General features: G+C 73.1%; 55 protein-coding genes and 1 pseudogene (1 of these 56 cut by a window edge). 31 read left to right on the forward strand and 25 right to left on the reverse strand.

All coding sequences use genetic code 11. The features are described 5' to 3' along the window. Window positions 1-115: 115 nt before the first annotated feature. From ACZ4VT_RS09410 to ACZ4VT_RS09430, 5 genes are all read right to left on the reverse strand, one after another. Window positions 116-1,438 (reverse strand): dicarboxylate/amino acid:cation symporter, encoded by a 1,323-nt coding sequence (locus tag ACZ4VT_RS09410; RefSeq protein WP_467948016.1) that lies wholly within the window; start codon window positions 1,436-1,438, stop codon window positions 116-118. A 372-nt stretch (window positions 1,439-1,810) separates the two neighbouring features. Then, window positions 1,811-2,083, reverse strand: a complete 273-nt coding sequence (locus ACZ4VT_RS09415; protein WP_467948157.1) for a DUF4229 domain-containing protein — start codon at window positions 2,081-2,083, stop codon at window positions 1,811-1,813. Window positions 2,084-2,208: 125 nt separating this feature from the next. After that, a complete protein-coding gene (locus tag ACZ4VT_RS09420; protein ID WP_362807349.1) occupies window positions 2,209-2,733 on the reverse strand; it encodes a GNAT family N-acetyltransferase in 525 nt (174 codons plus the stop codon). Between the two features lie 109 nt (window positions 2,734-2,842). After that, window positions 2,843-4,006 (reverse strand): aminofutalosine synthase MqnE, encoded by a 1,164-nt coding sequence (mqnE, locus tag ACZ4VT_RS09425; RefSeq protein WP_467948017.1) that lies wholly within the window; start codon window positions 4,004-4,006, stop codon window positions 2,843-2,845. Window positions 4,007-4,066: 60 nt separating this feature from the next. Further along, the gene (locus tag ACZ4VT_RS09430; RefSeq protein ID WP_030710106.1) at window positions 4,067-4,522 is read right to left on the reverse strand and encodes an Lrp/AsnC family transcriptional regulator; all 456 of its coding nucleotides are present in this window, start codon (window positions 4,520-4,522) and stop codon (window positions 4,067-4,069) included. 122 nt (window positions 4,523-4,644) lie between these two features. Here ACZ4VT_RS09430 and ACZ4VT_RS09435 point away from each other — a divergent pair, with 122 nt between their 5' ends. Beyond that, window positions 4,645-4,779, forward strand: coding sequence for a hypothetical protein (locus tag ACZ4VT_RS09435; RefSeq protein WP_267884487.1), 135 nt, complete (start codon window positions 4,645-4,647; stop codon window positions 4,777-4,779). Here the strand turns inward: ACZ4VT_RS09435 and ACZ4VT_RS09440 are convergent. Then, a complete protein-coding gene (locus tag ACZ4VT_RS09440; protein ID WP_351292245.1) occupies window positions 4,776-5,465 on the reverse strand; it encodes a UbiX family flavin prenyltransferase in 690 nt (229 codons plus the stop codon). The two genes, ACZ4VT_RS09435 and ACZ4VT_RS09440, sit on opposite strands and share 4 nt — an antisense overlap. A gap of 89 nt (window positions 5,466-5,554) precedes the next feature. Between ACZ4VT_RS09440 and ACZ4VT_RS09445 the strand changes: the two genes are divergently transcribed. Further along, window positions 5,555-6,175, forward strand: coding sequence for a rhomboid family intramembrane serine protease (locus ACZ4VT_RS09445; protein WP_467948020.1), 621 nt, complete (start codon window positions 5,555-5,557; stop codon window positions 6,173-6,175). Window positions 6,176-6,259: 84 nt separating this feature from the next. Here the strand turns inward: ACZ4VT_RS09445 and mqnP are convergent, their stop codons facing one another. From mqnP to ACZ4VT_RS09465, 4 genes are read right to left on the reverse strand one after another with little or no spacing between them, the layout of a single operon-like run. Next, a complete protein-coding gene (gene mqnP / locus ACZ4VT_RS09450; RefSeq protein ID WP_467948022.1) occupies window positions 6,260-7,183 on the reverse strand; it encodes a menaquinone biosynthesis prenyltransferase MqnP in 924 nt (307 codons plus the stop codon). Then, on the reverse strand, window positions 7,180-7,512 hold the full coding sequence (locus ACZ4VT_RS09455; RefSeq protein WP_467948024.1) for a hypothetical protein: 333 nt from the start codon (window positions 7,510-7,512) through the stop codon (window positions 7,180-7,182). Before ACZ4VT_RS09455 ends, mqnP begins: the two co-directional genes overlap by 4 nt. Further along, window positions 7,509-7,991, reverse strand: a complete 483-nt coding sequence (locus ACZ4VT_RS09460) for a hypothetical protein (RefSeq protein ID WP_467948026.1) — start codon at window positions 7,989-7,991, stop codon at window positions 7,509-7,511. The genes ACZ4VT_RS09455 and ACZ4VT_RS09460 overlap by 4 nt, the downstream gene beginning before the upstream one ends. After that, complete coding sequence (locus ACZ4VT_RS09465; RefSeq protein ID WP_053789440.1) at window positions 7,988-9,445, reverse strand: menaquinone biosynthesis decarboxylase; 1,458 nt, start codon at window positions 9,443-9,445, stop codon at window positions 7,988-7,990. Before ACZ4VT_RS09465 ends, ACZ4VT_RS09460 begins: the two co-directional genes overlap by 4 nt. A gap of 89 nt (window positions 9,446-9,534) precedes the next feature. Here ACZ4VT_RS09465 and ACZ4VT_RS09470 point away from each other — a divergent pair, with 89 nt between their 5' ends. Beyond that, on the forward strand, window positions 9,535-9,846 hold the full coding sequence (locus tag ACZ4VT_RS09470) for a PLD nuclease N-terminal domain-containing protein (protein WP_467948028.1): 312 nt from the start codon (window positions 9,535-9,537) through the stop codon (window positions 9,844-9,846). Between the two features lie 9 nt (window positions 9,847-9,855). Here ACZ4VT_RS09470 and ACZ4VT_RS09475 read toward each other — a convergent pair whose 3' ends face one another. Further along, entirely contained in the window at window positions 9,856-10,803 is a 948-nt protein-coding gene (locus ACZ4VT_RS09475) for a LysR family transcriptional regulator (RefSeq protein WP_467948030.1), read from the reverse strand. A gap of 64 nt (window positions 10,804-10,867) precedes the next feature. Between ACZ4VT_RS09475 and ACZ4VT_RS09480 the strand changes: the two genes are divergently transcribed. Next, the gene (locus ACZ4VT_RS09480) at window positions 10,868-12,328 is read left to right on the forward strand and encodes an MFS transporter (RefSeq protein ID WP_467948031.1); all 1,461 of its coding nucleotides are present in this window, start codon (window positions 10,868-10,870) and stop codon (window positions 12,326-12,328) included. 10 nt (window positions 12,329-12,338) lie between these two features. Here the strand turns inward: ACZ4VT_RS09480 and ACZ4VT_RS09485 are convergent, their stop codons facing one another. Further along, a complete protein-coding gene (locus tag ACZ4VT_RS09485) occupies window positions 12,339-12,710 on the reverse strand; it encodes a cupin domain-containing protein (RefSeq protein ID WP_467948033.1) in 372 nt (123 codons plus the stop codon). Window positions 12,711-12,868: 158 nt separating this feature from the next. Between ACZ4VT_RS09485 and ACZ4VT_RS09490 the strand changes: the two genes are divergently transcribed. Next, window positions 12,869-13,270, forward strand: coding sequence for a MarR family transcriptional regulator (locus tag ACZ4VT_RS09490; RefSeq protein WP_467948159.1), 402 nt, complete (start codon window positions 12,869-12,871; stop codon window positions 13,268-13,270). Window positions 13,271-13,348: 78 nt separating this feature from the next. On the opposite strand, the gene ACZ4VT_RS09495 is transcribed toward ACZ4VT_RS09490, so the two are convergent. The 8 genes from ACZ4VT_RS09495 to hemL form a co-directional block, all read right to left on the reverse strand. Beyond that, entirely contained in the window at window positions 13,349-13,852 is a 504-nt protein-coding gene (locus ACZ4VT_RS09495) for an SRPBCC domain-containing protein (protein ID WP_030710095.1), read from the reverse strand. Between the two features lie 25 nt (window positions 13,853-13,877). Further along, on the reverse strand, window positions 13,878-14,969 hold the full coding sequence (gene ccsB / locus ACZ4VT_RS09500; protein ID WP_467948035.1) for a c-type cytochrome biogenesis protein CcsB: 1,092 nt from the start codon (window positions 14,967-14,969) through the stop codon (window positions 13,878-13,880). Continuing rightward, the gene (gene resB, locus ACZ4VT_RS09505; protein WP_467948037.1) at window positions 14,966-16,678 is read right to left on the reverse strand and encodes a cytochrome c biogenesis protein ResB; all 1,713 of its coding nucleotides are present in this window, start codon (window positions 16,676-16,678) and stop codon (window positions 14,966-14,968) included. The genes ccsB and resB overlap by 4 nt, the downstream gene beginning before the upstream one ends. Window positions 16,679-16,691: 13 nt before the next feature. Continuing rightward, window positions 16,692-17,465, reverse strand: coding sequence for a cytochrome c biogenesis CcdA family protein (locus ACZ4VT_RS09510; RefSeq protein WP_467948038.1), 774 nt, complete (start codon window positions 17,463-17,465; stop codon window positions 16,692-16,694). A 4-nt stretch (window positions 17,466-17,469) separates the two neighbouring features. Continuing rightward, window positions 17,470-18,108: a TlpA family protein disulfide reductase gene (locus tag ACZ4VT_RS09515; RefSeq protein WP_467948040.1), complete on the reverse strand. Its 639-nt coding sequence runs from the start codon at window positions 18,106-18,108 to the stop codon at window positions 17,470-17,472. A 165-nt stretch (window positions 18,109-18,273) separates the two neighbouring features. Next, the gene (locus tag ACZ4VT_RS09520) at window positions 18,274-19,500 is read right to left on the reverse strand and encodes a polysaccharide deacetylase family protein (RefSeq protein ID WP_467948042.1); all 1,227 of its coding nucleotides are present in this window, start codon (window positions 19,498-19,500) and stop codon (window positions 18,274-18,276) included. 185 nt (window positions 19,501-19,685) lie between these two features. Continuing rightward, window positions 19,686-20,366: a histidine phosphatase family protein gene (locus ACZ4VT_RS09525; protein ID WP_467948043.1), complete on the reverse strand. Its 681-nt coding sequence runs from the start codon at window positions 20,364-20,366 to the stop codon at window positions 19,686-19,688. Beyond that, complete coding sequence (gene hemL / locus ACZ4VT_RS09530) at window positions 20,363-21,685, reverse strand: glutamate-1-semialdehyde 2,1-aminomutase (RefSeq protein WP_078892852.1); 1,323 nt, start codon at window positions 21,683-21,685, stop codon at window positions 20,363-20,365. Before hemL ends, ACZ4VT_RS09525 begins: the two co-directional genes overlap by 4 nt. 134 nt (window positions 21,686-21,819) lie before the next feature. Between hemL and ACZ4VT_RS09535 the strand changes: the two genes are divergently transcribed. Together ACZ4VT_RS09535 and ACZ4VT_RS09540 are read left to right on the forward strand one after the other, a co-directional pair. Further along, window positions 21,820-22,428, forward strand: coding sequence for a hypothetical protein (locus tag ACZ4VT_RS09535; protein ID WP_362807402.1), 609 nt, complete (start codon window positions 21,820-21,822; stop codon window positions 22,426-22,428). A gap of 533 nt (window positions 22,429-22,961) precedes the next feature. After that, a complete protein-coding gene (locus ACZ4VT_RS09540; RefSeq protein ID WP_467948046.1) occupies window positions 22,962-24,566 on the forward strand; it encodes an ice-binding family protein in 1,605 nt (534 codons plus the stop codon). 75 nt (window positions 24,567-24,641) lie between these two features. Here ACZ4VT_RS09540 and ACZ4VT_RS09545 read toward each other — a convergent pair whose 3' ends face one another. After that, a complete protein-coding gene (locus tag ACZ4VT_RS09545) occupies window positions 24,642-25,523 on the reverse strand; it encodes a helix-turn-helix domain-containing protein (protein ID WP_467948048.1) in 882 nt (293 codons plus the stop codon). 517 nt (window positions 25,524-26,040) lie between these two features. Here ACZ4VT_RS09545 and ACZ4VT_RS09550 point away from each other — a divergent pair. The 3 genes and pseudogenes from ACZ4VT_RS09550 to ACZ4VT_RS09560 all read left to right on the forward strand — a co-directional run. After that, window positions 26,041-26,331 (forward strand): annotated as a pseudogene (locus ACZ4VT_RS09550) (eCIS core domain-containing protein); the annotation flags it as partial. 295 nt (window positions 26,332-26,626) lie between these two features. Then, complete coding sequence (locus ACZ4VT_RS09555; RefSeq protein WP_467948166.1) at window positions 26,627-27,085, forward strand: hypothetical protein; 459 nt, start codon at window positions 26,627-26,629, stop codon at window positions 27,083-27,085. 130 nt (window positions 27,086-27,215) lie between these two features. Beyond that, window positions 27,216-27,788 (forward strand): hypothetical protein, encoded by a 573-nt coding sequence (locus tag ACZ4VT_RS09560; protein ID WP_467948050.1) that lies wholly within the window; start codon window positions 27,216-27,218, stop codon window positions 27,786-27,788. Between the two features lie 222 nt (window positions 27,789-28,010). Here ACZ4VT_RS09560 and ACZ4VT_RS09565 read toward each other — a convergent pair whose 3' ends face one another. Continuing rightward, a complete protein-coding gene (locus ACZ4VT_RS09565) occupies window positions 28,011-29,360 on the reverse strand; it encodes a COG1470 family protein (RefSeq protein WP_467948161.1) in 1,350 nt (449 codons plus the stop codon). Window positions 29,361-29,578: 218 nt separating this feature from the next. On the opposite strand from ACZ4VT_RS09565, the gene ACZ4VT_RS09570 reads away from it, so the two are divergent. From ACZ4VT_RS09570 to ACZ4VT_RS09655, 18 genes are all read left to right on the forward strand, one after another. Continuing rightward, window positions 29,579-30,250, forward strand: coding sequence for a helix-turn-helix transcriptional regulator (locus tag ACZ4VT_RS09570; protein WP_467948052.1), 672 nt, complete (start codon window positions 29,579-29,581; stop codon window positions 30,248-30,250). Window positions 30,251-30,426: 176 nt separating this feature from the next. After that, window positions 30,427-33,609, forward strand: coding sequence for a hypothetical protein (locus ACZ4VT_RS09575; protein ID WP_467948053.1), 3,183 nt, complete (start codon window positions 30,427-30,429; stop codon window positions 33,607-33,609). Further along, window positions 33,606-34,370 carry a Pvc16 family protein gene (locus tag ACZ4VT_RS09580; protein WP_467948055.1) on the forward strand — a complete coding sequence of 255 codons (765 nt, stop codon included), beginning with the start codon at window positions 33,606-33,608 and terminating at the stop codon, window positions 34,368-34,370. Before ACZ4VT_RS09575 ends, ACZ4VT_RS09580 begins: the two co-directional genes overlap by 4 nt. Further along, complete coding sequence (locus ACZ4VT_RS09585) at window positions 34,367-36,460, forward strand: ATP-binding protein (protein ID WP_467948056.1); 2,094 nt, start codon at window positions 34,367-34,369, stop codon at window positions 36,458-36,460. Before ACZ4VT_RS09580 ends, ACZ4VT_RS09585 begins: the two co-directional genes overlap by 4 nt. 157 nt (window positions 36,461-36,617) lie before the next feature. Beyond that, the gene (locus tag ACZ4VT_RS09590; RefSeq protein WP_467948058.1) at window positions 36,618-38,177 is read left to right on the forward strand and encodes a phage tail sheath family protein; all 1,560 of its coding nucleotides are present in this window, start codon (window positions 36,618-36,620) and stop codon (window positions 38,175-38,177) included. A gap of 56 nt (window positions 38,178-38,233) precedes the next feature. Further along, a complete protein-coding gene (locus tag ACZ4VT_RS09595; RefSeq protein ID WP_030031999.1) occupies window positions 38,234-38,674 on the forward strand; it encodes a phage tail protein in 441 nt (146 codons plus the stop codon). Beyond that, on the forward strand, window positions 38,671-39,168 hold the full coding sequence (locus ACZ4VT_RS09600; RefSeq protein ID WP_467948060.1) for a hypothetical protein: 498 nt from the start codon (window positions 38,671-38,673) through the stop codon (window positions 39,166-39,168). The genes ACZ4VT_RS09595 and ACZ4VT_RS09600 overlap by 4 nt, the downstream gene beginning before the upstream one ends. Next, on the forward strand, window positions 39,165-39,323 hold the full coding sequence (locus tag ACZ4VT_RS09605; protein ID WP_467948062.1) for a DUF6760 family protein: 159 nt from the start codon (window positions 39,165-39,167) through the stop codon (window positions 39,321-39,323). Before ACZ4VT_RS09600 ends, ACZ4VT_RS09605 begins: the two co-directional genes overlap by 4 nt. A gap of 4 nt (window positions 39,324-39,327) precedes the next feature. Continuing rightward, entirely contained in the window at window positions 39,328-42,630 is a 3,303-nt protein-coding gene (locus ACZ4VT_RS09610) for a DNA polymerase III subunit gamma/tau domain-containing protein (RefSeq protein WP_467948063.1), read from the forward strand. Window positions 42,631-42,664: 34 nt separating this feature from the next. Beyond that, the gene (locus ACZ4VT_RS09615; RefSeq protein ID WP_030710062.1) at window positions 42,665-43,090 is read left to right on the forward strand and encodes a phage tail protein; all 426 of its coding nucleotides are present in this window, start codon (window positions 42,665-42,667) and stop codon (window positions 43,088-43,090) included. An 82-nt stretch (window positions 43,091-43,172) separates the two neighbouring features. Beyond that, complete coding sequence (locus tag ACZ4VT_RS09620) at window positions 43,173-43,898, forward strand: CIS tube protein (RefSeq protein WP_351301473.1); 726 nt, start codon at window positions 43,173-43,175, stop codon at window positions 43,896-43,898. Continuing rightward, a complete protein-coding gene (locus ACZ4VT_RS09625) occupies window positions 43,895-45,712 on the forward strand; it encodes a VgrG-related protein (RefSeq protein WP_467948066.1) in 1,818 nt (605 codons plus the stop codon). Before ACZ4VT_RS09620 ends, ACZ4VT_RS09625 begins: the two co-directional genes overlap by 4 nt. Window positions 45,713-45,778: 66 nt before the next feature. Next, window positions 45,779-46,096 (forward strand): PAAR domain-containing protein, encoded by a 318-nt coding sequence (locus ACZ4VT_RS09630; RefSeq protein ID WP_467948068.1) that lies wholly within the window; start codon window positions 45,779-45,781, stop codon window positions 46,094-46,096. Beyond that, entirely contained in the window at window positions 46,096-46,518 is a 423-nt protein-coding gene (locus ACZ4VT_RS09635; RefSeq protein ID WP_190184825.1) for a GPW/gp25 family protein, read from the forward strand. The genes ACZ4VT_RS09630 and ACZ4VT_RS09635 overlap by 1 nt, the downstream gene beginning before the upstream one ends. After that, the gene (locus ACZ4VT_RS09640; protein ID WP_467948070.1) at window positions 46,518-48,488 is read left to right on the forward strand and encodes a putative baseplate assembly protein; all 1,971 of its coding nucleotides are present in this window, start codon (window positions 46,518-46,520) and stop codon (window positions 48,486-48,488) included. The genes ACZ4VT_RS09635 and ACZ4VT_RS09640 overlap by 1 nt, the downstream gene beginning before the upstream one ends. Next, the gene (locus ACZ4VT_RS09645; protein WP_467948072.1) at window positions 48,485-49,057 is read left to right on the forward strand and encodes a phage tail protein; all 573 of its coding nucleotides are present in this window, start codon (window positions 48,485-48,487) and stop codon (window positions 49,055-49,057) included. Before ACZ4VT_RS09640 ends, ACZ4VT_RS09645 begins: the two co-directional genes overlap by 4 nt. Before the next feature lie 1,652 nt (window positions 49,058-50,709). Further along, on the forward strand, window positions 50,710-51,291 hold the full coding sequence (locus ACZ4VT_RS09650) for an NADase-type glycan-binding domain-containing protein (RefSeq protein WP_467948074.1): 582 nt from the start codon (window positions 50,710-50,712) through the stop codon (window positions 51,289-51,291). 60 nt (window positions 51,292-51,351) lie between these two features. Next, the gene (locus ACZ4VT_RS09655; RefSeq protein ID WP_467948075.1) at window positions 51,352-51,882 is read left to right on the forward strand and encodes a GNAT family N-acetyltransferase; all 531 of its coding nucleotides are present in this window, start codon (window positions 51,352-51,354) and stop codon (window positions 51,880-51,882) included. 43 nt (window positions 51,883-51,925) lie between these two features. Here ACZ4VT_RS09655 and ACZ4VT_RS09660 read toward each other — a convergent pair whose 3' ends face one another. Further along, window positions 51,926-52,045 (reverse strand): zinc-binding dehydrogenase, encoded by a 120-nt coding sequence (locus tag ACZ4VT_RS09660; protein ID WP_467948077.1) that lies wholly within the window; start codon window positions 52,043-52,045, stop codon window positions 51,926-51,928. After that, window positions 52,032-52,430 (reverse strand): hypothetical protein, encoded by a 399-nt coding sequence (locus ACZ4VT_RS09665; protein ID WP_467948078.1) that lies wholly within the window; start codon window positions 52,428-52,430, stop codon window positions 52,032-52,034. Before ACZ4VT_RS09665 ends, ACZ4VT_RS09660 begins: the two co-directional genes overlap by 14 nt. Before the next feature lie 55 nt (window positions 52,431-52,485). Here ACZ4VT_RS09665 and ACZ4VT_RS09670 point away from each other — a divergent pair, with 55 nt between their 5' ends. Continuing rightward, window positions 52,486-53,214, forward strand: coding sequence for a Mut7-C RNAse domain-containing protein (locus ACZ4VT_RS09670; protein WP_467948079.1), 729 nt, complete (start codon window positions 52,486-52,488; stop codon window positions 53,212-53,214). Between the two features lie 30 nt (window positions 53,215-53,244). Here the strand turns inward: ACZ4VT_RS09670 and ACZ4VT_RS09675 are convergent, their stop codons facing one another. Then, window positions 53,245-53,703, reverse strand: a complete 459-nt coding sequence (locus ACZ4VT_RS09675) for a hypothetical protein (protein ID WP_467948081.1) — start codon at window positions 53,701-53,703, stop codon at window positions 53,245-53,247. 148 nt (window positions 53,704-53,851) lie between these two features. Here ACZ4VT_RS09675 and ACZ4VT_RS09680 point away from each other — a divergent pair, with 148 nt between their 5' ends. Together ACZ4VT_RS09680 and ACZ4VT_RS09685 are read left to right on the forward strand one after the other, a co-directional pair. Then, window positions 53,852-54,187 carry a YnfA family protein gene (locus ACZ4VT_RS09680; RefSeq protein WP_467948083.1) on the forward strand — a complete coding sequence of 112 codons (336 nt, stop codon included), beginning with the start codon at window positions 53,852-53,854 and terminating at the stop codon, window positions 54,185-54,187. 104 nt (window positions 54,188-54,291) lie between these two features. Continuing rightward, a protein-coding gene (locus ACZ4VT_RS09685; RefSeq protein WP_467948085.1) for an SDR family NAD(P)-dependent oxidoreductase crosses the window boundary here: on the forward strand, window positions 54,292-54,509 show its 5' end (the start). Its footprint extends 550 nt past the window's final position; the window shows 218 of its 768 coding nt (coding positions 1-218); it begins with the start codon at window positions 54,292-54,294; its stop codon lies off the right edge, out of view.

The raw sequence follows: 54,509 nt of genomic DNA on the forward strand, positions 1-54,509 counted from the left end.
GTCCCCCCCGCCCTCCCCCCCCCCCTCCCCTCCCCCCCCCTCCCCTCCCCCCCTCCCCCCCCCCCCCCCCCCCCCCCCCCCCCCCCCCCCCCCCCCCCCCCCCCGAGAGCGGGAATCAGGCCGCGACGGCGACCGGGGCCGGGGCGGAGGAGGGCTCCTCGTCCAGCGGGGAGGCCGAGGCGGAGGCGTAGGCCTCCTTGTCCAGGATCCCCTCGCGGGCCGAGACGATGACCGGGACCAGGGCCTGGCCGGCCACGTTCGTGGCGGTGCGGATCATGTCCAGGATCGGGTCGATCGCCATCAGCAGGCCGACGCCCGCGAGCGGCAGGCCCAGCGTGGAGAGGGTCAGCGTCAGCATGACCGTCGCGCCCGTCAGACCGGCCGTGGCGGCCGAGCCGATGACCGAGACGAAGACGATGAGCAGGTACTCCTTGATGCCCAGCTGCACGTCGAAGATCTGCGCGATGAAGATCGCGGCGAGCGCCGGGTAGATCGCGGCGCAGCCGTCCATCTTGGTGGTGGCGCCGAACGGGACGGCGAAGGAGGCGTACTCCTTCGGGACGCCGAGGCGTTCGGTGACCTTCTGGGTGACCGGCATGGTGCCGACCGAGGAGCGGGAGACGAAGGCCAGCTGGATGGCGGGCCAGGCGCCCTTGAAGAACTGGATCGGGTTGACCTTGGCGACCGTGGCGAGCAGCAGCGGGTAGACGCCGAACATCACGAGGGCGCAGCCGATGTAGATGTCGGCGGTGAAGGTCGCGTACTTGCCGATCAGGTCCCAGCCGTACGTGGCGATCGCGGTGCCGATGAGGCCGATGGTGCCGATCGGGGCGAGGCGGATGACCCACCACAGGGCCTTCTGGAGCAGCTCCAGGGCGGACTCGGCGAGGTCCAGGACGGGCTTCGCCTTGCTGCCCAGCTGGAGGGCGGCGATACCGGCGACGACGGCCAGGAAGACGATCTGAAGGACCTTCAGCTCGGTGAACGGCGTGACGATGTCCGTCGGCACGATCCCGGTCAGGAAGTCGATCCAGGAGCCCGTCTTCTTGGGCTCCTTGCCGTCGGCCGCGGTGAGGCCGGTGCCCGAACCCGGGTCGGTCAGCAGGCCGATCGCGAGGCCGATGCCGACCGCGATCAGCGAGGTGATCATGAACCAGAGCAGCGTGCGGGTGGCGAGCCGCGCGGCGTTGTTCACCTTCCGCAGGTTGGTGATCGACACCAGGATCGCGAAGAAGACGAGCGGGGCGATGGCCAGCTTCAGCAGCTGGACGAAGATGTCGCCGGTCTTCTCCAGGGTGGTGGCGAGCCAGCTGATGTCCTGACTGCGGGCTATCCAGCCGAAGAGGACACCGAGGGCGAGACCGGCGACGATCTGGGCCCAGAAGGGGAACTTGAACGAGGCCTTGGCAGGGGCCTGGGGGGTCGCGGACACGGACACTCTCCGGAGGGGGCGCACAAAGACTGGGGGGAAGTGCTGCGGTGGTGATGCGGTGCGGCAGCAGCCGGAAGGAGCCGGCCGGGACCGCTGCTGTATCGATTCAGCTCAACAGCAACAGGCCGCGGACGCGCGGCGGCAGAGGTCGACGTGCAGGCGCATCACGAGCGGGACGCTCGTGGTCATCGGGTGCGCAGCTGTGGTCGACATGTTCAACACGCTAACACTTCTCCTTTGGGAATCTCAAAGGGGCCCTTTGAGACAACGGCGCACGAGGCCCTCTTGCGCCGACCCGGAAAACACCACCGCCCCAGCGTTACGGGCGGTATACCCGGTGCTGGGGCGGTTCGGTGTGTGATGAAGCCAACTGTGCCGTTACGAGCGCACGCGCGCCGCGTCGTCGACCTCGTCCTCCTGGCTGCGGTTCGCGGCGAGCTTCTCCTTCGCACCCGCTACGCGCCCGGAGATCTGCTGGGACATCGTGTCGCGCTGCTTGCGCAGGAGGACGAAGGAGAGCGGCGCGGAGAGGACGAGGGCGAGCAGCACGATCCAGGCGGCGTTGGCGTCGCCGAGGCCGGCGGGCACCCAGCGGAGCCGGACGAGGCCGGCGACGACGACGAGGCATCCGACGAAGATGCCCAGGCGCATCGCGGTGTAGCGGATCGTTGCGCTCGGCTTGAGGGACACGGTGACCCCTTCTCTCTCGTCGTGGTCGTACGTCGGCTGGTGCCCGTCCAGTGAAGCACGCCGGGCCCGCGCCGCGGCCCTCCGGGTCAGTACAGCGGCAGCAGCATCGTGATGTCGTCGCGGTCGTCGCCGGGGGCCACCCGGACGGCGCCGGGGACGCGGCCGACCTCCTTGTAGCCGCAGGAGGCGTAGAAGTGCTCCAGGCCGTGGCCGCCGCGGCAGGTGAGGCGGATGGCGTCGATGTTCCCGACGGAGCGGGCCGCGGCCTCCGTGGCGGCCATCAGCTCGCGCCCGTAGCCCTTGCCCTGGTGGCGGGGATGGACCATGACCGTGTACGCCCACAGCCAGTGGAGCTGCAGCCGGTGGGTGTTGTGGGTGAGGAAGGCGGTCGCGGCGACCGAGCCGTCCTCGTCGCGCCCGACGAGCAGGCGGCAGCTCCCGTCGGCGACGCCGACGAGGTGCTTGTCGAGTGCGGGGCGGATGTCGTCGAAGGTGACCGGCGGTACGAAGCCCACGGCGCCGCCCGCGTTCGAGACGTCGGCCCACAGCCCGAGGATTCCATCACGCAGGGAAGGGTCGACGACCGGGTCCAGGGTGAAAGTAAGGGTCATTTTGCAAGTTTACCCATTACCTCATCGGCCCGTCCAGAAAAAGTTAAACCCCGGCCCATGGGCCGGGGTTAACTCGCCGGGAGAGGGGTCGGCCAGGGCCGACGAGACGTCAGACGCGCATGGCCTGCGGGGTCTCGCGCAGCCCCGCGTCCGGACCGGGGTACTCGCGGATGATCTCGTAGCGCGTGTTGCGCTCGACCGGACGGAAGCCCGCTTCCCGGATCAGCTCCAACAGGTCGTCACGGCCCAGCTTGTTCGGGGTGCCGTAGTTGTCCGCGTCGTGCGTGATCTTGTACTCGACGACCGAGCCGTCCATGTCGTCCGCGCCGTGCTGGAGCGCGAGCTGGGCGGTCTGCACGCCGTGCATCACCCAGAAGACCTTGACGTGCGGCACGTTGTCGAAGAGCAGGCGCGAGACGGCGAAGGTCTTCAGCGCCTCGGCGCCGGTCGCCATCGTGGTGCGCGCCTGGAGCTTGTTGCGCACCTTGCCGTCCTGCATGTCCACGAAGTCGTGCTGGTAGCGCAGCGGGATGAAGACCTGGAAACCGCCGGTCTCGTCCTGGAGCTCGCGCAGCCGCAGCACGTGGTCCACGCGGTGGCGCGGCTCCTCGATGTGCCCGTACAGCATCGTCGAGGGGGTCTTGAGGCCCTTCGAGTGCGCCAGCCGGTGGATGCGCGACCAGTCCTCCCAGTGGGTGCGGTGGTCGACGATGTGCTGGCGCACCTCCCAGTCGAAGATCTCCGCGCCGCCGCCGGTGAGCGACTCCAGGCCGGCCTCGATCAGCTCGTCCAGGATGTCGGAGGCCGACATGCCGGAGATCGTCTCGAAGTGGTGGATCTCGGTCGCCGTGAACGCCTTCAGCGAGACGTTCGGCAGTGCCTTCTTCAGCTCCGAGAGCGAGCGCGGGTAGTAGCGCCACGGCAGGTTCGGGTGCAGGCCGTTGACGATGTGCAGCTCGGTGAGGTGGTCGTTCTCCATGGCCTTGGCCAGGCGCACGGCCTCCTCGATGCGCATCGTGTACGCGTCCTTCTCGCCCGGCTTGCGCTGGAACGAGCAGTACGCGCACGAGGCGGTGCACACGTTCGTCATGTTGAGGTGCCGGTTGACGTTGAAGTGGACGACGTCACCGTTCTTGCGCGTGCGCACCTCGTGGGCGAGGCCACCGAGCCAGGCCAGGTCGTCCGACTCGTAGAGGGCGATACCGTCCTCACGGGTCAGCCGCTCGCCGGAGCGGACCTTCTCCTCCAGCTCACGCTTGAGCCCAGCGTCCATGTACCGGTCGCCTCCTCTAGATGCCTCTGCCTGTCCTGCGAACCCTGCCCCACCGTACTCTCAGGCTTCCTCGGGCAGCTCCCCGACCCGGTTCTCCCACTTCGTGGAGAGCACGATGGTGGTGCGGGTGCGCGAGACGCCCTTGGTGCCGGAGAGCCTGCGGATGATCTTCTCCAGGCCGTCCACGTCGTTGGCGCGCACCTTGAGCATGAACGAGTCGTCGCCGGCGATGAACCAGCAGTCCTCGATCTCGTTGAGGTCGCGCAGCCGCCGGGCCACGTCCTCGTGGTCGGCGGCGTCGGACATGGAGAGTCCGATCAGCGCCGTGACGCCGAGGCCGAGCGAACGCGAGTCCACGGTCGCGCGGTAGCCGGTGATGACGCCGGCCGTCTCCAGACGATTGATGCGGTCGGTGACGCTGGGGCCGGAGAGGCCCACGAGACGGCCCAGCTCCGCATACGAGGCACGACCGTTCTCCCGGAGTGCCTGGATGAGCTGCCTGTCCACCGTGTCCATTACGTGGAGCCTTCCATTATTCGGCGATCCTGCAAGTCTAGGTATAGAATCTAAGGCACACAGGGTCAACACCCTGCGAAATCTTTCAGCAGATCAATAACGATCTTCAGGAGTGGTTCACCGTGTTCACGATCGAGATGGCCCACGCACACATGCGACAGCTCCAGGAGCTGGCCAACCGATCCCGTGCCCACCAGCCCGCCGCCGCCTACCGCGTCGACAAGGCCCGCAAGCCGCTGTCCGGCAAGAAGGCCTAGTCACCACCGTTCGCTCCCCGGGGAGTTCGGGACCCTCCCAGCTCCCCCTCCCAACGGCGGTACAGCCGGTGCGGCACCCCTGCCGCGTCCAGCACCCGCCCCGCGACGAAGTCCACCAGATCCTGGATGTGCGTCGCACCCGCGTAGAACGCCGGAGAGGCGGGCAGCACGACCGCGCCCGCCTCGTCCAGCGCCACCAGGGCCTTGAGCGTCTGTCCGTTCAGCGGGGTCTCCCGCACCGCGACCACCAGCCGGCGCCGTTCCTTGAGCGTCACGCTCGCCACGCGCTGGAGCAGGTCCTTCGACAGTCCGAGCGCCACCCCCGCCACGCAGGCCGTGGACGCGGGGACGATCAGCATCCCCTTGGCCGGGTACGAGCCCGAACTCGGGCCTGCGGCCAGGTCCCCGGCGCCCCAGTACCGGACGTCGTCCAGTTCGGGCCGCGCGAAGGTCCCGGGCTTCCCGTCGGCTCCCCGCTGCAGCCACTCCCCCAGATCGTCCCGCCAGTGCGCGTCGCGGAAGGCGATCCCGGTCTCGTCCAACAGGGTGAGCCGCGAGGCCCGGCTGACCACCAGGTCGACGCTCTCCCCCGCCGCCAGCAGTCCGCGGAGCACCGCCGCCGCGTACGGCGTCCCGGACGCCCCGGAAACCCCGACCACCCACGGGGTGCGCTTGCGCTCAGTCATACCTCCGAGACTATCCGGCCACCCCCGGCGGGCACTCGGTAAGGTGCCCGGACGTTCCGTACTGGGGCGCTACGAGGGGGACGGACACGATGAGCACGACGAGCACGACGGTGCATCAGGGCGAGTGGCGGCAGAGCGACCGCGTGAAGACGGCCGCGAAGCTCATGCTGGGCTGGGTGGCCCTCCTGTGGGTCCTGGAGGCCGTCGACTACGCCACCGGGCACGCGCTGGACGCGTACGGGATCGTGGCCCGCGACCCGGACCGCCTGACGGGCGTCGTCACCGGTTCCTTCCTCCACCTCGGCTTCGACCACGTCGCCTCCAACAGCGTTCCGCTGCTGGTCCTCGGTTTCATAGCGGCCCTGTCCGGGATCCGGCACTTCCTCGCGGTGTGCGGGCTGATCATGCTGGCGGACGGCATCGGCACCTGGCTGATCTCCCCGCCGAACACCATGACCCTGGGCGCCTCGGGCGTCGTCTTCGGGCTCTTCGGCTACCTGGCGGTCCGCGGCTTCGTGGAGCGCAAGGTGCTGGGCGTCGCCGTCGCCGTGGGCATCGCGGCCGTCTGGGGCGGCACGATCGTGACGGGCATCCTCCCGACGGACGCGGGCGTCAGCTGGCAAGGCCACCTCTGCGGCCTGGTCGGCGGAGTGCTGACGGCGCTGTTCTACCGCCGCCCGGCCCGCCGGCGCCCCGCCCTCACGGGCTGACGACAGAGGGCGGAGGGCTCAGGGCCGAGGGCTCAGGGCCGAGGGCTCAGGGCGAAGGGCCGAGGGCCGAGGGCCGACGGCTGCTCAGAAGGTCAGGCCCCGGACCACGAGGTCCAGCGAGGCGCACACGAACAGGGCGACGCCGATGAAGCCGTTGACAGTGAAGAAGGCCCGGTTCAGGCGGGACAGGTCGTGCGGCGTCACGATGGTGTGCTCGTAGAAGAAGGCCACGACGACGATCGCCAGGCCCACCCAGAACAGCGCGCCCGCGTCGGTCGCGAGGGCGTACCAGACCAGCAGGGCCGTGGTCACGACGTGCGCGCCGCGGGCGCCCCACAGGGCGGCCGGGACGCCGAAGCGGGCCGGGACGGACTTGACCCCGTCCGCGCGGTCCGAGGCCACGTCCTGGGAGCCGAAGATCAGGTCGAAGCCGCCGATCCACACGCCCACGGCCAGGCCCAGGATCACCGCGTCCCAGGACCACTCGCCGGTGACGGCCAGCCAGGCCCCGATCGGCCCTATGGCCTGGGCCAGGCCCAGGATGGCGTGCGGGAAGTTCGTGAACCGCTTGCCGTACGGGTACACCACCATCGGGATCACCGCGACGGGCGCCAGCATCAGGCAGAGCGGGTTCAGCAGCGCCGCCGAGCCGAGGAAGACGACGAGCGCGATCCCGGCGCCGGTCCAGGCCGAGCGGACCGACACCGCGCCGGTGACCAGCTCGCGGCCGGCCGTGCGCGGGTTGCGGGCGTCGATCTCGCGGTCGATGATCCGGTTGGCGGCCATCGCGAAGGTCCGCAGCCCCACCATGCAGACCGTGACGAGCAGCAGCGTGCCCCAGTGCACGTGCCGGTCGAGCTGGAACATGGCGGTGAGGGCGGCGATGTAGGCGAAGGGCAGCGCGAAGACCGAGTGCTCGATCATCACGAGCCGCAGGAACGCCTTGACCTTGTTGCCCGCCTCCGGCGCGGGTCCCGGTCCGAGGACACCCTCGGCGGTCGTCATCATGCGAGATCCCTCCGGAACTGTTCGAGTTCGGCCCTCAGCCCGTCGAGCGGTACCGGCCCTGTCTCCATGTCGAGGTGATGGGTCTGCTCGTGCCCCGACGGGGTCAGCCGGACCCTGAACGCGATGGCGTCGTCGTCGACCAGGACGGCGGGCAGCCGCAGGGGCTTGCCCCGGCCCTCGCTCACCTCGGCCCGGAAGGCCTCGGATCCGGCCGCACGGGTGCGGGCCGGCAGGCCCTCCGCGAAGGCGGTGACCTCCTCGGCTTCCACGTGGGGGGCGGTGAGCGCGACCCGGACCTCGTCGCAGCCGATCCGCGGTCTCGGGGTCACGCGAGGCTCCTGCGGAAGTCATCGAGGTCGGCCAGCAGGCTCGCGCGGGAGATCGTGCCCGTCTCCAGGGAGACCGTGGGCGCCCCCTCGGGCTCGGGCGGGGTGGCGTGGACCGTGAACACGTAGCCCTCGCCCGTGCGGGCGTCGGTGTTCGGGCGGCCGTCGAGCCGCAGCACCGCGCCGGCCTCGACGGTGAACGGCTCGCCGGTGCCCAGCGCGGCCTGCAGCCGCTCCGCGAAGTCGTCGACCTCGGAGTCGCGCACGCCGGGCAGCTCGAAGCCGCCGTCGGATTCGAAGTCGTCGTCCAGCACCAGGGTCCACATGTTGCCCGGGCCGGCGAATTCCTCGGGCGAGATGCCCGCCTGCTCGGCGGCCACGCGGACACCCGGGTCCGCCGGGTCGAGCGCGGGGCGCACGAGGAGCATGAACGTCGTGTCCTCGCCGATGAACAGCGCCGGTCCGCCGAATTCGGAACTCACAGGCCGTACTCCTTCCAGCGGCGGTCCACCAGGGCCGCCGTCGCGGGGTCGGACTCGACCATGTCGGGCCAGCCGCCGTCGCGGGTGTAGCCCTCCTCGGGCAGCTTCTTCGTCGCGTCGATGCCCGCCTTGCCGCCCCAGAACTGCTGGTACGAGGCGTGGTCCAGGTGGTCCACCGGGCCTTCCACGACGGTGAGGTCGCGGGAGTAGTCCGTGTTGCCGAGCGCCCGCCAGGACACCTCGTGCAGGTCGTGGACGTCGCAGTCGGCGTCCACCACGATGATCAGCTTGGTCAGCGACATCATGTGCGCGCCCCAGATGGCGTGCATGACCTTCTGCGCGTGCTTGGGGTACTTCTTGTCGATCGAGACGATCGCGCAGTTGTGGAAGCCGCCCGACTCGGGCAGGTGATAGTCCACGATGTCCGGCACGATGATCTTGAGGAGCGGCAGGAAGAAGCGCTCGGTCGCGCGGCCCAGCGGGCCGTCCTCCGTCGGCGGCCGGCCGACGACGATCGACTGGAGCAGCGGGCGCTTGCGCATCGTCACGCAGTCGATCTTCAGTGCCGGGAAGGGCTCCTGCGGGGTGTAAAAGCCGGTGTGGTCGCCGAAGGGACCCTCCGGCAGCATCTCGCCGGGCTCCAGCCAGCCCTCGATCACGACCTCCGCGTTGGCCGGGACCTGGAGCGGGACCGTCTTGCAGTCGACCATCTCGATCCGCTTGCCGGCGACGAAGCCGGCGAAGAGGTACTCGTCGATGTCGCCCGGCAGCGGCGCGGTGGACGCGTACGTCACCGCGGGCGGGCAGCCGAACGCGATCGCGACGGGCAGCCGCTCGCCGCGCTTGGCGGCCACCGCGTAGTGGTTGCGGCTGTCCTTGTGGATCTGCCAGTGCATGCCGATGGTGCGCTTGTCGTGGCGCTGGAGGCGGTAGAGGCCGAGGTTGCGCACGCCCGTCTCGGGGTGCTTGGTGTGGGTCAGGCCCAGGTTGAAGAAGGACCCGCCGTCCTTGGGCCAGGTGAAGAGCGCGGGCAGCTGGTCCAGGTCCACGTCGTCGCCGGTGAGGACGACCTCCTGGACGGGCGCGGAGTCGCCCTTCACCTTCTTCGGCGGCACGTGCACCATCGAGCCGAGCTTGCCGAAGGCCTCGCGGACGCCGATGAAGCCCTGCGGCAGCTCCGGCTTGAGCAGGCCGCCGATCTTCTCGCTGATCTCGCCGTAGGACTTGAGGCCGAGGGCCTTCAGGAGGCGGCGGTCGGTCCCGAAGACGTTCATGGCCAGCGGCATGGCCGAGCCCTTGACGTTCTCGAAGAGGAGCGCCGGGCCGCCCGCCTTGTTCACTCTGTCGACGATCTCCCCGACCTCCAGGTACGGGTCGACTTCGGCCTTGATGCGCTTGAGGTCGCCCTCCCGCTCCAGAGCCCGGAGCAGCGAGCGGAGATCGTCGTAAGCCATAGGGGCAAGTATCCGTCACCAACTACTCTGGAGGTGTCACCGGGGCCCGAGCGGGCCTGCCGTCACTGCCGGGGAGTCGGTTCCACACCGTGCTGCGCTATCTGCCGTTCCTGCTGATCCTCGCGCTGACCATCTATGCCTTCATCGACTGCCTGAACACGCCGGAGGAAGAGGTCAAGCACCTTCCCAAGGTGGTCTGGGTGATCATCATCCTGCTCTTCTCGATCGTCGGACCGGTGGTGTGGCTGTTCGCGGGCAAGAAGCGGGTCGCCTCCGGCGGGGGACGCGGGCCCCGGGGTCGGACCCAGTGGGTCGCGCCCGACGACAATCCGGAGTTCCTCAAGCGCCTGCGCGACGAGCAGGAGAAGGACAAGGGCACCGACAAGGGCGACCAGCCCTAGGGCCTGTCGTCACACTCCCGTCGTCGCCCGGCGGGGCAGACGGGAGGTTGACGACAGGCCCTGGCCGCGGCCCGCGGCCTCCAGGGCCGCGCGGGCGAAGGCGCGGACCGCGCCCGAGTTGTCGGCCGCCCGCCAGACCAGGCCGTAGCCGACCGGCTCGGCGTCCGTGAAGGGGACGTAGGAGACGCCCGGGCGGGCGTGGTACGTGGCCGTGTGGGCCGCCGTCAGCAGGGCGCCCCGGCCGGCCGCGACCAGCATCAGCGCCTCCTGCATGTTCGTCACCTCCGGTCCGCGCCGGATGGGCCGCCCGGCCGGGGTGCGCGCCGGGCTCTGGGCCTCCCGGCGGTACGGCGGCAGGTCCCCGGCGATGGTCAGCAGCGGGACCCCGGCCAGCTCCTCCAGCGATACGGAGTCCCGGCCGGCCAGCGGGTGCCCGGCGGCCACGGCCAGCACCCGGGCCTCGGTGAGCAGCGCGGGCCCCTCCCCCAAATCGGCCTCGCGGACCGGGAATTCGGTGACCTGCACGTCGAAGTCGCCGCTGCGCAGCCGGCCGTACGGGTCGGAGAGCGGCACCTCGCACACCTCGACCGCCAGCCCGGGGTGGGTGGCGCGCAGGGCCTCGGCCGCCTTGAGGACGAGCTCCCCGGTGGGCGGGGTGGTGAAGCCGACGTGCAGGACGCCGTCGGCGGCGCGGGCGGTGGCCGCGGCCCGTTCCAGGGCGGCGGAGATGCCCCGGTGGTGGGGTTCGAGGTCGTCCCGCAGCTGCCGGCCGAGGGCGGTGAGGGCGACCCTGCGGCTGGTGCGCAGGAAGAGCGGGGCGCCGACGCGGCGCTCCAGGCGCTGGACGAGCTGGCTGACGCGGGCGCGGGAGAGCAGCATGCGCTCGGCGGTGCGGCCGAAGTGCAGTTCCTCGGCGAGGATCAGGAAGCAGTCCAGCTCGTCGCGATCGGTCAGCATGACTGAACGAACGTTGCTCTCTTCGGCGTTGTTCCCCCTCGGGCCGCGGACGAGGGTGGTGGTCATGACCGAAGAGAGAATCCGCGGCCGCCGTCTCGGCGTGCTGCTTGTCCTGTGCGGCGCGATCTTCCTGGAAGGCATCGACGTCGCGATGCTGAACGTCGCCCTGCCGTCCATCCGCGCCGATCTCGGGCTCGGCACCGGCGAACTGCAGTGGGTGATGAGCGCCTACGTCCTCGGCTACGGCGGCTTCATGCTGCTGGGCGGCCGGGCGGCCGACCTGTTCGGGCGGCGGCAGATGTTCGTCGGCTGGCTCGCCGTCTTCCTCCTCTTCTCCGGCCTCGGCGGGCTCGCCACCGAGGGGTGGCAGCTGATCGCCGCCCGGTTCGTGACGGGGGTCGCGGCGGCCTTCATGACCCCGGCGGGCCTGTCGGTCATCACCACCGGCTTCGACGAGGGGCCGCAGCGGGACAAGGCGCTGCTGGTCTACTCGGGCACGGCGGCCGGCGGGTTCTCCATCGGCCTGGTCGCGGGCGGGCTGCTGGCCTCGGCCGACTGGCGCTGGGTGTTCTTCGCGCCGGTGGCGCTGGCCGCGCTGATCCTGCCGGCGGCGCTGGTCCTCGTACCGAGGTCGCCCCGGCCCCAGCGGGTACCGGGGCAGCGCCTGGACCTGGCGGGCGGGCTGCTGGTCACCGCCGCCGTGGTGGTCCTGGTGCTCGGTGTCGAGCGGGCGGCGCACGCCGGGGCCTGGGCGACGGCCGCCACGGTAGCGGCGGGGCTGGCGCTGCTGGGGGTGTTCGCCGCCGTGGAGCGGCGGGCCGCCGAGCCGCTGGTGCGGCTCGGGATCCTGCGCTCCGGGCCGCTGCGGCGGGCCAATGCCGCCGGTCTGCTGTTCTCGGGCGCGTTCTTCGGTTTCCAGTTCCTGGTGGTGCTCTACCTGCAGGAGCTGCGGGGCTGGTCGACGCTCCAGACGAGCTTCGCGATGATCGTGATCGGGATCGACGCGGTGCTCTCGCCGACGGTGGTGCCGAAGCTGGTGGCCCGGTTCGGCAACGGCCGGCTGATCTTCGGCGGGCTGCTGCTGGCGGCGCTGTCGTACGGGCTGTTCCTGCCGCTGGGCGCCGACTGGTCGTACCTGGCGATGCTGCCGAGCCTGGCCCTGCTGGGGCTCGCCTTCGCGCTCGTCTACGGGCCGCTGACCATCGTGGCCACCGAGGGCGTGGAGGAGGCGGAGCAGGGGCTCGCGGGCGGGCTGCTCTACACGGCCTTCCAGTTCGGGGCGGCGCTCGGGCTGTCGGCGGTGACGGCGGTGTCGGCCTCCTTCGCCGTCCCGCTGGAGGGGTACCGGGCCGCGCTGCTGATCCCCTTCGCGGCGGTGCTCGTGGCGGCGGCGGTCAGCGTGCCGGGGCTGCGGCGGCCGGGCGCCGGGCGGGTGGTGTCCCGGGCGGGCGCCGGGGCCGGGGCACCGGCCCCGGACCCGGACCCGGCCGCCCGGCCCCCCGGCGCGGCGGCGGCGCGCTCCTGAGCCGTCCGGGTCACTGCGCCCAGGGCAGGACGCGGGTGCCCTCGGTCCCCGGGACGGTGACCACGCCGTCGGCGCGCATGGCCACGTACGCCTCGAAGTGCTCGGGGGCGTGGATCCGGCGCAGTACGCCGGGCGGAAGGACCAGGCTCTGGCCGGCGGCGACCTTCTCGGTGCGGCCGTCGCAGGTGACCTCCAGGGAGCCGGCGGTGAGCAGCCAGACCTGCTCGCGGTTGACGGAGTGCTCGGGGCCGGTGATGCCGGCGGCCATGTCGACGTGCCAGGTGCTGAGCTCGGAGCTGCCGCGGCTGGGGGCGGCGTGGCCGGTCATGGTGGCGTTCGGGGTGACGGTGACGTGCTCGGGCGAAACGGTGATGACGTGCAAGGCGGTCCTCGTCTTCTCGGGCGCGACTGAGTCAAGCTGCTTTACTCGACAGGGGTGAGTAAAGCAGCTTGACTCAGTCGTGTCACCATATTTGCGTGACGAGAGAAGAGAACGAGGGCGTCGAGCTGACCTTCCTGCTCGGCCTGGGCTTCCAGCTGATGCTGGGAGAGTTCACCCGGCGCGTCGCCGAGGCCGGATATCCGGACCTGCGCCCGCTGCACGGCATGGCCTTCCAGGCCCTGAAGGGCCCCGGCGCCACCGCCACCGAGCTCGCCGAACGGCTCGGGGTGACCAAACAGGCCGCCGGGCAGATCGTCGACGAGCTGGAGAAGCGCGGCTACGTCCGGCGCGAGCCGCATCCCGGGGGCGGCCGCCGCAAGCTGGTCGTGCTGACGGCGGCGGCCGACGCCCACCTCGCGGTCGCGGGCCGGATCCTGCACGGGCTGGAGGCCGAGCTGGAGGGCAGCGCCGACCTCACGGTCCTGCGCCGGGAGCTCGGGCACCTCGTGCGCGCACTCCACGGCGACGGCGGGCTGCCGCCCCTGCGCCCGGTGTGGTGAGGGCGGCCGGCCCGGCGGCTCGGGCTCTGGCGGCTCGGACCCGGCGGCTCAGGCCCGGTCTGCTCAGGCCCGGTCTGCTCAGGCCCTGGTGAAGGAGGCGTAGGCCTCGCGCAGCTGCGACCAGCGGGCGTCCGTCCAGGCCGCCCAGTTCGCCGGCCGCCCCGACAGGGCGGATTCCAGCAGCTCGAAGTGCTCGTGCCAGCCGGCCAGGCAGTCGAGGCGCTCGTCCTCCGGCCCGCCCCGCTCGTTCACGAACCGGATCACCGTCGAATCGGTGCCGACCGCCTCCAGGTGGAAGCGGATCCGCCCGTGCTCGGTGACCGTGTACTCCACGACCCGCTCCACGTCCCAGGCGGTGACCCGCCCGGTCGCCACGGTCCCGGTGTTCAGCCAGCGCAGCGTGACCGCCCCGCCGAGCCTGCGCTCCAGGACGTCCGCCGCGGCCAGCCAGCCGCGCAGCCCCTCCGGCGTGGTCAGGGCGGGCCAGAGCGCCGCGTAGGAGTACGGCAGGTGCAGCTCGAAGCGGAGCAGCCAGCGGTCCTCGCCGCGGCGCTCGCTGGTGGCGTGGCTCACGAGAGACATGCCACCAGCGTCCCACTCCCGCGGGTCAGACGCCCGAGTAGGAGTGCAGGCCGTTGAGGAACATGTTCACGCCGTAGTAGTTCCAGATCCAGCAGGCGAAGGCGAAGAGCGCGAGGTACGCGGCCTTGCGGCCCTTCCAGCCGGCGGTGGCGCGGGCGTGCAGGTAGGCGGCGTACGCCACCCAGGTCACGAAGGACCAGACCTCCTTGGGGTCCCAGTTCCAGTAGCGGCCCCAGGCGTCGCCGGCCCAGATCGCGCCCGCGATGATCGTGAAGGTCCACAGCGGGAAGACGGCCGCGTTGATCCGGTACGAGAACTTGTCGAGCGAGGCCGCGGAGGGCAGCCGCTCCATGACGGAGGCGTAGAACTTCCCCGCGGTCCCGCCGTTCGCGATCCGGCCCTCGTAGGCGTCGCGGAAGAGGTAGAGGACCGCGCCGGCCGCGCCGATGTAGAAGACGGCGCCGCAGAAGATCGCGGTGGAGACGTGGATCCACAGCCAGTACGAGTGCAGGGCCGGGACCAGCTGGTCGCTGTCGGTGTAGAGGATCTTGACGGCGATGCCGAGGTCCAGCAGCACGCTGGTGACCAGGATCAGACCGAGCCAGCGGACGTTCTTCTTCAGCGCGAGCAGCGCCAGGTACGTGCCGACGGCCACCGTGGAGAAGGTGATCGAGAACTCGTACATGTTGCCCCACGGGGCCCGCTGCACCGACATCGCGCGGGCGAGGACGCCGCCCGCCTCGATGAGGAAGGCGAGCGCGGTCAGCGAGATCGCGATCCGCCCGTACAGGTCGCCCTGCACGGTGCCGCCACCCGCGCCGGGGCCGTCCGGCACGTCGCGGGTGCCGGCGGCCGAGCGGGTGACGACCTTCGGCTGGTCGAGGACGGCCGTGCTGCCGCCCTTGCCGCGGACCTGCACGGCGGGCGCGGCGCCGGCCCGGTCCTGCTCGGACCCGGTCAGCGCGGCGGCCGTACGGGCCACTTTGCTGCGGCTGCCGAAGGTCCACTCGGCGATGTGCGCGAAGAAGGCGAGCGTGTAGACCGCCATCGACGAATAGATCAGGTAGTTGCTGATCTGAGCCAGGTTCTCATTGGCTGCGGCTGCGAGCGGCGTCATCCGCGCTCTCCTTCAGGGGTTTCTTCGACACGTGGTTCGGCAAGTGCGGCGGGCGCGGTCGGCGCCTGCTGGTGCAGCACGGCGGCGAGGGCCGCCAGCTCCTGCGGGAGCCTGGTGGACTCGCTGCGGCCCAGGCCCGCCATCTCGACGACGGTCACGCCGTCCGGGCCGGCCACCGCGCGGACCCAGATCCGGCGGCGCTGGATGAACAGGGACCCGGCCAGGCCCGCGATGGCGGCGATCGCGCCGGCGAGGGCGAGGCCGCTGCCGGGCTGGTGGGTGACGGAGAAGGTGGCCCACCGCTCGATGCCCTCGAACTTCACGGTGCCCGCGCCGTTCGGCAGGGTCATCGTGTCGCCGACCTTGAGCTTCTGCTTGAACGGCTCGCCGGACTCGTCCTTGAAGGACTGCATCTTGTCCGTCTTGAGCACGTACACGTTCTGCGGCAGGCCCGAGTCCACGCCGAGGCTGCCGTGCCAGGCGTTGAGCATGAGCCGCGGCTGGAGCAGGGCCGGGAACTGCGAGAACATCGTGCCCATGCCCTCGCCGGCGTAGCTCGGCACGAAGACGGCGTTGAAGCCGAGCTGCTCCGCCTTGCCGTCCTTGTCCTTGTAGCCGTCGGTGACCTTGACGGCTCCCGTGGAGGTGAGGTTGGAGTCCTGCGGGAGCATCGGCACGGCGTCCTTGTAGATCACCTTGCCGGTGGGGTCGGTCACCGAGAGGATCGGCGCGTAACCGTGGCCCAGCAGGTAGACCTTGGAGCCGTCGACCTGGAGCGGCTTGTTGACCTGGATCTCGCGCTTCTGCGGCTTGCCGTCGGCGCCCTCGCTGAAGGTGACGTACGCCTTGAAGTCGCGCGGGGTGCCCTTCTGCGGGCCGCTCAGCTCGTACGTCGCGTCGAACCGGTCCAGCGTGAAGCTGAACGGCGGCAGGTCGTCGGGGTGGAAGAGGGTGCCGGCCTTGAAGTCGTCGTACTGGGTGAGGGTGTTCGAGAAGCCGGTGCCGCGCAGGACCAGCTTGCCGCCCTCGGACTTGAAGTACTGGCCCCAGGCGAAGGCCACCAGCATCACGATCAGCGCGACGTGGAAGATCAGGTTGCCGGCCTCGCGGAGGTAGCCCTTCTCCGCCGCGACGTGCCCCTTGCCGGCCTCGGTGCGGAAGCGGCGCCCGCGGAGCACCGCCGTGGCGGACGAGAGGACCTCGTCGGGAGACTTGCCGGTGCGCCAGGTGGTGTGGGCGGGGAGCCTGTCGAGCCGCTTGGGGGCGCCCGGCGGACGGCCGCGGAGCTGGCCGACGAACTGCCAGGAGCGCGGCAGGATGCAGCCGACCAGCGAGATGAACAGCAGCAGGTAGATCGCGGAGAACCACACCGAGCTGTAGACGTCGAAGAGCTGGAGCTTCTCGGCGACGGTCACCCAGGAGGCGTGGGTCCGCTTCCAGTCGGCGACCTTCATCTCGTCGACGTTGCTCTGCGGGATGAGGGAGCCGGGGATGGCGCCCAGCGAGAGCAGGAAGAGCAGGATCAGCGCCACCCGCATGGAGGTGAGCTGCCGCCAGAACCAGCGGGCCCAGCCGATCACCCCGATGCCGGCGGCCGGGCCGCTCGGGCTGTCCTCCAGCGGGGCGGTGGAGAGCTGGGCTCCGGCCACGGCCTCCGCGGCGGCGGACTCGGGCGACGCCCCGGTGGGTGCCTTGTCAGTCGTACTCATGTCCGTGTAGTCCTCAGATCCCCACCGTGAAGCTTTGGGTCCAGCTCTGCATGTCGCTGACGATGCCGGCCCACATTCCCGTGACGAGCAGCAGACCGGTCAGGATCAGCATGCCTCCGCCGATGCGCATCACCCACGCATAGTGCTTCTTCACCCAGCCGAACGCACCGAGCGCCTTGCGGAACGCGATCGCGGTGAGGATGAACGGCAGGCCGAGCCCGAGGCAGTAGGCGACGGTCAGCAGCGCGCCCCGGCCGGCGCTCGCCTGGTCGAGGGAGAGCGTGGTGACGGCCGCGAGGGTCGGGCCCATGCAGGGGGTCCAGCCGACGCCGAAGAGCACGCCGAGGAGCGGGGCGCCGATCAGGCCCGCCGTCGGCTTCTTGTGGAAGCGGAACTCCCGCATCGTCAGGCCCGGGATCGCGCCCATGAAGAACAGACCGAGAACGATCACCAGGCCGCCCAGGACCCGGGAGATGATCTCGTTGTTCTCCCGGAGGGTCTCCCCGAAGTAGCCGAAGAGCGCGCCCGTGGAGACGAAGACGACGGTGAAGCCCGCGATGAACAGGGCCGCGCCCGCCAGCATCCGCCCGCGCCGCGCCTCGGCGAGGTCGGCGCCGCTGACGCCGGTCACGTAGGAGAGGTAGCCGGGGACCAGCGGGAGGACGCAGGGCGAGAAGAAGGAGACCAGCCCGGCGAGGACCGAGATGGGCAGCGCCAGCAGCAGTGCCCCGTTCAGCACGGTGGTGTTCACGCCGGCCGCCTCGGCGGCGAGCACGTAGTCGACCACGAGGTCACTGCTCCGCGAGGATCGGGTCGATCATCGAGCGCAGTTGCTCCTCGCCCAGCGGGGCCAGGGTGCGGGCGGCGATCTTTCCCTCCCGGTCGAGGATGATCGTGGAGGGGATCGCGTTCGGGTTGAGCGTGCCCTTGGGGAAGCGCAGTATCAGCTTCCCGGCGGGGTCGTAGAGGCTCGGGTAGGTGATCCCGAAGGTCTCCTCGAAGGAGGCCGCGTTCTGCGTGCTGAGGTCGCGGGTGTTGATGCCGACGAAGGCGACGTCCTTGCCGGCGTCGGCCAGCTCGTTGGAGACCTTCGCGAAGGCGGGAGCCTCGGCGCGGCACGGCGGGCACCAGGAGCCCCAGATGTTGAGGACGACGACCTTGCCCTTGAGGGTGGTGGTGTCGAGGGTCTTCCCGTCGACGGTCTCGCCGTCGAGCTTGGGGGCCTCGTCGCGCTCCCCCTTGGCCGCGGTGGTGATTCCGGTCGCGCCCGTGACGTAGTTGCCACCCGTGGAGGTCGTCTTGCCGCTGTCCGAGCCGGTGCAGGACGTCAGGGTCATGACGCCCGCGACGGCCACCGCGGTCAGCAGGGTGGCACGGCCACCGGTCGAGCGGCAGCTACTTCGACGGGCACGGGCGCGGCTAAGGCTCATGTGAAAAGTTTCGCATGAGCAATTCGCGGATCTACCGCGCCCCCCGCGGGGCTGTCAATGCCCTGGTCAGGCAATGGACGGGCGGAGACCGGCCACGATCGGGCCGCACGCGGGGCCGCGGTCAGGCCGCGGTCGGGCCGCGATCGGGTCGCGGTCGGGTCGCGGTCAGGCCTCGGTCAGGTACGTGTTCCAGCCGCCGACGGGCGACCGGCCCGGGCCGAGACCGCGGAGCCTGGCCAGCACGTTGGGGTCCTGGACGTCCAGCCAGTCGGTGAACTGCCGGAAGGATACGAGCCGTACATCCCTTTTGTCCGCCATGCCCTTGAGGGCTTCCTCGACGGCGTCCATGTAGATGCCGCCGTTCCATTCCTCGAAGTGGTTGCCGATGAAGAGCGGCGCGCGGTTGGTCTCGTAGGCCCGCCGGAAGCCGCCGAGGTAGGTGGCCGTGGCCTGGCTGCGCCAGGCCGGGTAGTTGGCGGGCACGCCCCTCGTGGTGTTCTTCGACTGGTTGGCGAGGATGTTGTAGTCCATCGACAGCACCTCGAAGGAGTGCCCGGGGAAGGGCAGGGATTGCAGGGGGAGGTCCCAGACGCCGGACCGGCGCACCGGCCAGACCTGGAGGCCGCCGGGCGAGCTGGAGTCGTAGCGCCAGCCCAGCCCCCGGGCGGTCGGCAGCAGGTTGTCCCGGCCGAGGAGACAGGGGGTGCGGGAGCCGGTCAGCTCCTTGCGGTAGTCGAAGGGGAGGGGGTCGAGGTCGGTGAAACCGGTGTGGGTGCGCCAGTTGGTGACGAACGACACGGCCTGGTCGATCTCGCTCCGCCAGTCCTCCGGGGTCCACCGGCCGACGGAGCCGGATCCGTCGCAGAAGTGGCCGTTGAAGTGCGTCCCGATCTCGTGCCCGTCGAGCCAGGCCTCGCGGACGTACGTGAGGGTGGAGCGGACGTTCTCGTCCTTGAGGTAGCCGATGTCCGAGGCCCCGACCGGATTGTTCGGCGGCCGGTAGAGGCTCCGCTTCGCCTCGGGCAGCAGATAGATGCCGGAGAGGAAGAAGGTCATGGCCGCGCCGTGGTCCTTGGCCAGCTTCAGGAAGCGCGGGAAGAGGCCGTTGCCGATCTCGCCCGCGCCGTCCCAGCTGAAGACGACGAACTGCGGCGGGGTCTCGCCCGGCTGCAGGGGGACGGGCCGGTCCGGCTGGTTCGGCTGGGGGCCGGTGTCGGCGGTGGAGCCGTCCCCGATGAGCTTGGCCGCCGGCTTCCCGCCGGGCTTGGGGTTCTTGACCGGCCCGGGGGTGCCGGGCCCGGCCTTGCCGGGCGCGCCGCAGCCCGCGATCCCCACCGCGGCGGCCGCCCCAAGTCCGAGTCCGAGCACTCCCCTTCGACTGAAGTCGCGCACGCCACCCTCCCCGTCATCCCTCGCAAGCCCATACCGAAATCCATATAAACGGACAATTCGGAGCGACTTGCGGCACTGGAAGGGTGATTCCCGGCGCAACTTGTATTTATTTAGGTAAAACCGTAACGGTTCGTAACAGAGCGTCGATCAAGGAAAGACGGCATCCGGAACGGCGTAACGATCCGTCAGGCGCCGAACGCCTTGGACGCGCCCTTCACCGGCTTCGCCCCGGCCAGCAGGTGCGCCGGGACCAGGTCCCGGGCCGGCTCGCTGTAGCCCACCGACACCAGCTTGTCCCCCTGGAACGTGAAGGACGTCAGCGAGGCGAGGGTGCACTGGCGGCGGCGCGGATCGTGCCACAGCCGGCGCTTCTCCGCGAAGCTGCGCACGATCCAGATCGGCAGCTGGTGGCTGACGGCCACCGCCTCGTGGCCGCGCGCCGCGTCGCGCGCGGCCTCCAGCGCGCTCATCATCCGGACCACCTGGTCGACGTACGGCTCGCCCCAGGAGGGCCTGAACGGGTTCGTCAGGTGCTTCCAGTTGCCGGGCTTGCGCAGCGCGCCGTCCCCGACCCCGAAGGTCTTGCCCTCGAAGACGTTCTCCGCCTCCAGCAGCCGGGCGTCGGTCGCCAGGCCCAGGCCGTGGGCCTTGGCGATCGGCTCCGCCGTCTCCTGCGCCCGCTCCAGCGGGGAGGACACCACGTAGGAGATGTCCCGGCCCTTGAGGTGCTCGGCGACCCGGTCCGCCATCTGCCGGCCCAGCTCGGAGAGGTGGTAGCCCTCCCGGCGCCCGTACAGGACCCCGTCCGGGTTGTGCACCTCTCCGTGGCGCACCAGGTGCACGACGGTGATCTCGCTGCTGCTCATGCGGTGGCCTCCGCGGCGGCTCGGGCGGCGGCGGGCAGCGCTGCCGCGATGCGCTCGATCGCCCGCTCGTCGTGGGCGGTGGACACGAACCAGGACTCGAAGGCGGACGGCGGCAGGTAGACGCCCTGCGCCAGCATCGAGTGGAAGAAGCCGTTGAAGCGGAAGCTCTCCTGCTTCTTGGCGTCGTCGTAGTTGCGCACCTCGTCCTCGGTGAAGAAGACGGAGAACATGTTCGAGGCGGTCTGCAGCCGGTGCGCCACGCCCTCCTTGGCCAGCGCCCCGCTGACCAGGCCCTGGATCTCCTTCGAGACCGCGTCGACCTTCTCGTACGCGGCCGCGTCGAGCAGGCGCAGCTGCGCGAGGCCGGCGGCGGTGGCGATCGGGTTACCGGAGAGGGTGCCGGCCTGGTAGACCGGGCCGGCGGGCGCGAGGTGGCCCATGACGTCGGCGCGGCCGCCGAAGGCCGCGGCCGGGAAGCCGCCGCCCATGACCTTGCCGAAGGTCATCAGGTCGGGCTTGACCCCGTCGACGCCGTACCAGCCGGCGCGGGAGGTACGGAAGCCGGTCATGACCTCGTCGGAGATGTACAGGGCGCCGTTCTCGCGGCAGAGGTCCGCGAGTCCCTGGTTGAAGCCCTCGGCCGGGGTCACGACGCCCATGTTGCCGGGCGCGGCCTCGGTGATCACGCAGGCGATCTCGCCGGGGTGCGCGGCGAAGGCCGCCCGGACCGCTTCCAGGTCGTTGTAGGGGAGCACGATCGTGTCGCCGGCCTGCGCGCCCGTCACACCGGGGGTGTCCGGCAGTGCGAAGGTCGCGAGACCGGAACCGGCGGCGGCCAGCAGCGCGTCCACGTGACCGTGGTAGCAGCCGGCGAACTTCACGACCTTGGCGCGACCGGTGAAGCCGCGTGCCAGCCGGATCGCCGACATGGTCGCCTCGGTGCCGGAGGAGACCAGGCGGACCTGCTCCACGGGCTCGATGCGCGCGACGATCTCCTCGGCGAGCGCCACCTCGCCCTCACCGGGCGTGCCGAAGGACGTACCACGGGCGACGGCCGCCTGGACGGCCGCGATCACCTCGGGGTGGGAATGGCCGAGGATCATCGGTCCCCACGAGCACACGAGGTCGACGTACTCGCGCCCGTCGGCATCGGTGAGGTACGGACCGGTGCCGGACACCATGAACCGGGGCGTACCGCCCACGGCGCGGAAGGCGCGCACGGGAGAGTTCACGCCGCCGGGGGTCACGAGGGAGGCGCGCTCGAAGAGCGTCTGCGAAACTGGGGCTTCATACGGGTACGGGTAGCTCACACCAGCCATGGTCTCAGAGGGCCGCGACAGACTTGCGGACGGGCGTTTCACCGCGTCGCCGCGGGGGAGGTCACTGCCATGATGATCAGGCTGCGTGGCGGGGGCCGCGGGGCCGGGGCAAGCAAGACCAGTCGGGTGGAGATATGCAACGCGGTGGTGGACCGGGCGAGGGTACGGACGGCCTCGATCCGCAGCGCGCCCGCGAAGCCCGCGAGGCCCGCCGCCGGGGCAAGCACCGCAGGCGTGCCACCGAGGCGGCCGACGCCGTTCCGGGGCCCACGACGCCGTCGGAGGATCTGCCCAAGGGCCGCGGCATGGGTGTGACGTACAAGTACTTCGGCGCCCCCGACGGCGCCACGGCCGCCCGCGTCCCGGTCACGATGCGGCCCGAGGAGCTGGGCGGCGACGAGCTCGGCATGGGCGGCCTCTTCACCAAGATCAAGCCGGAGACGGTGGCCGCGATGGTCCTGACCGGCATCGAGGGCATACCCCTCCACAAGGTCCCGCCCCTGGAGCTGGTCGTCCTCCACCCCGACTACGCGGTGGTCAAGCTCCCCATGACGGTGGTCGACCCGCTGCGCGGCATCGGCGAGGAGTCGGTGGGCGCGGCGGCCTTCATCTGGTCCACGGTCCCGGACCGGGGCGGCCCGAGCGACGCCTTCAACGTCTACCAGCTGCTCCACGAGTGGCAGGACTTCTCCCACCGCCTGCACGAGGCGGGCCACCAGCCGTACTGCCTGGTCTGGCCCTGAGCTGACCTGATCTTCGCCGAAGCCGGGCGGCCCCTGCGGGGGCCGCCCGGCTTCGCGCTGCCTCCTGCCGGGGCGCGTCACGACGTCGCCGACCCGCAGCCGACGTCACAGCTTCTTGCCCGCCGGTTCGGCGATTCCTGACGTCACGTCCCTCACATAGACCATTTTTTCTGATTTGCGGCCTATTGCTGTGAAATATGCGTGACTACTCCGGCGTGACGGCGTATCACTACCTCGGGCAGGCAGTCGCTCTCGGTCCCCGCTCAGGGGGAGCCTGCACGCCGGCGCGGGCAGGGGGGCTCGCGGCCCTTAGCCGCCATCGTCGCGGGCGCTCGGGAACCTCCTTCGGGAGGACTGAGACCCCAAGCAACAAGAAAGGTCCTGCTGTGACATTGGATGTCATCCGGTCGGGTCCACCCGACAAAAGGCCTCGACGCAGTCTGTTCAAACGGGGCGTCCTCGTCCTGCTCCCCGCAGCGCTCCTGGCGGCGGCAACCCTGGTCCCGAACCTCGCTCACGCCCTGGAAGCCCCCGTGAACCTGGGGACCGCCACCAACTACGCGGTCCTCGCCGGTTCGACGGTCACCAACACGGGCCCCACCGTCATCAACGGCGATCTGGGGCTCCACCCGGGCACATCGGTGACGGGCTTCCCGCCCGGCATCGTCAACGGAACGCAGCACATCACCGACGCCGCCGCCGCTCAGGCGAAGTCCGACCTCGTCATCGCCTACAACGACGCGGCAAGCCGGGGGCCCGGCACCGCCACTCCGCCCGACATCGGCGGACTAACGCTGGCGCCCGGCGTCTACACGGCCTCGTCGACACTGAACCTCACCGGAACGGTCACTCTCGACGGCCAGAACAACCCCGAGGCCGTCTTCATCTTTCAGATCCCCTCGACCCTGATCACGGCTCCGAACAGCGTCGTAGCCCTGATCAACGGAGCAAATGCCTGCAACGTGTTCTGGCAGGTGGGCAGCTCCGCCACGCTCGACACGAACACCCAGTTCAAGGGCAACATCCTGGCCCTGACATCCATCACGCTGAACACCGGCGCCGTGCTCGAGGGCCGCGCCTTGGCGCGCAATGGCGCGGTTACGCTGGACACCAACACCATCACGAGGGCGGCCTGCGCCGTTGGCCCGCCCGGGCCGAGTGGGCCTCCCGGACCGAGCGGGCCTCCCGGCCCGACCGGCTCTCCCGGCCCGACCGGCTCCCCCGGCCCCACGGGCGCCCCCGGCCCGACAGGTGCCCCTGGCCCCGACGGCAGCCCCGGTGCCCCCGGCCCGACAGGTGCCCCCGGCCCGACAGGTGCCCCTGGCCCCGACGGCAGCCCCGGTGCCCCCGGCCCGACAGGTGCCCCCGGCCCGTCCGGCAGCCCCGGCGCACCGGGAGCCCCCGGCCCCGACGGTGCACCCGGCCCCGACGGCAGCCCCGGTGCCCCCGGCCCGACCGGTGCCCCCGGCCCGACAGGTGCCCCCGGCCCGTCCGGCAGCCCCGGCGCACCGGGAGCCCCCGGCCCCGACGGTGCACCCGGCCCCAGCGGTTCCCCCGGCCCCGCCGGACCGGCCGGACCCGTAGGACCCGTAGGACCTGCCGGACCCGCGGGACCCGCCGGACCGGCAGGACCCGCCGGACCCGCCGGACCCAAGGGTCCCCGCGGTGACAAGGGCGAAAAGGGTGACTCGGGCGATCACGACCACGACCACGGTCACGACGACGAGGACGACGAGGGCCACGAGGGCGAGCACGGTCGCGACGACGACCACGGCAAGCCCGGCCACGGTCACGACGGTCCCGACGACCACGGCAAGCCCGAACACGGCAAGCCCGACCACGACCAGGGCGGTCCCGACCAGGGCAAGCCCCCGTGGGCCGACTTCCTGCCCGGTGGCCTCGACGACGCTCTGGGTCAGTTCCGCCCCGGCCACACCGCCAAGAGCGTCAACTTCGCCCCCGTGAGCGCCGCCACCGACCGGCAGCCGAAGGTGGCGTCGCAGAACCTCGCCACGACCGGCTCAAGCAGCGAGGCGAGCATCGCGGCCGCCACCGCGGTCGCGCTGGCCTTCATCGGAGGCTCGGCCTTCTTCGCCATGAAGCGGACCCGCCGAGGTGCGACAACCCGCCAGGACTAGCCCGTCGCAGGCGTGACCGTTTCCCATCCGGTCCGCCGTTCGGCGACCGAGCCCCTGGACGCGCAGTCCAGGGGCTCAGCGGGCGTCCGGCCGGAACTCCGTGCCCGCGTACGCCTCGATGACTTCCTCGAGGAAGCTCCGGGTGCTGTCCGGGCTCAGCGCCCGGGCCTGCAAGTGCGCGTACATGTCGCTGTAGCGCCGCACGTCGGATCGTTTTTCCAGATAGAGGTCGCTGGTGAACCTCTCCAGGTACACCACGGTCGCGTCCGTGGCGTCGGCGAACTCGAGCAGCGAGAACGGTCCCGAGACACCCGGGTGCGCGCCCGCGCAGTGAGGGAGGACCTGAACGGTGATGTGCGGCTGGGCGCTGACGCGAGTCACATGGTCCACCTGCTCGCACATGACCTCGCGGCCGCCCACCACGCGCCGCAGCGCCGATTCGTCCAGCACGACCCATAAGCGCAGCGGGTTGCCCGGCTCGCACAGCCGGTCCTGGCGCCGCATCCGCACCTGGAAGCGTGTGGCGGCCTGTTCGGCAGTGGCATGAGGGATCGTTCCTGCGATGACAGCCCGCGCGTAGGCGGGAGTCTGGAGCAGCCCCGGGATCACCAAGGGCTCGTAGACACGGATCGTGGCTGCTGCGGCCTCCAGACCGATGTAGGCGCCGTACGGGATGTCGCCGTAGGCGTTCCACCAGCCCTCCCGGCCCGATTCCCTCGCCAGTTGCATCAATTGGTCGACGCGCCGCTGGTCGCGCACCCCGTACAGCCCGCAGAGATCCCGCACATCACGCGGCTTGATCAGGCGCCGGCCGTTCTCCAGCAGACTGATCTTGGGCTGGGAAATCAGCAGGCTCGCCGCCACCTGCTGCGTCGTCATACCGCTGACCTCCCGGAGCCGGCGCAGCTCCGAACCCAGTCGGCGCCTGCTGACGGTGGGATTGACAGTGACACCCACGGGACGTGCTCTCTTCCGCTCCAAAGCCTTGCACTGGCCAGCAGATTGCCACGGCCGGGAGCTGCTGGATCGGCCTTCGCGCCGTGTCGTGCACGGTCATTCGAGCCGGGCGGAGAGCGGCTCCACATCCGTGTGGCCGCCGCGATCCGGTGCAGGTTTCTGCGCAATATGCCAGGCGCGTAGGTGGTCGAACCCGACCGCACACCCCGGGAACAGGTGAGCTTCCCCGGGGTGTGCCCGAAGGGGCGTCCCGCCCGGCGGATCGCCCCGGGTAGGCAGGTGTGCGTCCCGCCACACCTCCCGAGAGGCACGCCCCATGCGTATCCCCGCTCGCGACAAGGCAGCAGCCGATGAACCCAAGGACGGCGCCGGCCCGGCCCGGCCGACGCGCCGGGCGGCGGACCGGCCCGCCGCCGCCCCGGCCGCCGCTCCCCTCGCTCCCGCCGCTCCCGCCGCTCCCGCCCCGCAGACGCTGACGGCGCTCCAGCGGACCGTGCGCAACGCGGCGGTGACCCGCATGCTGGCGGCGGGCCACGGCGCCGGGCACGAGGACGCGGCGGGCCGGCCGGCGGCCGCGCACGGGGTGCTCCGCTCGCCGGGGCGGCCCCTCGACGGGCCGTTGCGCGAGGAGATGGAGAGCCGGCTCGGCGCCGACTTCTCCGACGTACGGGTGCACTCCGGTCCCCTGGCGCAGCGGTCCGCGGCCGAGCTCGGGGCCCGGGCGTACACCTCCGGCAGGGACGTCGTCCTCGGCGCGGGTGGCGGTGACCGGCACACCCTCGCCCACGAGCTCACCCATGTGATCCAGCAGCGGCAGGGGCCGGTCTCGGGGGCGGACGCGGGCCACGGGCTGCGGGTCAGCGACCCCGGCGACCGCTTCGCGCGGGAGGCCGAGGCCAACGCGAGCCGGGTCATGGCCGGGCCCGCGCCCGTCCAGCGCGCCGCCTGCGAGGAGCACGGCGGGCATGGTGCGCACGGCGGGCGCGGCGCGCACGCGCCGGGGGCCGGCGGGCGGGCCGTCGTCCAGTGCAAGGGGCCCGAGGAACTCGGACCCACGCTGCCGGCCGACCCGCCGCGCCCCCGGGGGGCTGCTGGGCCGGCTGATGGCGCGGAACCCGGCGCCGGCGGACCCGCTGGTGGCGCAGGCGCGGGCGGCCATCGCCGCGTACGACGGCGATCCCGTCCGCGACCCCATGCACTGCATGATCACGCTGTCGCGCCTCACGCAGGACCTCGCCCCGGCCGCGGAGGACGCGCCGCCGGCCGTCAAGCCCTGGCTGACCGCCGCGCTGGAGATCGTCAAGGCCGAACTGCTGCTGGTGAACGACCAGCTCGTCCGCGACGCCGAGTTCCCCGCGGAGGCGGGCGAGCCGTTCAGCGCGATGACCCGGAACGGCATGCTGTGGCAGCAGGCGCAGTGGGCCGACAGCGCGGCCGCCTTCCGCATGCACGGGCCCAGCTACTTCCGCGAGCTGTCGGAGCTCAACCGGGCCGGGATGGCCAAGGAGATCGCCGGGGGCAGGGTGGCCGAAACTGGGTCCCCGACGTCCGGACCAAGGTGACGAACGCGCTCCAGCGGAGCGTGCTGTGCCACTACACGGGCAGGGCACGGGCCGCGGTTCAGCGGCGACGACGAACCGGCCCGCATCCAGATCCCCCTCGCCCGGTCCCCCCTGATGAGCCAGGGGGCTGATGCTCAGCGACTTCGCGCAGCGCGAGTACCCCACCGTACGGGCGAGGCCCGAGGACCCGGCGCGGACGGAGAGCAAGCTGAACACCCGCGAGGACGACTTCTCCCCCGGATTCACGCTGCCGATGCGGAAGTTCGACATCGGCGCGGGGGCGGCGGCCGACCAGCTGGACATGGAGGCCGTCATCGGGGCGATGGGCGACGAGCCGGACCAGGAGCGCCGGGGGCAGATCATGTTCTCCACGACCCAGGCGCTGTCAGACGCGCACAGCACCATGACCTACGGAGCCGGCGAGCAGGAGCAGGTCCATTCGGAGCGGCTGCGGTCCAACACCCTGATGGGGCGGGACATCGTGCCGGGTCTGGTGGACCGGGCCGTCGTGGAGATCCAGCGCCTCGAAGCGGTGAACCCTCAGTTCGCGGACCGGCTCAAGGCGGTGTCCGGGGCCGATCTGATGCGTTTCCTCCTGAAGGACCTGCTGCGGCCGCAGGCGATGCTGCCGAACACGGTCGACCTCGGCGCGGCCACGGTGGTCCTGGAGTCCGGTCAGCAGGTGGGAGTCACCACGCACTGACCGGACCAAAAGGGAGAGTCGAAATCAAGCCATCTTTGGCACCCCGTCAACTGGGGCCCGGCGTACCGTGGTTAACCGTTCTGGGCACTGCTCGAAACGAAAGTGCACAGCAGTGCGAGGAACGTTCGATCGATACCTGGGAGTAATGATTTCCGGACGCCGGGGCAAAGGCCTCCTTTGCCCCGGCGTGCGACCTGACCGACTATGGCCGTGCCGCTCGGGTCACCGGAGGTCGCTCAGCACACCGCTCACGTTGAGCACCTCGTGACACTCCTGCGCCTGACGGCCGGTGGCCGGGGTGCCCGGCTTCGCGCAGGTCACCTGCACGGTCACAGTCTGGCTCTCGGTGATGCTGATGGGGGTGACCCAGTGGTAGTCCTGGTTGCGGAACGTCTCCAGCGCGATCGTCGTGATCTTGCGGTCGCCGAAGTCGATGGTCACCACTCCCTCGTCGCCCTGGAAGTTCGCGACGACGATGTCCGTGATCCCGAAAGCCTTGCCCGCGGGCACCGTGTAGGTGCCGGTCTTGGACTGTCCGGCTCCGGTCTGCAGGTCGATGGTGGCCGAGCTCTGCTGCCCTCCGCCGCCCGTACCGCCCCCGCCGCCGCCCGCTCCGGTGCCGGTGCCGGTGCCCGTACCGGCTCCGCCCGCACCGGGCTGGGTGCCCTTGCCACCGCCGGCCGGCTGCTTGCCGTCGCCGGTCACCGGGGTCTGCCCGTTCAGGTCCGCACTGGGCGTGGGCTTCTTCTGGACCGCCTCGGCGGCCTCCTTCGCCGTACTGCGCACGGCCGGGCGGACCAGCAGGAACCAGGCGAGCAGCAGGGCGAGCAGCGCCGCCAGTACCGCGAGCAGCCACCTCGGGAAGATCGGGATCTGGACGAACTCCGCGTCCAGCGGCACCCGGACGCGCTCCGACTCGGGCCGCTCCGCGCCCTCCTCACGAGCACCGCCACTGCTACCGCTACCGCCACCGTCACGAACTTCGGCTTCGGCCTCGACCTCGGCCACGTCCACGGTGAACGGCCAGGTCACCGGGGTCCCGAACCACACCGGCGTGCCGGTGCGGACCCGCAGTCCCACCTCGGCCGACTCCCCCGGCTCCAGCTTCCGCGTCGCGGGGGTGAAGGCGAACTTCAGCTCCTCGCCCGGCTGGGCGGGAGTGAAGCCCAGCTGCACGGGGCAGTTGCCCTCATTGCGCACGGCCAGCCGATAGCGTCCGCGCAGCCAGCCGCGGCGCCGCTTGGGAGCGCTCTCAGCCCTCAGCTCCCGGAATTCCTCGACATGCACGGTGGTCTCGGGGACCCGCACGGCCTCGGGCTGCTCGGTGGGCAGCACGCGCACGGCGAGCGGCACGTCCCCCGCGCGCACCTGCGGCGAACGGGGCGGCGCCAGCCGGATCGTCACCGTTTCCGAGGTGCCCGGGTAGAGGGAGACGCGCTCGGGCTCCACCGTGGCCCAGGCAGCGCAGTCGCCGACGACCTCCAGGCGGTACGCCTCGACGATGTCGCCGTCGTTGCGGACGGTCAGGCTCGTGGATGCGGTACCGCCAGGCGTCACGGACACCGGCGGGATGTCGAGGCCGGGCGCGCCAGGGCTGGAAGAGGCTGCTGGGGATATCACGCCACGACGCTACGGCGCCGCTCCGGGCACTTCCACGGACGCGAGGGCAACGCTCCGGGCAGCACTGATGCCCCCACGGACGCCCACCAACTCCCCCCACCGCACCCCTTGTTGATCCTTCCCATCCATCCGTAACCCCACATACGCATCACGGAGCAGGTACGACACCCATGACCCAGCCTGAGAACACCCGACCCGCCACCTCATCCGGCGCCGGCGAACGGGTCACCGTGGCCGTGTATGCACCGGACCCGGTCCTGCACGTCGGAGTCGTCCACCAGTTGCGCCAGCGACCCGAGATCGAACTCGTCGACCTCGCCGACGCCGACGACGCACAGGTGTCCCTCGTCGCCGTGGACAGCGTGGACGACGAGACGGCCGCCCTGTTGTACCGGCTGCGCCACAACTCCCGCACCCGCACCGGACTCGTGGTCGGCACCTTCGAATCGGGGGACGCCCTGCAGCGCGCCATCGAATGCGGGGTCACCGCGGTGCTGCGGCGCACCGAGGCCGACCAGGACCGGCTCCTGCGCCTGGTCCTGGCGATAGCCAACGGCGAGGGCGTACTGCCCGGCGACCTGCTCGCGAAGCTCCTCGACCACGTGGGCAGCCTGCAGCGTTCGACGCTCGACCCGCACGCCGTCTCCCTGTCCACGCTGACCTCGCGCGAGGCCGACATGCTGCGCCTGGTGTCGGAGGGCCTGGACACCTCCGAGATCGCGCGCAAGACCTCGTACTCCGAACGGACCGTCAAGAACGTGCTGCACGAGATCATCACGCGGCTGCACCTGCGCAACCGCACCCATGCGGTCGGCTACGCCCTGCGCAACGGGCTCATCTGACCCCGCGTACGGCGCCGGCGGCCCGCCGGCCCGGGCGGGCCGCACCCCCCACTGCCCGAAAGCGCACCGCGCGCTTCCCCCGGGTGCGGCCCCGCGGCCCTGTCGGCCGCCCGCGCCGGGCAGCAGGGTGACGAAGTCATACGTGAATGCTGTACCGGACTGTGAGGTGGACCGTGATGGGCACGGGTGGCTCCGGCAGTCGTCGACGCCGCTGGGGGAGGGCCGGCGCGCCGCTGCTGCTGCTGGTGCCCTTGCTCGCGGTGACGGCGGCCACCGGCCCGGGCGACGCCGAGGCGCGCCCCCTGGCGGCCGACGCCGGTGACGGCCGGGTCGTGTACGCCGGTACGCGCCACCGGAGCCTCGGCCGGGTGGCGACCGGCGAGTCCAGCACACCGCTGTTCGGTGAGGGCCCGGCCCACCTGGACACCCAGCCCTCCGCACTGGGCGACCAACTGGTCTTCGCCGGCCGCCGCGACGAGCGGACCCCGCAGATCTACCTGCGCGCCGCGGACGGCTCGGTACGGCGCCTGACCAGCGGCCTCGACGCGGCGAACCCCCGGCTGACCCCGGACGGCCGGTCGGTCGTCTTCGACTCGGCCCAGCCCGCCCCCGCCGGCGGCGTCCAGCGCGACCTGTGGCTGGTGCGCACCGACGGCACGGGCCTCACCCGGCTGACCGACTCCCCCGCGAACGAGGAGCACCCGACGGTCTCGCCGGAGGGCGGCCGCCTGGCGTACTCCTCCGACAGCGACAGGGCCGTCGGCCGGCAGGTCTACGTACGACCGCTGCGCGGCGGCGCCGCCACCCGCGTCACCGACCCCGCGGGCGGCACGGCCACCGAGCCCGTGTGGAACCCGGTGGACGACAAGGCGAACCGGGACGTGATCGCCTACACCGCCACCCCGACCACCGCCGACTCGGCCGGGCCCCGCCTGCGCTGGACCGACGGGCGCGGCGGCGGTCCGCTGCTGGCCGGCGCCCAGGCGAACTGGCGTACCCGCGGGGCAGCGTGGCTGCCCGACGGGAACGGTCTGCTCTTCCTCAGCCCCGACCGCACCTGTGACTGCAAGGGCGACTGGGACCACGTCTTCCGGGTGCCCGCGCACTCGGCGGACACGCCCCAGCTCGTGCTCAGCGAGGACCGCGAGGTCGGCTCGCCCACCTGGCTCGGCCCGCTGAACGGCGGAGGCGTCGTCGTCGAGCGGACCTCGGCGGCCGGACCGCACGTGGTGACCCTGCAGGACGCCCGGATGGACGGCTCCGACCCCCGCGACCTCGGCCTGACCATCCTCAAGGAGGACCCGGCGGCCGACACCAACACCGACCCGGCCAAGGACCCGCTGTTCCAGCCCGCCCCCGGCTCCGACCCGTGGACCGAGCGGCAGAACTACACGCCCGACGGGCGCCGGATCGTGCTGACCCGCTTCGAGGACACGCCCGACGGCCGGATCGAACGGATCTGGATGGCGGACGCCGACGGTTCCCGTGCGGCGCCCATGCCGCTCGCCGGCCGCGGCCCCAAGGACTGGGACACCGACCCGACGTTCTCCCCCGACGGCAAGCTCCTGGCCTTCACCCGGACCTCGCCCGGCGGGGTCGGCGACGCCGCGGGCCCCGCGCGCATCCTGATCGCGGACGCCGCCACCGGCGCGATCCGCGGCGAGATCGCCCCGCCCGCCGGCCAGGCCCGGGGCGGCGACGCCCAGCCCACCTGGTCCTCCGACGGCACGTCCCTGGCCTTCACCCGCAACCTCGTGATCAACGGCAACGGCGGCAACAAGCACATCTGGACCGTGCCCGTGGACCGCCTGGACCGCCAGCGCGACCTGAGCGCCACCCTGTGCCCCGGTGCCTGCGAAGTCATCGACGACAGCCCGGCGTTCTCGCCCGACGGCACCACCATCGCCTTCAACCGCAAGAACGGCGGCGGCCGCGTCGACGAGCGCAACGGCATCCTGCTCGCCTCCGCGGCCGGCGGCGCCTGCCGGGTCCTGCTGCCCGACGCCGCCCGCGACGTGCCGGGGGCCTGCGGCCGGGAACTGCCCGAGCCCCCGGCCAAGGGACCGTTCCAGCCCCGCGACGCCGCCTGGACCGCCGACGGCAAGAGCCTGGTGCTCAGTGCCCGCGGCTCCCGGGCCCCCAACAGCCCGGAGAAGCTGAAGCTGGTCGACGTGGCCTCCGGTGACCACACCCTGCTCGTCACCGGCCTGCCGGGCCGCCAGAAGGAACCCGGCGTGCAGCAGTCCGTGGACCTCGCGGTACGGGCACCCGAGAAGTCCGCCCCGCTCACCGTCGGCGGCTCCGCCACCGTCCGCGTGGACGTCGTCAACCAGGGCCCCGCGGCCTCGCCCGGAACCCGGCTGACCGTCTCGCCCCCGCTCGGCGTGAGCGTCACCTCGCTCACCGCGCCCGGCGCCACCTGTGACGCGGCCGCGCTGACCTGCACCCTGGGCGTGGTCCGCCCCGGTGCCACCGTCCCGGTGACCGTCACCCTCACCGGCGTCACCCCCGGGGACCAGCCGGTGGACTGGTCGGTCACCGGCACCGTGATCGACCCGCGCCCCAGCGACAACTCCGGGCGGACGGTGGTGCCGGTGCGCGAGGCACCCGTACCCCCGAAGCCGACCCCGACCCCGCCGACTCCCACCCCGGCCCCGCCGACCCCGGCACCGCCGACGACTCCCGCGCCGCAGCCGGAGCCGCCCGCGCCCCCGGCCGGCCCCGGGCTGAGCATCACGGCGCAGCCGAACCCGGGCTACGTCGGCGGCCGCGTCGTCGTCACGTACACCGTCCGCAACGGCCGCAACGCCCTGGCCACCGGCCTGCGGCTGCGCATCGGCCTCCCGCAGGGCATACCGAGCGCCGGGATGCCGCCGGGCTGCGACACGGCCGGGGAATGCTCCCTGCCCGACCTGGCCCCGGGCGCCCGGACCGTCCTGCGGGTCGTCCTCAACCCCGACAAGGCCCTCACCGCCCAGGTGACCGGCAACCTGACCACAACGGGCACGGACGCCGACCCCGGCGACAACACCGCCCGGCAGCAACTGCGCATCCTCCAGCCGCGCATCGTCGCCGTGCCGCCGATCGGCAAGCCCGGCTTCGTCACCTCGGTGCGCGGCGAGGACTTCCCGCCCGGCGTGCCGGTGCGGTTCACGTGGAAGCCGGGCATCACGGCGGCCGCGGCACCGACGGTCCCGCAGCGCGACGGCACGTTCATCGGCCAGCTGCTGATCCTGGCCAAGGACCAGACGGGCCCCCGCGTCATCACCGCGAGCGGCCCCGGCTTCTCGCCGGTGCAGACCGACTTCCTCGTGGTCAGCGGCTCGGTGCAGCCGCCCGACGAGGTGACCCGCCGATGATCCACGAAGTGGACGAGGGGCTCCGCCGGCTGCTGGCGGAGTCCGGCCTGGAGGCGTCGGGCATCGAGGTCGTCTTCGACGCCCCGACGAGCGACTGGGCGGCGCGCCGCAGCGCGCCCACGGTCTGCGTGTTCCTGTACGACATCCGCGAGGACCACACCCGGCGCGGCAGCGGCGCCGGCGAGGTGTACGACGCGGACGGTTTCGTCGTCGCGCGCCGCACCCCGCCGCGCTGGTTCGAGCTGACGTACCTGGTCACCGCGTGGGCGAGCCGACCGCAGGACGAGCACCGGCTGCTCTCCCAGGTGCTCTCCTGCCTCGTGAACACCGACACGCTGCCCCCGCGCCTGCTCACCGGCACGCTCGCCGAACTCGGCCTCATCGTGGACGTGGACGCGGGCGGCTCCGGCATGGACGCACCCGCCGCCTCCGACGTGTGGTCGGCGCTGGGCGGCGACCTGAAGCCGTCCCTCGGGCTGCGTGTGAAGGCACCGCTGGCCGGCATCAGCACGATCACGGCCCCGCCGGTCACCGAGGGGCTCGTGGTGAACTCCGTACCGCAGGTCGATCCGGACGGGACCGCCACGGACGGATCCGAGCCGGACAGGGCCGAGCCGAACAGGTCCGAGCGAGACGGGTCCGACAGCCGGCGCCGTCTGCGCTACGTCGGGCTGAACGAGCCGGGACCGGAGGGCTTCGGCGGCTCCCGGCCCCGGCCGAACGCACCCGCGCGCCGCCGACGGGGGGAACGGCAGCCGTGACGCACACCATCCAGCCGGAGGCCGCCCCCGCGGCCCCGGCCGACACCACCCCCCACCTGTGGACCCGGCTCCAGCTCGTCGAGGAGCGCGTACGGCGGGCCGTGGAGCTCCGCCGGGCCGTCGATCCCGACCCCGACGACCCCTACCGGGGCCAGTACCTCACGCCCGAGGCCGCCGCCCGCGTCCTGGACGGACCGCACGGCCCCGGCCTGCCCGCGCTCGCCCCGGACGCGCCCCCGCCCGGCTCGCCGCTCGACGTCCTCGCCACGCGCTTCGGGCTGGAACCGCTCGACGTGGACCTGCTCCTCGTGGCCCTGGCGCCCGACCTGGACGCCCGCTTCGAACGGCTCTACGGCTACCTCAACGACGACCTGACGCGCCGCCGGCCCACCGTCGGCCTCGCCCTCGAACTGTGCGGCCACGCCGGCGTGGCGGCCGCACGGTTCCGGCTCTCCCCCACCGCGCCCCTCGTCGCGGGCGGTCTGCTGGAGGTCACCGAGCCCGAACGGCCGCCCCTGTCACGGGTGCTGGCCGTACCGGACCGGGTCACCGCCCACCTGCTCGGCGACGCCTCGCCCGACCCCCGGCTGGCCGATGTGCTCGCCGCGGCCACCGACGACCCGGCCGTCGAACCGGCCGAGCTGGACCGGGCCGTCGCCGCGGCCGGCAGCGGCACCCGCCACGTCCACCTGAGGGCCCGCGGCGGCGATCCCGCCGGCCTCGCGGTCGCCGCACTGCACGCGAGCGGGCGCACCCCCCTCGCCCTCGATGCTGCGGCACTGGCCCACCACGCCCGCGCCCTGCCCGAACTCGCCCGCGCCGTCGCCCGCGAGGCCCGCCTGACGGGCGCCGGCGTGCTGCTCGGGCCGCTGGAGGAACTGCCCGACCAGCCCGACGAACGGGCCCGCGTCCTGCGCACCCTGTGCACCGTGCTGCGCGGCATCCCGCTGTTCACGTACGGAACGAGCGGCTGGGAACCCGCCTGGGCGGCCGCCACCCCCGTCACCCTGACGGTGGCGGCCCCCACCCCCGACCGGCACGCCACCCGCTGGCGGCACGCGCTGGAGCGGGCCGCCGGAGAGCACGGCGCGGGCGGCGACGCCGACGCGCTCGCCCGGTCCGTGTCCGCGCACCGCCTCGACGCCGGGCAGCTGCGGCGCGCCGCCGACACCGCGGTGCGCACCGCCGCGCTCGACGGCCGCCCGCTCTCCCCCGACGACCTGCGCACCGCCGTACGGGCCCAGAACGGCGCGGGGCTCGCCCGCCTCGCCCGCCGGGTGGAACCGGCGGTGGGCTGGGACGACCTGGTACTGCCCGCCCCCACCCACCGCCGGCTGCGGGAACTCGCGGTGCGCGCCCGCCACCGCGACCAGGTCCTCGGCCAGTGGGGCATGCGGCCCGGCGGCGGGCGCGGCCGCGGGGTGATCGCGCTGTTCGCCGGGTCCTCCGGCACCGGCAAGACCATGTCCGCCGAGGTGGTGGCGGCCGACCTGGGCATGGACCTGTACGTGGTGGATCTGTCCACCGTTGTGGACAAGTACGTCGGCGAGACCGAGAAGAACCTGGAGCGGATCTTCACCGAGGCGTCCGCCGTCAACGCGGTCCTGCTGTTCGACGAGGCCGACGCGATCTTCGGCAAGCGCTCCGAGGTGAAGGACGCCCACGACAAGCACGCCAACATGGAGTCGGCGTACCTGCTCCAGCGCATGGAGTCCTTCGACGGCATCGCCATCCTCACCACCAACCTGCGGGCCAACCTCGACGAGGCGTTCACCCGCCGCCTCGATGTGGTCGCGGACTTCCCCGTGCCCGACGCCACCCAGCGCCTGGCCCTGTGGGAGCGGTGCCTGGGCGGGCGGCTGCCCCGGGCCGGCGACGTCGATCTCGCCTTCTGCGCCGACCGCTTCGAACTGGCCGGAGGCTCGATCCGGGCCTGCGCCGTGACGGCCGCCTACTTCGCGGCCGCGTCGGGCGAACCGCTGACCATGGGCCAGGTGGTGACGGCGGTCGCCCAGGAGTACCGCAAGCTCGGCCGGCTGGTCCTGGAGGGCGAGTTCGGTCCGTACCTGGGGCAGATCGCGGAGGTGTGAGCGCGCTGCCTGGCCGGTCCGGCGGGGGCGACCAGGAGGGCAGCGGACTTGCCCCCGGCCAGGGCCGAACGTCTCTGCCCACGACGGCGGCCTCCGGAAAGGCTGTGGACAGACCTGATCAGACCTGATCGCAGAGCCGTAACCCGAAGGAGCGAGCATGCCGACGTACCTCACCCCGGGCGTGTACGTGGAGGAGGTGCAGTCCGGTGCTCGCCCGATCGAAGGGGTCGGCACCGCCGTCGCCGCGTTCGTGGGCTTCGCCCAGAGCGGCCCGTTCCACGAGCCGACGCTGGTCACCAGCTGGGACCAGTACTCCCAGCGGTTCGGCGGCTTCTCCGAGGGCACCTACCTGCCCCACGCCGTCTACGGGTACTTCGCCAACGGCGGCGGCGCCGCCTACGTCGTCCGCATCGGCGGGCAGGCCGAGGACTCCTCCGCACCGGCCGCCGCGGGCTCCGTCCCCCAGCCCCGGTCCGCGGAGCCCGTCGAGCTCGGCGGCTTCGTCATCACGGCCCGCCCGGGCATCACCGGCGTGTCCGTGGAGATCGCCGACTCGGACGGCGAGAACCCGCCCGAGGACCGCTTCAAGGTCCTGGTCCGCCAGGGCGAGCAGGTGGCCGAGACCTACGAGGTGTCCGCCCGCAAGAACGTCAAGGGCTACCTCGTCACCCAGGCCCGCGCCTCGAAGCTGATCGAGGTCACCGAGCAGCGGGGCGCGGCCCAGACCCGGCCCGCCGGGCAGACCGTCGCCGTGCCCGACGCCCCCGCCGCCTCGCCCGCCCCGGCCGGCCGCGGCGGCGTGGCCCGCCTCGACCCCGCCGAGTACGTCGGCGACTCCGCCGCCCGCACCGGGTTCGCCGGCCTGGAGACCATCGACGAGATCACCATGGTCGCGGTCCCGGACCTGATGAGCGCCTACCAGCGCGGCGACATCGACTCCGAGGGCGTGCGCACCGTACAGCTCGCGGTGATCTCGCACTGCGAGCAGATGGGCGACCGCGTGGCCGTCCTGGACGCCCCGCCCGGGCTGTCCGCGCAGCAGGTGCGCACCTGGCGCAACGACGAGGCGGGCTACGACTCCCGCTACGCCACCCTCTACTACCCGTGGGTGAAGGTCTTCGACCCGGCCGCCGGGCGCAACACGACCGTCCCGCCGAGCGGCCACGTCGCCGGTGTGTGGGCCCGCAGCGACGCCGAGCGCGGTGTGCACAAGGCCCCCGCCAACGAGGTGATCCGCGGCGCGGTGGACCTGGAACTGCGTCTGAGCAAGGGCGAGCAGGACCTGCTCAACCCGATCGGTGTGAACTGTGTACGGGCCTTCCCCGGCCGGGGCATCCGGATCTGGGGCGCCCGCACCCTCTCCTCCGACCCGGCCTGGCGCTACCTGAACGTGCGCCGCCTCTTCAACTACCTGGAGGAGTCGATCCTCCTGGGTACCCAGTGGGTGGTCTTCGAGCCCAACGACGACCGGCTCTGGTCGAGCATCCGGCGCAACGTCACCGCGTTCCTCACCGAGGAGTGGCGCCGCGGCGCGCTGTTCGGCCGCACGGCCGCGGAGGCGTTCTACGTCAAGTGCGACCGGGACAACAACCCGCAGGAGTCGATCGACCAGGGCCGCGTGGTCTGCGAGATCGGCGTGTCGCCGGTCAAGCCCGCCGAGTTCGTGGTCTTCCGGCTGGCCCAGTTCTCCGACAGCACCAGCCTCGTCGACGAGTGACCCTCCGGGGCAGCGGCACCACCAGCAGCAGCAGCAAGGAAAGGTGAAGGACAGTCATGGCAGAGGGCGATGCTCTTTCCACCCATATCTTCGGCGTCCAGCTCGGTGGTTACCTGGTCGAATCGATCCAGGAGATCAGCGGCCTGACCGTCGAGGAAGAGGTCGTCGAGGTCCGCCAGGTCAGCGCGGAGGGCAAGCAGATCATCCGCAAGCAGCCCGGCGCCCGCCAGGCCGGCGAGGTCACGATCACCCGGGGACTCGACAAGAGCAGCGAGTTCACCAAGTGGATCAAGGAGACCCTGAACAACGGGGCCGTCGACACCGCGCGGCAGAACCTCACCATCGAGATCAAGGACTCCACGGGCGCGACCATCCGCCGCATCCAGCTGATGCAGGGCTGGGCCTCCAAGTGGGAGGGTCCCTCCCTCAAGGCCGGCGAGTCCGCCGCGGCCACCGAGTCCGTGACCATCGTGTTCGAGGAGATCATCGTCGAATGAGACGTCGTACGGTGACGGCAGGAAGCCTGGAGGAGATCCTCCAGGTCACGGCGCCCACGACGGCCCCGGAGCAGGCGGTGGCGCCCCCGGCCGCCGCCGCTCCGGCGGCGCGCGAGGCCCACGGCCTGCGGACGGAGTTCGAGTTCGAGCTGCCGCGCGGGTACGTCGACGAAGCGGGCACGGTGCACCGGCACGGCTCGATGCGCCTGGCCACCGCCCGCGACGAACTGCGCCCGCAGATCGACCTGCGGGTCAAGGAGAACCCGGCGTACCTGAGCGTGGTGCTGCTCAGCCAGGTGATCACCCGGCTCGGCACCATCACCGACGTGCACGCCGGGATCGTCGAGCGGATGTACGCGACCGACGTCGCGTTCCTCCAGGACTTCTACCGGCGCGTCAACAGCGAAGGGCACACCCGCGCGGCGGTCACCTGCCCGCACTGCGAAGGCGGCTTCGAGGTCGACCTGTCCGGTGGGCGCCTGGGGGAATCGTGACGTACGCCCTCCCCCGGCTCAAGGAGGAGATCGCGTACATCGCCTACCACTTCCACTGGCAGCGCGACGAGATCCTCGACCTGACCCACGGCGAGCGCCAGGAGTGGGTCGCCGAGATAGCTCGCATCAACACCCGTGTGAACGAAGGCGGTTGAACGCATGGCATGGCGGGACAGGCTGCGTCGGCGCACCGCCGTGCCGGAGGCCGCGAGCGGCCGGGCAGCGGAGCCGCCCGCGCCCACCGGCGGCCCGGCCGCCGCACCGGAGGCCACCGCACCGGTGACCGGTGTACCTGGTGACTGGGACGGCGGCTGGCGCATGACCGCGCGGCCCGTACTGACCGTGTCCCGCGCGGCCATCGGCGTCAGCGACGGGCTGGCCTTCCGGTCCGGCCTGGCCGCGTGGCGCGACCCGTCCTTCGACATCGGGCTCGGCCACGCCGTGCTGCCGTCCGCCCCGGCCGGTCTCGTACGCGGGGTCACCCGCCCCGCCGCGGCCGGCCCCGCGCCCGCCGCCAGTGGCGGCGGCCCGCTGCTGCTGCGGGCGCTGCGGCAGCCGCAGGAAGCGGAGCCGCCGGCCGCGGGCGACACCCCGCGGACCGCGCGCCGCGTACGGCCCGACGCCCCGTCGGCGTCCGGTGCTACGGCGTCCCGTGCTACGGCGTCCCGTCCGAGCGGCGCGGGCACGCGCGGCGCGTCCGCTCCCGCCGTACAGCGGGCCGCGGCGGCGGGCAGCGGCGCCACCGTTCCCGCGCCAACGCCCCCGCGGTTCCCGCTGATCCGCCGTATCGCGGTGGTCCCCACCGCATCGGCGACCCGTGGAACGTCGTCCGGAGGTGGCGCCCCGTCCCCATCCCCGTCCGGGCCGCCCGTCCAGCGGTCCGTGTCCGCCCCGGGGGCCGCGGAGGCCCGTCCCGGCCGTCCCGGTGGCGTCGGTGAGGAGCCGCCCGCCGCGGTGCGGCCGCGCGCCGTCGGCCGCACGCTGACCGTCGCCCGGGTCCCCGCCACGCCCAGGCGCCGCCTGCCCGCCGTCCGCCCCGCCCCCGTACCCCCGGCCCCGGTCACGACCACGACCACGGCCGCCTCGGACACGCCCGTACAGCGCGCGGGAAGCCGCGGGCCGCTCGGCACCCCCCTCGCCGAACTCGCGTCCACGGCCACCGCGTCGGGCGGCCCCGCGGCGGCCTCCGCGCCCGCCCCGGCGATGCCGATGGTCCAGCGCCAGGCGGAGCCCGCGGCTGCCGCGGACACACCCGTGCAGCGGGCGGGAAGCCGCCCGCCGCTCGGCGCCCCGCTCACCGAACCGCCCGCCACGGACACCCCGTCGGACCGCCCGGCGGCAGTTGAGGCCCCTGCGCCCAGCCCGGCCATGCCCATGGTCCAGCGCCAGGCCGAGCCCGACACCGATCGGCCGAAGCCCGCCCCGCAGCACCGCCCGGAGAAGCCCGCTGCCCCGGCGAAGCCCAGCGTGCAGCGCCAGGCGGAGCCCGAGAGCGCAGGGACGAAGCCCACCCCTTCCCCGCAGCGCCAGGCGGAGCCCACGGCCGGGCCGGACACACCCGTGCAGCGCGCGGCAAACCGCCCGCCCCTCGGCGCCCCCCTCACCGAACTCGCGCCCACAGCAATCCCGTCGGACCGCCCGGCAGCCGCTCAGGCCCCCGCGCCCAGCCCGGCCATGCCGATGGTCCAGCGCCAGGCGGAGCCCGCAGCCGCCTCGGACACGCCCGTGCAGCGCGCGGCAAACCGCCCGCCTCTCGGTGCCCCCCTCACCGAACTCCCGCCCACAGCCGAACCGTCGGACGTCCCCGCATCGACCCCCGCGGCCACCCCGGCCATGCCCATCGTCCAGCGCCAGGCCGAGCCCGACGGCGCAGGGACGAAGCCCGCCCCGGAGCACCGCCCGGAGAAGCCCGCCGTCCCGGCGAAGCCCAGCATGCGGCGCCAGGCCGAACCCTCGGCCGAGCGGGCCACCACGCCCGACAGCAGTGGGTCGAAGCGCCCCGCGCAGCGGCAAGCGGGGGAGCCCGCAGCCGCCTCGGACACGCCCGTACAGCGCGCGGGAAGCCGTCCGCCGCTCGGCGCCCCCCTCACCGAACTCCCGCCCACAGCGACCCCCTCGGACCGCCCGGCAGCCGCTCAGGCTCCCGCGCCCACCCCGGCCATGCCCATCGTCCAGCGCCAGGCCGAACCCGACAGCACAGGCCCGAAGCCCGCCCCGCGGCACGGCCCGGAGAAGCACACCGCGCAGCGCCACGCGGAGCCCACGGCCGGCCCCGACACGCCCGTGCAGCGTGCGCGCAGCCGTGCACCGCTCGGCGCCCCCCTCACCGAGCTCCCGCCCACGGCCGTGCCGTCGGGCCGACCCGCGCCGGCTCCCGCACCCGCCCCGGCCCTGCCCATGGTTCAGCGCCAGGCCGAGCCCGCGGCCGCCGCCGAGCCCGCGGGGCGGTCCGCGCCGCGGGTGCGCAGCGGCCTGGGGGCGCCGCTGGCCGCGCTGCCGCCGAGCGCTGCTCCGCCCGCTTCCCCCTCGTCCCGGGCCCGGGCGGCGGCTCGGCCCATGTCCGCCGCCGACATCCAGCGCGCGCTCGCGTCCGCGGCGTCGTCGACGCCGGCCGGCCACGCGCCCGTGCTGGGGGCGGGCGCCGTACAGCGCCGTACCGCCGCATCCGCCACGCCCGGCACACCCGGTACGCCCGGTACGCCTTCCGGTTCCGCTTCCCCGGCTCCGCTGGTCGTCGCCCGCTCGGTCACCGGCAAGCCCGCGGGCGAAACCGCCGCAGCGCCCTCCGCGCCCCGCACGCTCCAGCTCCTGGCGGCTCGGCCCCTGCCCCTCGGCACCCGTGACATGGGGAGCGCGGCCGCGCCCGCCTCCCGCCCGGCGAGCCGCCCGGTGGTGGCGGCGCGCTGGCCCGCGCCGTCCGGCGCACCGCAGCAGGTCCAGCGCGCCGCGGTGGACGGGCCGCGCGGCGGCCACGGCCCGCGCCCGCCCCACGTCGTACGCCCGGCGCCCGGCCCGCGATCCGCGCCCGCGTCGGCCCCCGTCCGCGCCGCGGCCACCCCCCTCCCCGTCACGAGCCCGCAGGCTCCGCCTGTCATGGTGCAGCCGGCCCCGGCCGCGTCGCCGGCGCGGCCCGTACCCGTCGTACGCCCGAGGACACCGGCCCCCGCCACCACCCCGGCGGCGACCGGCCCCGCGCCGGCGGGCCCGCCGCCGGTGCAGCGCGCCCCGGGCGCCGCCCGGACCGGCCCCGGTCCGACCAGCCACGGGCCGAGCGGCAGCGACCGCGGCAGCGGCGGACGCGCCAAGTCCGCCCCGGCCGACCGGCACGCCGCCCCGCAGGTCCCCGACGCCGATCTGGACGATCTCGCGCGCCGTCTGCTGGATCCGGTCTCCCGCCTGCTGCGCACCGAGTTGCGGCGCGGCCGGGAACGCGCGGGCCGGCCCTTCGACGGCCGTCGCTGAGAACACGTACGCACGAGAAACGGACGACGGACCGATGACGGACAACATCTTCGCGACCAGCGTGTTCTTCCGGCTGGCGATCGGCGGCAACGACCTGGGCGCCTTCCACACCTGCTCCGGCATGGGCGCCGAGGTCGAGATGGAGAGCTACGCCGAGGGCGGCAACAACGGCTTCACGTGGCAGCTGCCGGGCCGCGTGACCTGGTCGAACATCACCCTCACCCGGCCCGTCACGGCCGACACGGCGAAGATCGGCCGCTGGCTGGACGAGACGCTGCGGCGGGTCGAGCCCAAGGACGGGGAGATCGTGGCCCTGCGGCCCGACCTGAGCCGGATCATCAGCTGGCAGGTGTTCGGGATCGTTCCGGTGCGCTGGCAGGGGCCCTCCTTCGACCCCGCCAACTCCGCGGCCGCGGTGGAGACGTTGGAGATCGCCCACCAGGGCCTGCTGCCCTCCTGACCGCCCGGCACGCGTCCGGCACCCACCCGCCCGCCCGTATCCGTCCTGTCCCTCGTCCCCGCTCCGGAAGGGAGCCCACGCCATGGCCTCATCGGCACGCGCCAGCCGCGCCAGGGCCCAGCTCACCCTCAAGGAGCCCCCGACCTCGGTCGGGGCCAAGCCGGGCGGGACGATCGCGAAGCTCGACCTCCAGTTCAACCCCTCGACCCTGCAGCTGGGCAAGACCACCGAGTGGCGGCGCTCCCCGTCCCGGATGGCGGGGCAGTCGGCGCTGCCCGAGTTCGTGGGCAGTGGTCCGCGCACGCTGAGCCTGGAGGTGTTCCTGGACGCCACCGCCACCCACGACAACTCCGTGGAGCAGGCGGTGGAGAAGCTGATGAAGGCGTGCGTGCCGACCCCGGCCAGCCTCGGCCGCAAGAAGCCGGCGAGCCCGTGGGTGCGCTTCGAGTGGGGCAGCGCCCGGACGACGTCGTTCGACGGGGTCCTGTCGAACCTGTCGGTGTCGTACACGCTCTTCGACGTGGACGGAAAGCCGCTACGGGCGACCTGCTCGCTGTCCATCGAGGAGGCGAGCGTCGACCCGCCGGGGCAGAACCCGACCTCCGGCGCACGCACCGCCCGCAGCACGCACATCGTGGTGGCGGGCGACAGCCTGGCGATGCTCGCCTGGCGCGAGTACGGCGACGCGACGGCCTGGCGGGCCATCGCGGAAGCCAACCGGATCGACGACCCGATGGCGCTCGTCCCCGGCACCGAACTCGTGGTGCCGGCCCTGCAGGACCAGCACGGCGAGGAGGAGCAGCGGTGAGCGGATCCGAATCCGGGGGCCGGTCGTTCGCGGCCGACCCGATCGTGGAGGCCCCCGGCGAACTGCCGCAGATCTGGGCGGCGCAGCTGGTGAGCTGTGTCGTCGACGAGAACGTGGGCCTGCCGGACACCGCGGTGCTCACCTACCGCGACCCCGACCACGAGTTCCTGCGCGCCACCGGCATCACCATCGGCTCGCCGCTGCGGGTGTCGGTGATGACCGTGAAGGGGCAGGCGCGGGAGCGGCTGTTCAACGGCGAGGTCACGGCCCTGGAGATCGACCGGGACCGCACCGGTTCGTTCACCGTCGTGCGCGCCTACTCCAAGGCGCACCGCCTCCAGCGCGGCCGCAAGGTCGTGGCGTACCGGAACATGACCGCCGCCGCCATCGTCCGCAAGGTGGCCGCCGGAGCGGGCCTCGCCGTCGGGAAGGTGGAGGCGGCGCCGGTGACGTACAAGCAGCTGTCCCAGGCGAACGTCTCCGACTGGGACTTCCTGCAGTTCCTCGCGGGCGAGAGCGGCGCGCAGGTGCGCGTCGACGACAAGGGGCTGCTCCAGTTCACCCGGCCCCTGAAGGCCTCCGGGGCGCCCGCCCCGTCGACGTCGGCCGTGCGCAATCCGATGGTCCTGGAGTACGGCCGGAACCTGCTCGCCCTGCGGGCCGCACTGTCGGCCGCCGACGGCGCCTCCAAGGTGCAGGTGCGCGGCTGGGACGTGACCACCAAGCGGCCGCTGATCGCCGAGCAGCCGTCCGTGGTCAGCGACACGGTGGTGCCGGGCCTCAGTCCCCGGCTCGCCGCGCGCTTCGGCAAGTCGGCCGTGGCCGTCACCGACACTCCGTACCGTACGCAGGCCGAGACCACGGCGGTCGCGAAGGCGGCGGCGGACGAGGTCAGCTCCGGCTTCGGCGAGCTGGAGGCCGTCGCCGAGGGGAACCCGCTGCTGCGGGCGGGCAAGGCCATCGCGCTCGGCAACGTGGGGCAGGCGTTCTCCGGCCGGTACACGGCGACGGCCGTGCAGCACGTCCTGGAGCCGCACGGCGGCTACCGCACCACCGTGTGGGTCAGCTCCAGCCCCGACCGTTCCCTGGCCGGCCTGGTGACCGGCGCCAACGCGCCGGGCCGCGGCCCGCGCATCCCGGGGCTGGCGATCGGCGTGGTCACGGACGTGCGCGAACCGAACGGCTCCCAGCGCGGGGCGGTGCGCCTGAAGTTCCCCTGGCTCGACGACACGTACGTCAGCGACTGGGTGCGCACCGTCCAGTGGGGCGGCAAGGGCGGCGGCGGCGTGGTGAGCCCCGAGGTCAACGACGAGGTGCTCGTCGGGTTCGAGCAGGGACTGCTCGACAGCCCGTACGTCCTCGGGGGGCTCTACAACGGTGTGGACCAGCCCTCCCCGCACGACGTACCGCTGATCGACAAGACCAGCGGGAAGGTCAACCGCCGTTCGGTGGTGTCGCGTTCGGGTCACCGCGTGGAGCTGCTCGACGCGGCGGCGCCGGGCCCCTCCGGGCTGCGGCTGGTGACCGGTGACGAGCGGCTCGAAGTACGCATGGACGACCGCCGGGACCGGATCGAGCTCACCGTGTACGCGGGGCGGGGGCGCCCGCTGACCTCGGTCCTGCTGGACAAGAACGGCATCACGCTGGACGCCCGGCGGGGCACGGTGAAGGTGTCCGGCCGCCAGGTGGACATCGACGGCACCGCCGGGGTCAGCATCGGCGGCCGCTCGGTGAAGGTGAACGGAACCGCGGACGTCACCGTCAACGGCGGTCTGCTCGCCACCCTCAAGGCCCGGCTCATCCGGATCAACTGACCTCCGCCCACCGCCATTCGGGCCACAGCCATGTGGACCACGACCGCCTTCCCCGAGGAGGAACCGATGCCAGCCGCAGCCCGTACCGGCGACCCCACCAACCACGGTGGCCGGATCGCCACGCCTCCACCCGGCGCCGCCGCGTCGGTGGCGACGGTGCTGATCGGCGGCCAACCCGCCGCCGTCGTCGGCAGCCTGCACGTCTGCGTGGTCCCGCCGCACGCCGCGCTGGGCCCGGGCAACGTCATCATGCCGAACCCGGCCGCGCTCACCACGGGCACGGTGCTCATCGGCGGGCTGCCCGCCGCCCGGGCACGCGACCAGACCTCGTGCGGCGCGATGATCCTCACCGGCGCCATGAACGTCCTGATCGGCGGTGTGTGATGAGCGAACGGTTCATCGGGCGCGGCTGGGCGTTCCCCCTGCGAGTCGGGCCCACCGGCGGGATCGCCATGGTCGAGCGGGAACGGGAGCTCGAAGAAGCCATCCGGCTGGTCCTCGGCACCGCCCCCGGCGAACGGCCCATGCGCCCCGAGTTCGGCTGCGGCATCCACGAGTACGTCTTCGCCCCCGGCGACGGCGACACCGCCGGGCGGGTCGCCCAGCAGGTGCGCGAGGCCCTGGAGCGCTGGGAGCCCCGGATCGCGGTGGACGAGGTCGTCGTGGCCTTCGACGCCGTCGAGGCGGGCACCCTCTACATCGATGTGCACTACACGGTGCGCACCACCAACGACCGGCGCAACCTGGTCTTCCCCTTCTACACGATCCCCTCCGAGGAGGGGGCCGAGGAAATGGTCGCGGACTGATGGCCCTGCCCTCCCCCAACCTGGACGACCGCCGGTTCCAGCAACTCGTCGACGAGGCGAAGCGCTACGTGCAGCAGCGCGCCCCGGAATGGACCGACCACAACGTCTCCGACCCGGGCGTCACCCTGATCGAGACGTTCGCCTACCTCGTGGACCAGCTGCTGTACCGGCTGAACCGGGTCCCGGACAAGAACTACCTGGCGTTCCTCGACCTGTTGGACATCCAGCTGTACCCGCCGTCGGCCGCCGTCGCCGACGTCGACTTCTGGCTGTCCGCCCCGCAGCCCGAGACGCTGACCCTGCCCGCGGGCACCGAGGTGACGACCGCCGCCGGTGAGACCGAGGAAGCCGTGGTCTTCGCGACCACCGACGATCTGCGCATCGTGCCCAGCGAGCTGACGCGCCTGGTCACCGCACCCCGCACCGGCGAGCAGACCGACCGCACCGGCGCCCTCGCCGAGGGCCGCGACATACCGTGCTTCCAGGCGACGCCCGAACCCGGCGACGCCCTGCTGTTCGGCCTGCCGACGGCCGTACCGCGCTGCGTGGTCGCCGTGCGCCTCGACAGCCGCGTCGAGGGCGTCGGCGTCGACCCGCGCCAGCCCCCGCTGGTGTGGGAAGCCTGGGACGGCGGCCGCTGGCAGCGCTGCGAGACCGACTCCGACAGCACCGGCGGCCTCAACCGGCCCGGTGAGGTCATCGTGTACGTACCGGCCGGGCACACCGCGTCGCTGATCAGCGGCACCCGCGCGGGCTGGCTGCGCTGCCGGGTCACCGAGCCCGATCCCGGCCAGCCGTTCTACTCGGAGTCCCCGACCGTGCGCGAGGCCGCCGTCTTCACCGTCGGCGGCACGATGACCGTGGAACACGCCGAGCGCGTGACCGACGTACCGCTCGGCGCGTCGGAGGGCGTGGCGGGGCAGACCTTCCGGCTCGGCCGCCCGCCCGTACTGCTCGACGGGGAGCCCCCGGTGGTGGAGGTGTCCTCGCCCGAAGGATGGCAGCGCTGGGAGGTGGTGGACCACTTCGGGCGCTCCACCCCCGACGACCGGCACGTCCGCGTGAACGCCACCACCGGCGAGTTCGGCTTCCCGCCGGTGCTGCGCGAGGCCGACGGCACCCTGCGCGCCTGCGGCGCCGTACCGCCCAAGGGCTCCCAGGTCCGCGTGGCCCACTACCGCACCGGGGGCGGCCCCGCGGGCAACGTCTCCCGCGGCGCGATCTCCGTACTGCGCAGCTCCGTCCCCTACGTCGCCCGCGTCACCAACCGGGAGGCGGCGCGCGGCGGCGTCGCCGGGGAGACCATCGACAACGCCAAGCTGCGGGCGCCGGAGACCCTGCGCATGCAGGAACGCGCGGTGACCGCCGAGGACTACGAGATCATCGCCCGCCAGGCGGCACCCTCGGTACGCCGGGTCCGCTGCCTGCCCGCCACGGACGGCTCCGCGGGCGCGGGCGCGGTACGCGTCCTGGTGGTCCCGGACGCGGTGGCCGACGAGGGCGACGACCGGCTCCGCTTCGAGCAGCTGATCCCCTCCGACCAGGTGCTCACCGCGATCACCGCCACCCTCGACGAACGGCGCCTGATCGGCACGCGCCTCGTCGTCGAACCGCCCGTCTACCAGGGCGTCACCGTCGTCGCCCGGCTGTCGGCGCCCGCCGCGGACGCCGACCGGGTGCGCGAGGCGGCGCTCGACGCGCTGTTCCGCCACCTCAACCCGCTGCACGGCGGACCCGACGGCGCGGGCTGGCCGTTCGGGCGGCCCGTGCAGTACGGCGAGGTGTTCGGCGTGGTGCAACGCGCCATCGGGGACGTCCTGGTGGAAGACATCCGCCTGTTCGCCGCCGACCCGATCACCGGGCGGCGCGGCGCCCCCGTCGACCGGATCGACATCGGCGCGGGCGCGCTCGTCTTCTCCTACCAGCACCAGGTCGTCGTAACGGAGCCGGAGCCGGGGGTGCGCGGATGAGCCGGGCCGCCGTCCCGGGCCTGCCCAGCCCGCACCCGATCGGCGAGCAGCTGCCCGCGCTGTACGCCGACGACGACTTCGCCCAGCGGTTCACGGCGGGCCTGGACACGGTCCTGGCCCCGGTGTTCACCACCCTCGACAACCTGCCCTCCTACTTCGACCCCCGGCTGGCCCCGGCCGACTTCCTGCCCTGGCTGGCCTCCTGGGTGGGCGGCATCGACGACCCCCGGTGGCCGACCGCGCTGCGGCGCGAGGCGGTGGCGCGTGCGGTGGAACTGCACCGCTGGCGCGGCACCCGGCGCGGCCTGACCGAGGCCCTGCGGCTGGTCCTGGGCGTGTCCGCCGAGGTCAGCGGGGACGGCGGGGCCACCTGGTCCCGTACGGCGGGCGCGGACCTGCCGCCTCCGCCGGCCGACGAGGTCCTGATCCGGGTGTGGCCGCGGCGCGAGGGCGAGGCGTACGCGGTGGACGCGGACCGGGTCCGCGCACTCGTCCGCACCCTGTGCCCCGTCCATACGGTCTGCCGCGTCGAGGTCCTGTCCGGGCCGCCCGCGGGTGAAGGAAGGTGACGACGATGCGTGCGTGTCCCGTGTGCGGCGCGTCCAACGGCGCGACGGACGACTTCTGCGGCAACTGCGGCGCCTACCTCGGCTGGTCGGACCCCACCCCCACCCGAGGCTCCGCCGCCGATTCGGTGGAAGCCCCCCAAGAACCCCCCCTCCCGGCCCGGGCGGCCCCCTCCGAGGCGGAGCCCGCCCCACCGGCCCCGCCGTCGACGGCCGAGGCGGCCTCGCGGCCCCCCACCGGCCCGCACGCCGGATCCACCCGGCCCGCACCCTCCGCCCCCTCCGGCGCGGAGCCCGCCCCGTCTGCTCCCGCCGGCGCGGACTCGGCCCCGCCCACGCCCGCCGGGGCGGAGCCCCACCCGACTGCTCCCGCCGGGGCCGAGTCCGTCCCGTCCGCGCCGTCCGGCGCGCAGGCCGCCACGCCCGACGGAGACCGGCAGGCGCCCGCCGGGCAGCGCAACGGGTCCGCCCGGCCCGCGCCCTCTGCTCCCGCCGGCACGGATCGACGCCTGCCGTGGCCCCGCCGAGGGTCCAACTCGCCGACACCTCCTGCCTCGGAGCCCCACCCGGCCGTACCCGGATCAGGGTCTCGTCGGCCGGCCGAATCGGCCATGCCCACGCCCGCCACGGCGGAGCCGGCCACATCCGTACCCGCCGGGGCGGACCCCGCCCCACCCACAACGGCCGGCGCAGACCGGCAGGCGCCCGCCGGGCAGCGCAACGACTCCGCCCCGCCCGTGCCCACCCGGGCGGAGCCCCACCCGACTGCTCCCACCGACACCGGCCCCGGCGCGCCCACACCCGCCCGAGCGCAGTCCGGCCCACCCGCGCCCACCAGCACCGAGTCGCGCCCGCCCGCCGGCGCGGAGCCGACCCCATCCGCGCCCACCGGCACGGCGTCCGGCCCACCCATGCCCACCGGCGCCGAGCCGGCCCCGCCCACACCCGCCCGAGCACAGTCCGGCCCGCCCGCGCCCTCCGGGGCGGGGTCGGCCCCGGCCGCCCCGCCCACCCCGGCCGACGCGGATCCACAGGCCCCCGCCGGGACGCGCCGTGGGGCCGCAGCTCCCGCCCCTTCCGGGACGGAACCCGGTCCCTCCGCACCCGCCGGGACGGCCCGGCGGCTGCCCTGGCAGCGGGGACGGTCCAACCCGGCCGCGCCCCCCGGGGAGGAGCCCGCGCCCGCCGGGGCGGGTCGGCTGCTGCCCTGGCTGCGGGGCCGGTTCACCCCGGCCGCGCCCGCCGGCGCGGAGTCCGGACCGGCCGCGACCGCCCCCGTCGAGTCGGCCCCGTCGGAGCCCGGCCTACCGGAGGGCCGGGGCGGCGGCGGAGCGCGGCCCGAGCCGCAAGCGCCGGCCGCCGCTTCGCCCGCCGCCAGGCGCCCCGCCGCGCCCGAGCCCGTCGCCCCGCGGGCACCCGCACCCGCCCAACCCGCCACCCCAGCGGGAGCGGCACCGGCGTCGCCCCAGCCCGTGCAGCCCGCGAGGGCGGTCGCCCCGCGCCCCGTCGTGCGGCCCGCCGCGGTGAGCGAAGACGTAGCCGGCGTCCCGTGCCCCGCCTGCGGCACGCCCAACCCGCCGGACCGCCGCTTCTGCCGCCGTTGCGCGGCTCCGCTCACGCCCAGCACCGCACCGCCAGCCCTCCCCTGGTGGCGGATGATCTGGCCGCTGCGCCGCCGCACCCGCGCCGGCTCGGGCCGGATGGTGCGCTTCCTGGTGGTCCTGACCGTCGTACTGGCCCTGTGCGCGGGCGGTTTCCTGCTGCTGCCGGCCGGACGGCATCTGATCGAGGACACCCGGGACAAGCTCGGCAAGGCCAAGGCGGTGACGGCCACCCGCGTCGGGGCGAGCGCCGAGGTTCCCGGGCATCCGGTGGGCAACAGCACGGACGGGCTCAACAACCGCTACTGGGGCGCGCCCGCCCCCGGCGCCTCGGTGACGTACACCTTCGCCAAACCCTTCCGCCTGGTCGCCGTGATCATCACCAACGGCGCCTCCTCGTCGCCCGAGGAGTACGCGAAGCAGTCGCGCGCGCTCCAGATCGACATGGAGGTGACGGCGCGGGACGGCCGGAAGGTCCACAAGAGGTTCGCCCTGAGCGACAAGCCCGGTCCGCAGACCTTCCCCACCGGCATCAGCGACGCCACGACGATCCGCCTGACCCTCGACGCACCCGCCGGGTCGGCCCCGGACCGCCATCTCGCCCTGGCGGAGGTGGAGTTCTTCCAGCGAAGCTGACGGGCCCACCGGGCCGATTCCCGGACCGCCGTACGCCCCGGCCGCATACCGTGGGTCCGCATGGAGACACGGGTGCGGCTGGAGCCGTGGGGTGACGGGGACTTCTGGCTCCTGGAGCGCAAGAACGAACCCGCGATGACCGGGCATCTCGGCGGGCCGGAGACCCCGGAGAAGCTCGCCGACCGGCAGCGGCGGTACGAGGCCCTGAGCGCGCGGGAGCCGGCCGCCGGGCGGATGTTCCGGGTCGTACTGGAGCCGGCCGGCGAGAGCGTCGGCTCCGTCGGCTTCTGGGAGCGCGAGTGGCGGGGCGAGCCGGTCTACGAGGCCGGCTGGGGCGTGCTGCCCGAGTTCCAGGGCCGGGGGCTGGCGGTGACGGCGCTCAAGGAACTGCTGGCCTACGTCCGCGTCCACGGCACCCGCGACAGCGTCCACGCCTTCCCGGGCAGGGACCACCCGGCGTCGAACGCGGTCTGCCGGCGGGCGGGGTTCGAGAACCTGGGAGAGGTCGACTTCGAGTACCCGCCCGGAGTGCCCCACCCGAGCCTCGACTGGCGCTACCGGATGGGGCGGCGGCCCGGATCCACACCGTAGGCCGGGATCACGCCGTAGGCCGGGCTCGTGCCGTCGGCCGGGATCACACCGTCAGGATGATGCGGCCGCGGACCCCCGCGGTGGCGAGGCGTTCGTGCGCCTTCGGCGCCTCGGCCAGCGGAACGGTGTCCGCGACCCGCAGCGTGAGCTCACCCGCGTCCACCAGGGCCACCAGGCGGGCCAGGTGCGGTGGACGGGGTCCTGGACACGGCCGTACTGGGGGGGGCACCGGGGGCGAGCCCCAGCAGGTCCACCGCGCGGGCCGCGGTGAGCCCGGCCAGCGGCAGCCCCGCCGCCGCCCCGGCGTCCACGGTCGCCGGCGCGGCCACCACGGCGGAGGCGTCGAACACCGCGTACTCCGCGTGCGTGCCGAGCGGCTTCACCGTCCCGTGATGCAGCCCCACCACCCGGTCACCGCGGCGGTGGCCGGTTACGTCCGCGCCCGACCTCGGCTCCAGCCTCAGCTGCCTCCTCTCCTCCGTGAAGCTCTGGGCCGAAAACCACTTCGCCGAGGTCAGCGCCCATCGCGACACGTACGACCAGGCCACCGGGACCTCGTAAATTCAGCCGCGACCACCGCCCCGGCAATGGCATGCTGGCAGGGTGAACGGACCCGGCATTCAGCTCACCCTCGCCCCCGAACTGCGCCTCTTCGCCCCGCCCAGCCGGCGCGCCGACCGCGTACCGACCACGACCGACGGCGCCTCCAGCCTCGGCCACGTCGTCGAATCGGCCGGCGTCCCGCTCACCGAAGTCGGCCGCCTCCTCGTCGACGGCCACGAGGTGCCCGCCTCCTACGTCCCCCAAGACGGCGAGGACGTCCAGGTGTTCGGGGTCGAACGCCCCCAACGCATCCCCGGCGCCCCGCTGCGCTTCCTCCTCGACGTCCACCTCGGCACCCTCGCCCGCCGCCTGCGCCTGCTCGGCGTCGACGCCGCCTACGAGAACGAGGACATCGGCGACCCCGCCCTCGCCACCCGCTCCGCCGCCGAGCAGCGCGTCCTGCTCTCCCGCGACCGCGGACTGCTCCGCCGCCGCGAGCTGTTCGCCGGCGCGTACGTCTACAGCGACAACCCCGACGAACAACTGCGGGACATCCTCAGCCGGTTCGCACCCGCCCTCGCACCGTGGACCCGCTGCACCGCCTGCAACGGCCCGCTCCACGAGGCCGACAAGGAGAGCGTCGGCGACCGCCTCGAACACGGCACGCACCGCTCCTACGACGTGTTCGCGCAGTGCTCCGCATGCGAACGCGTCTACTGGCGCGGCGCCCACCACGCCCGCCTGGAACGGATCGTCGAGGACGCCCTCGTCGAATTCGGCACCGCCTGACCCGGCCAGGCCCCGCCCGGGCGGCAGGGCCTAGAAGGCGTAGGCGTCACCCGTGTCCAGCGCCAGCACCACGTGCTCGTTGTTCACGTGGTTCCGGTCCGTCGCACCGCCGTTCCACCACGTGTCGACCCGCACCACCACCTCCGGCGCCCGCTCCCGCAGCGCCAGCGCCAGCCCGATGTGCCGGCCACGCCCGTGCAGCGGCAGCGGGCCCGTCTCGCACACCACCTCGCGCACACCCGCCCGCGCGCAGCCCTCCGCCAACTGCTGGCGGTCCGCGAGCTCGGCCGACAGCCGCACCCGCACCGTCGCGTTCGCCAGCGCCGACGGCCCGTCGTTCTCCGGGACCAGCCAGATCCGCAGCTGCGCCCCCGACAAGTGCACCCGGCCGTGGTACGCCACGTCGGCCTCGTCCTCGGGCCCGGCCGCCACCGAGGCCCACCCGGGCGGCGCACCCGCACCCGCACCCAGCGCCAGCAATCCCGCCACCACCACACTCCGTACGGCACCACGGCGCACCGCCACCACCTCCTCGCGCGGAGGCTAGCCACCGGCGACCACGACCGATCGGACCATCACACGAATGAGGGCGGGCCGTACCCCCATCTGCCCCGCACGCCCTCATAGGCTTCCAGCCATGCTGATCGCACGCTCCGCCGCGCTGTTCGCCCTCGCCGCCCTCCTGGAGATCGGCGGCGCCTGGCTCGTCTGGCAGGGCGTCCGCGAGCACAAGGGCTGGGCCTGGATCGGCGCCGGAGTGATCGCCCTCGGCCTCTACGGCTTCGTCGCCACCCTTCAGCCCCAGGGCGACTTCGCCCGCGTCCTCGCCGCCTACGGCGGGGTCTTCGTCGCCGGATCCCTTCTCTGGGGCGTCGTCGCCGACGGCTACCGCCCCGACCGCTGGGACGTCATCGGCGCCCTCGTCTGCCTCGGCGGCATGGCCGTGATCATGTACGCCCCGCGCGGACGCTGATCCACCGGGCCACCGGGCCACCGGGCCCGCCCCGCCTATGCTGGCGGGTAATCGCCCGTACGAACGACCTACGAACGACCTACGCACGACCGAGGAGCCCGCAGATGAGCACCGCACCGGCCACCCGAACCGCCGTCGTCACCGGCGCGAGCAGTGGCATCGGCGCGGCCACCGCCCGGCAGCTCGCCGCCGCCGGCTACCACGTCGTCCTCACCGCCCGCCGCAAGGACCGCATCGAGGCCCTCGCCGCCGAGCTCACCGACGCCGGCCACTCCGCGGCCGCCCACGCCCTCGACGTCACCGACCGCACCGCCGTCGACGC

The organism is Streptomyces sp. NPDC029164, assembly GCF_055563995.1.

What these genes read in the sequence shown, in the direction of transcription:
- ACZ4VT_RS09635 (WP_190184825.1), top strand. Translation starts at nt 46,096, where the DNA reads ATGAGCGAACGGTTCATCGGGCGCGGCTGGGCGTTCCCCCTGCGAGTC.
- ACZ4VT_RS09655 (WP_467948075.1), top strand. Translation starts at nt 51,352, where the DNA reads ATGGAGACACGGGTGCGGCTGGAGCCGTGGGGTGACGGGGACTTCTGG.
- ACZ4VT_RS09645 (WP_467948072.1), top strand. Translation starts at nt 48,485, where the DNA reads ATGAGCCGGGCCGCCGTCCCGGGCCTGCCCAGCCCGCACCCGATCGGC.
- ACZ4VT_RS09440 (WP_351292245.1), bottom strand. Translation starts at nt 5,465, where the DNA reads ATGACTGAGCGCAAGCGCACCCCGTGGGTGGTCGGGGTTTCCGGGGCG.
- ACZ4VT_RS09475 (WP_467948030.1), bottom strand. Translation starts at nt 10,803, where the DNA reads ATGCTGACCGATCGCGACGAGCTGGACTGCTTCCTGATCCTCGCCGAG.
- ACZ4VT_RS09640 (WP_467948070.1), top strand. Translation starts at nt 46,518, where the DNA reads ATGGCCCTGCCCTCCCCCAACCTGGACGACCGCCGGTTCCAGCAACTC.
- ACZ4VT_RS09415 (WP_467948157.1), bottom strand. Translation starts at nt 2,083, where the DNA reads ATGCGCCTGGGCATCTTCGTCGGATGCCTCGTCGTCGTCGCCGGCCTC.
- ACZ4VT_RS09495 (WP_030710095.1), bottom strand. Translation starts at nt 13,852, where the DNA reads ATGTCTCTCGTGAGCCACGCCACCAGCGAGCGCCGCGGCGAGGACCGC.
- ACZ4VT_RS09560 (WP_467948050.1), top strand. Translation starts at nt 27,216, where the DNA reads ATGCTCAGCGACTTCGCGCAGCGCGAGTACCCCACCGTACGGGCGAGG.
- mqnE (WP_467948017.1), bottom strand. Translation starts at nt 4,006, where the DNA reads ATGGACGCTGGGCTCAAGCGTGAGCTGGAGGAGAAGGTCCGCTCCGGC.
- ACZ4VT_RS09650 (WP_467948074.1), top strand. Translation starts at nt 50,710, where the DNA reads ATGATCTGGCCGCTGCGCCGCCGCACCCGCGCCGGCTCGGGCCGGATG.
- ACZ4VT_RS09610 (WP_467948063.1), top strand. Translation starts at nt 39,328, where the DNA reads ATGGCATGGCGGGACAGGCTGCGTCGGCGCACCGCCGTGCCGGAGGCC.
- ACZ4VT_RS09555 (WP_467948166.1), top strand. Translation starts at nt 26,627, where the DNA reads ATGGCGCGGAACCCGGCGCCGGCGGACCCGCTGGTGGCGCAGGCGCGG.
- ACZ4VT_RS09620 (WP_351301473.1), top strand. Translation starts at nt 43,173, where the DNA reads ATGGCCTCATCGGCACGCGCCAGCCGCGCCAGGGCCCAGCTCACCCTC.
- resB (WP_467948037.1), bottom strand. Translation starts at nt 16,678, where the DNA reads ATGAGTACGACTGACAAGGCACCCACCGGGGCGTCGCCCGAGTCCGCC.
- ACZ4VT_RS09465 (WP_053789440.1), bottom strand. Translation starts at nt 9,445, where the DNA reads ATGGCTTACGACGATCTCCGCTCGCTGCTCCGGGCTCTGGAGCGGGAG.
- ACZ4VT_RS09615 (WP_030710062.1), top strand. Translation starts at nt 42,665, where the DNA reads ATGACGGACAACATCTTCGCGACCAGCGTGTTCTTCCGGCTGGCGATC.
- ACZ4VT_RS09420 (WP_362807349.1), bottom strand. Translation starts at nt 2,733, where the DNA reads ATGACCCTTACTTTCACCCTGGACCCGGTCGTCGACCCTTCCCTGCGT.
- ACZ4VT_RS09525 (WP_467948043.1), bottom strand. Translation starts at nt 20,366, where the DNA reads ATGAGCAGCAGCGAGATCACCGTCGTGCACCTGGTGCGCCACGGAGAG.
- ccsB (WP_467948035.1), bottom strand. Translation starts at nt 14,969, where the DNA reads ATGACGCCGCTCGCAGCCGCAGCCAATGAGAACCTGGCTCAGATCAGC.
- ACZ4VT_RS09630 (WP_467948068.1), top strand. Translation starts at nt 45,779, where the DNA reads ATGCCAGCCGCAGCCCGTACCGGCGACCCCACCAACCACGGTGGCCGG.
- ACZ4VT_RS09600 (WP_467948060.1), top strand. Translation starts at nt 38,671, where the DNA reads ATGAGACGTCGTACGGTGACGGCAGGAAGCCTGGAGGAGATCCTCCAG.
- ACZ4VT_RS09680 (WP_467948083.1), top strand. Translation starts at nt 53,852, where the DNA reads ATGCTGATCGCACGCTCCGCCGCGCTGTTCGCCCTCGCCGCCCTCCTG.
- ACZ4VT_RS09535 (WP_362807402.1), top strand. Translation starts at nt 21,820, where the DNA reads ATGCAACGCGGTGGTGGACCGGGCGAGGGTACGGACGGCCTCGATCCG.
- ACZ4VT_RS09575 (WP_467948053.1), top strand. Translation starts at nt 30,427, where the DNA reads ATGGGCACGGGTGGCTCCGGCAGTCGTCGACGCCGCTGGGGGAGGGCC.
- hemL (WP_078892852.1), bottom strand. Translation starts at nt 21,685, where the DNA reads ATGGCTGGTGTGAGCTACCCGTACCCGTATGAAGCCCCAGTTTCGCAG.
- ACZ4VT_RS09430 (WP_030710106.1), bottom strand. Translation starts at nt 4,522, where the DNA reads ATGGACACGGTGGACAGGCAGCTCATCCAGGCACTCCGGGAGAACGGT.
- ACZ4VT_RS09480 (WP_467948031.1), top strand. Translation starts at nt 10,868, where the DNA reads ATGACCGAAGAGAGAATCCGCGGCCGCCGTCTCGGCGTGCTGCTTGTC.
- ACZ4VT_RS09580 (WP_467948055.1), top strand. Translation starts at nt 33,606, where the DNA reads ATGATCCACGAAGTGGACGAGGGGCTCCGCCGGCTGCTGGCGGAGTCC.
- ACZ4VT_RS09595 (WP_030031999.1), top strand. Translation starts at nt 38,234, where the DNA reads ATGGCAGAGGGCGATGCTCTTTCCACCCATATCTTCGGCGTCCAGCTC.
- ACZ4VT_RS09445 (WP_467948020.1), top strand. Translation starts at nt 5,555, where the DNA reads ATGAGCACGACGAGCACGACGGTGCATCAGGGCGAGTGGCGGCAGAGC.
- mqnP (WP_467948022.1), bottom strand. Translation starts at nt 7,183, where the DNA reads ATGATGACGACCGCCGAGGGTGTCCTCGGACCGGGACCCGCGCCGGAG.
- ACZ4VT_RS09590 (WP_467948058.1), top strand. Translation starts at nt 36,618, where the DNA reads ATGCCGACGTACCTCACCCCGGGCGTGTACGTGGAGGAGGTGCAGTCC.
- ACZ4VT_RS09570 (WP_467948052.1), top strand. Translation starts at nt 29,579, where the DNA reads ATGACCCAGCCTGAGAACACCCGACCCGCCACCTCATCCGGCGCCGGC.
- ACZ4VT_RS09515 (WP_467948040.1), bottom strand. Translation starts at nt 18,108, where the DNA reads ATGAGCCTTAGCCGCGCCCGTGCCCGTCGAAGTAGCTGCCGCTCGACC.
- ACZ4VT_RS09490 (WP_467948159.1), top strand. Translation starts at nt 12,869, where the DNA reads ATGCTGGGAGAGTTCACCCGGCGCGTCGCCGAGGCCGGATATCCGGAC.